This is a genomic window from Saccharopolyspora ipomoeae (assembly GCF_029952525.1).
Classification (GTDB): Bacteria; Actinomycetota; Actinomycetes; order Mycobacteriales; family Pseudonocardiaceae; genus Saccharopolyspora; species Saccharopolyspora ipomoeae.
Window position 1 is genome coordinate 1 of the sequence record NZ_JASAOF010000034.1, and the last position, 46,437, is coordinate 46,437.

At 71.5% G+C, this 46,437-nt stretch carries 40 protein-coding genes and 1 tRNA gene; 12 read left to right on the top strand and 29 right to left on the bottom strand.

Annotation, left to right across the window (positions count from 1 at the left end):
- Positions 1-49 precede the first annotated feature (49 nt).
- Positions 50-433, bottom strand: coding sequence for an HAD-IA family hydrolase (locus QFW96_RS28965; protein ID WP_281458924.1), 384 nt, complete (start codon positions 431-433; stop codon positions 50-52).
- 111 nt (positions 434-544) lie between these two features.
- Between QFW96_RS28965 and QFW96_RS28970 the strand changes: the two genes are divergently transcribed.
- Positions 545-1,009: an Rv3235 family protein gene (locus tag QFW96_RS28970; RefSeq protein ID WP_281458925.1), complete on the top strand. Its 465-nt coding sequence runs from the start codon at positions 545-547 to the stop codon at positions 1,007-1,009.
- Here the strand turns inward: QFW96_RS28970 and QFW96_RS28975 are convergent.
- The 7 genes from QFW96_RS28975 to QFW96_RS29005 all read right to left on the bottom strand — a co-directional run bounded on the left by QFW96_RS28975 (position 1,006) and on the right by QFW96_RS29005 (position 10,967).
- Positions 1,006-2,154: a GAF domain-containing sensor histidine kinase gene (locus QFW96_RS28975; protein WP_281458926.1), complete on the bottom strand. Its 1,149-nt coding sequence runs from the start codon at positions 2,152-2,154 to the stop codon at positions 1,006-1,008. The two genes, QFW96_RS28970 and QFW96_RS28975, sit on opposite strands and share 4 nt — an antisense overlap.
- Positions 2,155-2,210: 56 nt before the next feature.
- The gene (cydD, locus tag QFW96_RS28980; RefSeq protein ID WP_281458927.1) at positions 2,211-5,501 is read right to left on the bottom strand and encodes a thiol reductant ABC exporter subunit CydD; all 3,291 of its coding nucleotides are present in this window, start codon (positions 5,499-5,501) and stop codon (positions 2,211-2,213) included.
- Complete coding sequence (gene cydB, locus QFW96_RS28985; RefSeq protein ID WP_281458928.1) at positions 5,498-6,505, bottom strand: cytochrome d ubiquinol oxidase subunit II; 1,008 nt, start codon at positions 6,503-6,505, stop codon at positions 5,498-5,500. Before cydB ends, cydD begins: the two co-directional genes overlap by 4 nt.
- 9 nt (positions 6,506-6,514) lie before the next feature.
- Entirely contained in the window at positions 6,515-8,023 is a 1,509-nt protein-coding gene (locus tag QFW96_RS28990; RefSeq protein ID WP_281458929.1) for a cytochrome ubiquinol oxidase subunit I, read from the bottom strand.
- Positions 8,024-8,195: 172 nt separating this feature from the next.
- The gene (locus QFW96_RS28995; RefSeq protein ID WP_281458930.1) at positions 8,196-8,879 is read right to left on the bottom strand and encodes an IclR family transcriptional regulator; all 684 of its coding nucleotides are present in this window, start codon (positions 8,877-8,879) and stop codon (positions 8,196-8,198) included.
- Positions 8,880-8,883: 4 nt separating this feature from the next.
- Complete coding sequence (locus QFW96_RS29000) at positions 8,884-10,089, bottom strand: fumarylacetoacetate hydrolase family protein (protein WP_281458931.1); 1,206 nt, start codon at positions 10,087-10,089, stop codon at positions 8,884-8,886.
- Complete coding sequence (locus QFW96_RS29005) at positions 10,086-10,967, bottom strand: hypothetical protein (protein WP_281458932.1); 882 nt, start codon at positions 10,965-10,967, stop codon at positions 10,086-10,088. The genes QFW96_RS29000 and QFW96_RS29005 overlap by 4 nt, the downstream gene beginning before the upstream one ends.
- A gap of 345 nt (positions 10,968-11,312) precedes the next feature.
- Here QFW96_RS29005 and QFW96_RS29010 point away from each other — a divergent pair, with 345 nt between their 5' ends.
- Positions 11,313-12,095 carry a DUF2470 domain-containing protein gene (locus QFW96_RS29010; RefSeq protein ID WP_281458933.1) on the top strand — a complete coding sequence of 261 codons (783 nt, stop codon included), beginning with the start codon at positions 11,313-11,315 and terminating at the stop codon, positions 12,093-12,095.
- 238 nt (positions 12,096-12,333) lie between these two features.
- Here the strand turns inward: QFW96_RS29010 and QFW96_RS29015 are convergent, their stop codons facing one another.
- Positions 12,334-12,705: a hypothetical protein gene (locus QFW96_RS29015; protein ID WP_281458934.1), complete on the bottom strand. Its 372-nt coding sequence runs from the start codon at positions 12,703-12,705 to the stop codon at positions 12,334-12,336.
- A gap of 123 nt (positions 12,706-12,828) precedes the next feature.
- Here QFW96_RS29015 and QFW96_RS29020 point away from each other — a divergent pair, with 123 nt between their 5' ends.
- The 3 genes from QFW96_RS29020 to QFW96_RS29030 all read left to right on the top strand — a co-directional run bounded on the left by QFW96_RS29020 (position 12,829) and on the right by QFW96_RS29030 (position 15,810).
- A complete protein-coding gene (locus QFW96_RS29020; RefSeq protein ID WP_281458935.1) occupies positions 12,829-13,638 on the top strand; it encodes a CPBP family intramembrane glutamic endopeptidase in 810 nt (269 codons plus the stop codon).
- Positions 13,639-13,756: 118 nt separating this feature from the next.
- Complete coding sequence (locus tag QFW96_RS29025) at positions 13,757-14,977, top strand: arginine deiminase (protein ID WP_281458936.1); 1,221 nt, start codon at positions 13,757-13,759, stop codon at positions 14,975-14,977.
- 272 nt (positions 14,978-15,249) lie between these two features.
- On the top strand, positions 15,250-15,810 hold the full coding sequence (locus QFW96_RS29030; RefSeq protein WP_281458937.1) for a ferritin: 561 nt from the start codon (positions 15,250-15,252) through the stop codon (positions 15,808-15,810).
- A 50-nt stretch (positions 15,811-15,860) separates the two neighbouring features.
- Here QFW96_RS29030 and QFW96_RS29035 read toward each other — a convergent pair whose 3' ends face one another.
- The 15 genes from QFW96_RS29035 to QFW96_RS29105 form a co-directional block, all read right to left on the bottom strand.
- Positions 15,861-16,412: a hypothetical protein gene (locus tag QFW96_RS29035; protein WP_281458938.1), complete on the bottom strand. Its 552-nt coding sequence runs from the start codon at positions 16,410-16,412 to the stop codon at positions 15,861-15,863.
- The gene (locus QFW96_RS29040) at positions 16,412-16,990 is read right to left on the bottom strand and encodes a SigE family RNA polymerase sigma factor (RefSeq protein ID WP_406688298.1); all 579 of its coding nucleotides are present in this window, start codon (positions 16,988-16,990) and stop codon (positions 16,412-16,414) included. The genes QFW96_RS29035 and QFW96_RS29040 overlap by 1 nt, the downstream gene beginning before the upstream one ends.
- A 287-nt stretch (positions 16,991-17,277) precedes the next feature.
- Complete coding sequence (locus tag QFW96_RS29045) at positions 17,278-18,231, bottom strand: DUF5926 family protein (protein ID WP_281458940.1); 954 nt, start codon at positions 18,229-18,231, stop codon at positions 17,278-17,280.
- Between the two features lie 24 nt (positions 18,232-18,255).
- On the bottom strand, positions 18,256-19,041 hold the full coding sequence (locus QFW96_RS29050) for a glycerophosphodiester phosphodiesterase (RefSeq protein ID WP_281458941.1): 786 nt from the start codon (positions 19,039-19,041) through the stop codon (positions 18,256-18,258).
- Positions 19,042-19,147: 106 nt separating this feature from the next.
- The gene (locus QFW96_RS29055; RefSeq protein ID WP_281458942.1) at positions 19,148-20,023 is read right to left on the bottom strand and encodes a DUF4328 domain-containing protein; all 876 of its coding nucleotides are present in this window, start codon (positions 20,021-20,023) and stop codon (positions 19,148-19,150) included.
- Between the two features lie 32 nt (positions 20,024-20,055).
- A complete protein-coding gene (locus tag QFW96_RS29060; protein ID WP_281458943.1) occupies positions 20,056-20,406 on the bottom strand; it encodes a rhodanese-like domain-containing protein in 351 nt (116 codons plus the stop codon).
- A gap of 175 nt (positions 20,407-20,581) precedes the next feature.
- On the bottom strand, positions 20,582-22,204 hold the full coding sequence (locus QFW96_RS29065) for a solute symporter family protein (RefSeq protein ID WP_281458962.1): 1,623 nt from the start codon (positions 22,202-22,204) through the stop codon (positions 20,582-20,584).
- Between the two features lie 5 nt (positions 22,205-22,209).
- Positions 22,210-22,560: a DUF485 domain-containing protein gene (locus tag QFW96_RS29070; protein ID WP_406688301.1), complete on the bottom strand. Its 351-nt coding sequence runs from the start codon at positions 22,558-22,560 to the stop codon at positions 22,210-22,212.
- A 284-nt stretch (positions 22,561-22,844) separates the two neighbouring features.
- Entirely contained in the window at positions 22,845-24,587 is a 1,743-nt protein-coding gene (locus tag QFW96_RS29075) for a sodium/solute symporter (protein WP_281458944.1), read from the bottom strand.
- Between the two features lie 164 nt (positions 24,588-24,751).
- Complete coding sequence (locus QFW96_RS29080; protein WP_281458945.1) at positions 24,752-25,156, bottom strand: DUF485 domain-containing protein; 405 nt, start codon at positions 25,154-25,156, stop codon at positions 24,752-24,754.
- A 10-nt stretch (positions 25,157-25,166) separates the two neighbouring features.
- A complete protein-coding gene (locus tag QFW96_RS29085; protein ID WP_281458946.1) occupies positions 25,167-26,006 on the bottom strand; it encodes a LytR/AlgR family response regulator transcription factor in 840 nt (279 codons plus the stop codon).
- Positions 26,007-26,307: 301 nt separating this feature from the next.
- Entirely contained in the window at positions 26,308-27,219 is a 912-nt protein-coding gene (locus QFW96_RS29090) for a S49 family peptidase (protein ID WP_281458947.1), read from the bottom strand.
- Between the two features lie 9 nt (positions 27,220-27,228).
- Positions 27,229-28,482: a histidine kinase gene (locus QFW96_RS29095; RefSeq protein WP_281458948.1), complete on the bottom strand. Its 1,254-nt coding sequence runs from the start codon at positions 28,480-28,482 to the stop codon at positions 27,229-27,231.
- A 195-nt stretch (positions 28,483-28,677) separates the two neighbouring features.
- Complete coding sequence (locus QFW96_RS29100; protein ID WP_281458949.1) at positions 28,678-29,544, bottom strand: Fpg/Nei family DNA glycosylase; 867 nt, start codon at positions 29,542-29,544, stop codon at positions 28,678-28,680.
- 26 nt (positions 29,545-29,570) lie between these two features.
- Entirely contained in the window at positions 29,571-30,008 is a 438-nt protein-coding gene (locus QFW96_RS29105) for a DUF983 domain-containing protein (protein ID WP_281458950.1), read from the bottom strand.
- A gap of 214 nt (positions 30,009-30,222) precedes the next feature.
- Between QFW96_RS29105 and QFW96_RS29110 the strand changes: the two genes are divergently transcribed.
- Together QFW96_RS29110 and QFW96_RS29115 are read left to right on the top strand one after the other, a co-directional pair.
- Entirely contained in the window at positions 30,223-30,621 is a 399-nt protein-coding gene (locus QFW96_RS29110) for a PPOX class F420-dependent oxidoreductase (RefSeq protein WP_281458951.1), read from the top strand.
- 91 nt (positions 30,622-30,712) lie between these two features.
- Positions 30,713-30,785 (top strand) — tRNA-Gly (locus QFW96_RS29115).
- Between the two features lie 205 nt (positions 30,786-30,990).
- Here the strand turns inward: QFW96_RS29115 and msrA are convergent.
- Both msrA and QFW96_RS29125 read right to left on the bottom strand, forming a co-directional pair.
- Entirely contained in the window at positions 30,991-31,647 is a 657-nt protein-coding gene (gene msrA / locus QFW96_RS29120) for a peptide-methionine (S)-S-oxide reductase MsrA (protein ID WP_281458952.1), read from the bottom strand.
- 20 nt (positions 31,648-31,667) lie between these two features.
- Positions 31,668-33,209, bottom strand: coding sequence for an acyltransferase family protein (locus tag QFW96_RS29125; protein WP_281458953.1), 1,542 nt, complete (start codon positions 33,207-33,209; stop codon positions 31,668-31,670).
- Positions 33,210-33,433: 224 nt separating this feature from the next.
- Here QFW96_RS29125 and QFW96_RS29130 point away from each other — a divergent pair, with 224 nt between their 5' ends.
- Positions 33,434-34,723, top strand: a complete 1,290-nt coding sequence (locus QFW96_RS29130; protein ID WP_281458954.1) for a hypothetical protein — start codon at positions 33,434-33,436, stop codon at positions 34,721-34,723.
- A gap of 104 nt (positions 34,724-34,827) precedes the next feature.
- Here QFW96_RS29130 and QFW96_RS29135 read toward each other — a convergent pair whose 3' ends face one another.
- From QFW96_RS29135 to QFW96_RS29145, 3 genes are all read right to left on the bottom strand, one after another.
- A complete protein-coding gene (locus tag QFW96_RS29135; protein ID WP_281458955.1) occupies positions 34,828-38,046 on the bottom strand; it encodes a glycosyltransferase in 3,219 nt (1,072 codons plus the stop codon).
- Between the two features lie 85 nt (positions 38,047-38,131).
- Positions 38,132-39,199 carry a class I SAM-dependent methyltransferase gene (locus QFW96_RS29140; protein ID WP_281458956.1) on the bottom strand — a complete coding sequence of 356 codons (1,068 nt, stop codon included), beginning with the start codon at positions 39,197-39,199 and terminating at the stop codon, positions 38,132-38,134.
- On the bottom strand, positions 39,196-41,841 hold the full coding sequence (locus QFW96_RS29145) for an HAD family hydrolase (protein ID WP_343231414.1): 2,646 nt from the start codon (positions 41,839-41,841) through the stop codon (positions 39,196-39,198). The genes QFW96_RS29140 and QFW96_RS29145 overlap by 4 nt, the downstream gene beginning before the upstream one ends.
- A 388-nt stretch (positions 41,842-42,229) precedes the next feature.
- Here QFW96_RS29145 and QFW96_RS29150 point away from each other — a divergent pair, with 388 nt between their 5' ends.
- The 4 genes from QFW96_RS29150 (at position 42,230) to QFW96_RS29165 (ending at position 46,377) form a co-directional block, all read left to right on the top strand.
- A complete protein-coding gene (locus QFW96_RS29150) occupies positions 42,230-42,535 on the top strand; it encodes a hypothetical protein (protein ID WP_281458958.1) in 306 nt (101 codons plus the stop codon).
- Entirely contained in the window at positions 42,525-43,982 is a 1,458-nt protein-coding gene (locus QFW96_RS29155; protein ID WP_281458959.1) for a sensor histidine kinase, read from the top strand. Before QFW96_RS29150 ends, QFW96_RS29155 begins: the two co-directional genes overlap by 11 nt.
- Positions 43,979-44,641, top strand: coding sequence for a response regulator transcription factor (locus tag QFW96_RS29160; protein WP_281458960.1), 663 nt, complete (start codon positions 43,979-43,981; stop codon positions 44,639-44,641). The genes QFW96_RS29155 and QFW96_RS29160 overlap by 4 nt, the downstream gene beginning before the upstream one ends.
- A gap of 314 nt (positions 44,642-44,955) precedes the next feature.
- Entirely contained in the window at positions 44,956-46,377 is a 1,422-nt protein-coding gene (locus tag QFW96_RS29165) for an SLC13 family permease (protein WP_281458961.1), read from the top strand.
- The last annotated feature ends 60 nt before the right edge of the window (positions 46,378-46,437 follow it).

A 46,437-nucleotide genomic window follows, 5' to 3' on the forward strand; every position in this document is an offset into this window, starting at 1 on the left:
CCCGAAAACCCCCTGAACACCACCCCCCCTTTAAGGGTGAAACCCCAGGTCAGGGGGCCAGCCGTGCCTCGAATAGGGCTTCCAGCTCCGTGGTCGTGGAATCGCGGTCCGAGTGGTGGATGCCGACCATTCCCGCCGCGACCGCTCCATCGACGTTGCGCCGGAGATCGTCGACGAAGACGCACTCCCCCGGTTCGAGCCCGATCCGCCGCGCGGCGAGCCGGTAGATCTCGGGATCGGGTTTGGCGAACCCGACGGCTCCGGAGAGCACCACGGAATCGAACCCGTCCGCCAACTCCGGATCGGGAAGCCGGTCGGCGTTGGAGACGACGGCGGTGCGCACCCCGGTGGCCCGGAGCGCGCGGGCGACCGCGTCCATCCCGGGCTCGTCGAGCACTCCGGCGTAGTCGAGAAGCAGTCCGCGCAGATCCACGTTCAGCACCGTAGGCCACACGATCGGGTGGTACCCGCCGAAACGTGACCGGATTCGCGGGTCTCGCGCCTCTTTCACATCGGGGGAGGAACCGACGACGGAGGAGACCCCATGACCGCCATCCAGGGCAGCACCGCTGCCCAGCCCAGAACCACCTCGCAAACCAGAACCACCTTCCCGCCCAGGCCGATCGCCCGTCCGGCGTCGACTCCCCGCTCCCGCACCGAGCCACCACCAGGTCCTCGGCACGCGGCGCAGCGCAGCGCGACGGCGGTCGCCTCGGTGATCGGCAGACAGGTCTTCGACGTGCTCGCCGGGCGCACGCGCGTGGACCGGGTGCGCGAGTCCCTGACGGCCACGGTCTTCGGGAACCTGATCGGCGTCCGGCTGCACGGCGCCGGCCACCCGGACTACCGGCTGCACTCGGTGCACGCGTGCGCGGTCGGGGATTCGGTGGTGGAGGCCTGCCTGATCGTGGGTGCGCACCGGTTCCGCGCCCTGGTCCTGCGCATCGAGCGGCAAGCGCAGCGCTGGGTCTGCACCCGGCTGTCGCCGATCGAGCGGAGCGCCTTCTAGGCGAGCGGGACTTCCCAGGTCACTGTCGTCCCGCTGTCCGGGGAGGAGGCGAGGGTGCAGCGCCCGCCGGCCGCGGCAGCGCGTTCTTCGAGGTTGCGGAGACCGCGCTTGCTCACGTCGCGCGGGATCCCGCAGCCGTCGTCGACGACCTGCAACCGCAGCCCGGACTCCGATCGCCGGACCCGCACCAGGACGGTGCGCGCGCCCGAGTGCCGGACCACGTTGGACAGCGCTTCGCGCAGCGCCGCCCGCGCGTGGTCGGCCACCGGCACCGGGACGTCGGTGAGGTCGCCGTCGATCTCCAGCCTGGGCGGTCTGCCGAGCAGTTCACCGGCGATCTGCACCTCGGAGCGGATCGAGTCGTCCAGCGCGGGTGCCTGGTTGGGCGTCTCGGGGTCGGCCGAGCGCAGCGTGCGGGCGGTCGCGCGGACCTCGGCGATGGCCTGGTCGATCTGCTCGACGGTCTCGGCCAGCCGGTCGGCGTCGGCGCTGTCGAGGCTGCCCTCGACGCGGCGCTGCAGCACGTCCAGCTGCACGCCCGCGGCGTAGAGCCGCTGCACGATCACGTCGTGCAGGTCGCGGGCGATGCGCTCGCGCTCCTGGTAGACGGCGATCCGCTGCCGGGCGGTGGAGCCCTCGGCCAGCACCAGCGCAAGACCTGCCTGCGCGGCGAAGGAGGTGAGCACGTCGACCGCGACGCGGTTGAAGGTCGACGCCCCGCGTCGCCGGTAGACGGCCAGCGCGCCGAGGCGCCGTTCGCGGGTGCCGAACGGCGCGACGGCGAACGGCCCGTACACCCGCAGCGACGCGGGCACGTACGGCGCGGTCAACGGGTCGTCGATGAGGTCGTCGACGACCACGGGAACGCCGCTGCGCGCGACGCGTGCGGCCGCAGAACGGGAGGAGAGCACGGTTCCGACGGGATCGGCGAGCGGGCCGGTCGCGCTCGGGGCGCCGTAGGCGGCTTCGACGGTGAGACGTCCGTCGTCGGACCGCACCGTGACGACGCCGAGGTCCGCTTCGGCGAGTTCCGCGGCGCGTCGGACGACCAGCGGCAGCACCGCCTCGGGATCCTCCGCGGACAGCGCCACCCTGGTGATCTCGGTGGACGCGGTGAGCATCCGCCTGGCGAGGGTGGAATCCATGACGCTTTCGAGGCTATAGCGCCCGTACACGCGGTGAAGGGAGTTGCTGGTGCGGTTCATGACACATCCGCCGTGGTCGTGGTGCGGACCCGGCCCCCGTCGACCTGGCTGCCGTCCACCCGGCCGCCGCTGACGCGGAGCACCAGGTCGCTGCCCGCGGTCTCGCTGATCCGGTGCGTCACGTGCACGACGGTGCGGCCGCGGAGCCGGTCGCGCAGCCGGTGCAGCAGCGCGTCCGCGGTCTCGGCGTCGAGGTGCGCGGTGGGCTCGTCGAGCAGCACCAGGTCGGCGTCGGCGAGCAGCGCTCGGGCGAGCGCGAGCCGCTGGGCCTCGCCACCGGAGAGCTCGGTTCCGCCGCTGCCGACCGGGGTGTCGAGGTCCCAACCGGGCAGTCCGGCGGTGTCGAGCGCGTCGGTGAGCTCGGCGTCGGTCGCGCCGGGTGCGGCGAGCCGGAGGTTCTCGCGGACGGTGGTGGTCACCAGCTGCGGGTCCTGCGGGCACCACGCCACGCGGTCCGGCACCCGGGCGAAACCGCCAGCGGCCGGCACGAATCCGAGCAGCAAGGCGAGCAGCGTCGACTTGCCCGCCCCGGAGGGCCCGACGACGGCGACGTGCGACCCGGCGGGCACGTGCAGGTCGACGTCGGAGAGCACCACCGGCCCGTCGGGCCAGGCGATGTCGGCGCCGACCAGGTCGATCTCGCCCTCGGTCCCGGCCGGGCGCTGATCGGGCTCCGGTGCGCTGAGCAGCGGCGCGAGCCGGTCGTGGGCGGCGCGCAGCGTGCGCCACTGCTGCGCGGCGGGCGGCAGCAGCGCGACGGCTTCGGCAGCGGCGAGCGGGACGAGCGCGAGCAGCGGCGCGAGTTCGGGCGCCAGTCGGCCGTCGGAGACGGCGGTCGCGGCGAGGTGGGCGCTGCCGAGCACGGCGGCGCCGATCAGCAGCGTGTGCACGGCGGTCGCGGCTCCGGTGCCGAAGGCGGCGCGGCGGGCGCGGGCGGCGAGCCGCGAGTCGGCCTCGGTGAGTTCGGCGCGACGCCGGGTGTGCGCGCCGAAGGCCAGCAGTTCGGCGGCGCCGTCGAGCAGCGCGAGCACGCGGGCCGCCACGACGCGGCGGCCTTCGGCGACGGCGGCGCTGGCGCGCTGCTCGGCGAGCACCGCGACGACGGGGGTCGCCACGCTCGCGGTCGCCAGGGCGAGGGCGAGCACGAGGCCGGCTTCGGGCAGCACCAGGGCCTGCACGACGACGGCCGCCACCAGGACGACGAACGCGATCAGCGGAGGGAGGACGACGCGGGGGATCTGGTCCCGGACCTCGTCGACGTCGTCGACGAGCCTGGCCACGCCCTCACCGCGCCGCAGTCCGGCGGTGCGGACCGGACCGATCCGGACCAGCGCGGACCACAGCCGTTCGCGCAGGTCGCCTGCGGTGCGGAAGGCGGCGTCGTGGGTGACGAGCCGTTCCAGGTAGCGCAGCGCGGCACGGGAGAGCGCGAAGGTGCGGACGCCGACGACCGCGACGGACAGGGTCAGGATCGGCGGTTGCTGGGAGGCTCGGGCGATCAGCCAGGCGGAGGTGGCGGTGAGCGCGAGTCCGGACAGCAGCGACAGCGCGCCGAGCGCGGCACCGGCGAGCGTCCGCGTGCCGATCAGGTCGCGCAGTCGGCCGCGCGCGGTGGTCTCCGCTGGGCCCGGTGCCTCGACCTCCGGGGCCGCGGTCTCGGGTCCGGTGCTCTCGGACGTGGGCCGGTGGCTGGCCAGGACGACGGTCGCGCCGCGCTGGGCGGCGCGGGCGACGGCGGCGTCGACGCGCTGGGCGCTCGCCGCGTCGAGGTGCGCGGTGGGCTCGTCGAGCAGCAGGAACGTCGCGTCGCCGCGCAGCCGCAGCAGGGCGCGGGCGACGGCGACGCGCTGGCGCTCGCCCGCGGACAGCTCGTCGATGCGGCGGTCGGCCAGGTGCCCGGCGGCGGCGTCGGCCAGCGTCCCGTCGATGTGGTCGGCGAGGTCGGGCTGGTCGGCGGTGGCGACCAGCAGCTCGTCGCGGACCGTGCCGCCGGTGAACGTCGGGCGCTGCGGCACCCAGGCGACCCGGCGCCGCCACTCCTCGACGGTGGGGGTGGCTCCACCGCAGGTCACGACACCGGAGTCGGGGTGGGCGAAGCCGAGCAGCACGGCCAGCACGGTGGACTTCCCGCTGCCGCTCGGGCCGATGTCCCCCGAACCGATGTCCCCGGACCCGAGGTCGCCGCTGGCGAGCCGCAGCACGGATCCGGGTCGCGCGGTGAAGCTCAGCCCGTCCGGCACGAACGCGTCGCGGCGCCGGACCCGCAGTCCGGACACCCGCAGCACACCGGGCTCGTCGTCGGGGTTCCCGGTGACCGCGAACCCGGCCGGCTCGGGGGCGGACACGATCTCGTCGACGCGGCGGACGGCCTCGACGCCGTCCTCGCTGGCGTGGTGCGCGGCGCCGACGGCGCGCAGCGGCAGGTAGCACTCCGGGGCCAGGACCAGCACCAACAACCCGGTCGCCAGGTCGAGATCACCGGAGACCAGGCGGAGACCGATGCCGACGGCGACCATCGCCACCGACAGCGACGAGAACAGCTCCAGCACCAGCGCGGACAGGAACGCGATCCGCAGCGTGGCGACGGTGCTGCGGCGGTGCTCCTCGCTGACCTTGCGGACGACCTCGCGCTGGGCTCGCGCGCGGCCGAACGCGGTGAGCACCGGCAGGGCGCGGATCAGCTCCAGCAGCCGGGCCGACAGCCGGTGCTCGGCGTCGGTCGCGCGGGCGGTGCGCTGCTCGGTGTAGCGGCCGACGAGCCACGCGAACAGCGGGATCAGCGGCACGGTCAGCACCACGACCAGCGCGGACACCCAGTCCGACCAGAGGATCCAGGCGCCGACCAGCGGCGGCACGATCGCGGCGGTGACCAGCGCGGGCAGGTACTTGGTGAAGTAGGCGTCGAGCGCGTCGAGACCCCGGGTGGCCAGAGCGGTGAGCTCGGCGGGCCCGCGCTTGCCGATCCACTCGGGGCCGCGCCGCAGCGCGGAGTCGAGCAGCAGGGCGCGCAGTTCCTCCTTGGCACCGGCGGCGGCGCGCGCGGAGACCGCTTCGGTGGCCCAGCCGAGCGCGGCGCGGGCGAGGACGGCGACGGCCAGCACGACCAGCCGGTCGCCGATCTCGGCGGCGGGCACCCCGCGCACCACGACGTCGGCGAGCGCGCTGCCGATCGCCCAGGCCTGCGCGATGAGCGCGACCGCGTTGCCCGCGGCGAGCAGTCCGCCGACGACGAGCGCGCGCCGCGTCGACCCGGACAGCCGGGGCAGGGCGCCGAGCGGGCCGCTCACGGCGCGTGCACCGGTGGGATGTGCTTCGTGCCGATGCGCTTGCGGAACACCCAGTAGGTCCAGCTCTGGTAGATCAGCACGGCCGGGGTGCCGAACGCGGCGACCCAGGTCATGATCATCAGCGGGTAATCGCTGGCGGCGGTGTCCTCGACGGACAGCGAGAACGCGGGGTCCACCGTGGACGGGATGACGTTCGGCCACAGCGAGCCGAACAGCGTCACCACCACACCGGTCAGCGCGACCGCCTGCAGGAAGAACGCCTGCCCCTCCCGGTCGGCGGCGACCCTGGCGAGACCGAGCAGACCCGCCGCCAGGGCGATCACCAGCGGGATCCAGGTCCAGGCCGAACCCTCGCGGAACTGGGCGAGCAGCACCAGCGCGACCACCGGCAGCAGCAGCGGCAGGCCGGCGCGCAGCGCGAACCGGCGGGCGCGCAACCGCATCTCGCCCTCGGTCTTGAGCGCGAGGAACACGGCGCCGTGCAGCATCGAGAAGGTGACCACGGCGATCGCGCCGACGACGCTGGGCAGGCTGAAGATCGTCCACCAGCCTCCGACCCGGTCGCCGTTGGCGTCCAGCGGCAGCCCGAAGACGTTGGCCGACAGCACCAGTCCGACCATCGCGGGCGCGATCCAGGAGGCCAGCACGATCACCGCGTCCCAGGTGCGCCGCCAGCGGTCGGTGTCGACCTTGCCCCGGTACTCGAAGGCGACACCCCGCCCGATCAGCACGAGCAGCAGCACCAGCAGCGGCAGGTAGGCGGTGGAGAACAGCGACGCGTACCAGCCGGGGAAGGCGGCGAAGGTGGCTCCACCGGCCACGATCAGCCACACCTCGTTTCCGTCCCAGACCGGCCCGATGGTGTTGATCAGGACGCGGCGCTGGGTGTTGTCGCGCCCGAGGATCGGCAGCAGCATCCCGACGCCGAAGTCGAATCCCTCGAGGAACAGGTAGCCCAGCCACAGCAGGGCGATCACGAGGAACCAGAAGGTGGGGAGATCCATCTCGGCCTCTCAGTACGCGAAGGACAGGGCTTCGTCGGCGTCGGACTTCTTCTCCGGCGGCATCACGGCGTCGAACCCGCCGCGCGAGAAGCGGATCATCAGGAAGATCTCCACGACCAGCAGCACCCCGTAGAGCGCGGTCAGGCTGATCACCGAGGTCAGCATCTCGCCGGGCGTCACGCCGGAGGACACGGCGGAGGCGGTGTACATGTACACGCCGTCCACGCCGGACGGGTTCGGGTTGGGCGCGACGACGAACGGCTGGCGGCCCATCTCGGTGAACACCCACCCGGCGATGTTGCCGCCGAACGGCGCCCCGATGCCGAGCAGCGCCAGCGGCGCCCACCACTTGCCGCGGGGGAACCGCTGCTTGCGGGTCAGCCACAGCACGGCCACGCCGCCGAGCGCGGCCAGCCCGCCGAAGCCGATCATGAACCGGAATCCCCAGTAGGTCACCGGCAGCAGCGGCTGGTAGTCGATCGGCTGGCCCGCGAACTGCCCCAGCCGCGGGTCGTCCGGGTAGTGCGTGCCGTACGCGGCCTGGTACTTCGGGATGAGCTCGTTGACCCCGTCGACCTCGCTGGTGAAGTCGCCTTCGGCCAGGTACGACAGGATGTAGGGCACGGTCAGGCTCTTGACGTCCTCGCAGTTGGGGCGGCTGACGTCGCCGACCGCGAAGATCGAGAAGCTGGCGGGCGCCTCGCTGTGGCACAGCGCTTCGGCGGAGGCCATCTTCATCGGTTGCTGGTCGAACATCAGCTTGCCCTGGATGTCGCCGCTGATCGCCAGCCCGGCGAAGGCCACGACCGCGACCCAGGCGCCGAGCCGCATCGATCCGTGCCAGGCGCGCCGGTCCTCCTCGTCAACGGGCTCGCCGGCGCTGTCGGCCTGCTTGCGCTGCCGCACGATCTGCCAGGCGGCGATGCCGATGAGGAAGCCGCCCGCGACGGCGAAGCAGCCGAAGACGGTGTGCGGGAAGGCCGCCAGGACGGTGGAGTTGGTCAGCACCGCCCAGATCGAGATGAGCTCGGGCTTGCCCTCGACCATCCGGATGCCGACGGGGTGCTGCATCCAGGAGTTGGCGGCCAGGATGAAGTACGCCGAGAGCACGGTGGCCAGCGAGAACGCCCAGGCGCAGGCCAGGTGGACGCCCTTGGAGAGCCGGTCCCAGCCGAAGATCCACAGGCCGAGGAAGGTCGACTCGACGAAGAACGCCAGCAGGCCCTCCATCGCCAGCGGCGCGCCGAAGACGTCGCCGACGAAGCGGGAGTAGGAGCTCCAGGCCATGCCGAACTGGAACTCCTGCACGATCCCGGTGACCACCCCCATGGCGAAGTTGATCAGCATCAACTTGCCCCAGAACTTGGTCATCTTCAGGTATCGGCGGTTCCCGGTGCGGTACCAGGCCGTCTGCATCCCGGCGACCAGGATCGCCAGTCCGATGGTCAGCGGCACCATCAGGAAGTGGTAGACGGTCGTGATCCCGAACTGCCAGCGCGCGATGTCGAGCAGATCCACGCCCCCACACTGCCGCCCGCACGCGTGCGCGCGCAGAGGCAAGGGCCCCCAATCGCCCGGTCGAGCGTCCCGACCTCAGCGGGACCTAGGTCCTCATCCACTCAGCGCGACCTCGACGCCCACCGGGGACGAAACACCCGAACGATCAGGTGGCGCCGTCCGAAGCGGACGGTCACCGGAGGGCTTCGGCGACCGTCTCCGCCGTCTCGACCACCATCGGCCCGATCTCGTCGGCGGCGATCGGCTGCAGCGCCACCACTCCGACGCTGGCGCGCAGCCCCGGCACCCCGCGCACCGGCGCGGCCACGCCGAAGGCGCCCTGCTGCAGGTCACCGCTGCTGGAGATCCACCGGGGCGCGCCCGCGGGCAGGTCGACCGCCCGGCCGGCGGCACCGCGCTGGATGGGGTGGCGCGTGCCCACCCGGTAGGACACGTGATAGCTGGTCCACGAGGGTTCGACGACCGCCACGGCCTGCGCCTCGCTGCCGTCGGCGACGGTCAGGTGCGCGGTCGCGCCGACCTTCTCCGCCAGCGCCCGCAGCGCGGGCGTGCAGGCGACCCGCAGCTGCGGCAGGACCCGTCCCGCCAGCCACAGCACGCCGAGACCCAACCGGACCCGCGACCCCTCGCGCCGCACCAGCCCGCGGCTCTGCAGCGGCCCGAGCAGCCGGTACACGGCGGCGCGGCTCACGCCGATGCGCGCGGCCAGGTCGCTGATCGTCGGCGCCTCGCTCTCCGCGTCGGCCACCGCCTGGAGCAGGCTCAACCCGCGCTCCAGCGTCAGCGAGCTCTCCTTGGTGCCCGCGGGCACCTCGTGCGGGAGGCGCGGGACGTGCGTCGGATCGGGTTGGGCCATCGCGTCACCTCCGAGCCGCCGCGAGCACCGTGCCGGTCACCTCGCCGAGCCCGACGACCGAGCCGCCGGGACCCGGCGCGCTACCGCTCAGTGTCACCCGGTCGCCGTCCTGGAGGAAGGTCCGCTGCTCGCCGTCGGACAGCGTGATCGGGTCCGATCCGCCCCAGGTCAGCTCCAGCAGGCAGCCGCGGTGCTCGCGCTCGGGCCCGGACACGGTGCCGGAGGCGAACAGGTCACCGGGCCGCGCCGGGGCGCCGCCGACGGTCAGGTGCGCGAGCTGCTGCGCGGGCGTCCAGTACATGTCGGCGAAGCGCGGGTGCGACAGCGTCGTCTCGTTGCAGCGCACCTCCAGCCGCAGGTCCAGGCCCCACGGCTCGGACTCCACCAGGTACTGCTGCAGCGGGTGCTCCGGCGGCGGGGCCGGGACGCGCGCGTGCTCGAACGCCTCCAGCGGCGTGATCCAGCCGGCGACGGAGGTCGCGAAGGACTTCGACAGGAACGGGCCGAGCGGCTTGGACTCCCACGCCTGCACGTCGCGGGCCGACCAGTCGTTGACCAGCGCGACGCCGAAGACGTGGTCGGCGAACTCCGAGGTGGGGATGCGCGCGGCGGCCTCACCGCCGCACACGAACCCGACCTCGGCCTCGAAGTCCAGCCGCCGGGTGGGGCCGAACGCCGGGTGCGCGTCGCCGGTCGCCTTGCGCTGGCCGCTGGGCCGGTGGATGTCGGTGCCCGACACGCACACCGTCCCGGCGCGCCCGTGGTAGCCGATCGGCAGGTGCGTCCAGTTCTCCGGCAGCGGCGCCGCGCCCCGGCTGAGGATGCGACCGGCGTTCTCGGCGTGGTGCCGGGAGGCGAAGAAGTCGACGTAGTCGCCGACGGTGAACGGCATCGACAGCGTGTGCCAGTCGGTGCGCACCAGCTCGGCCCCGGCCGGGGCGCGATCGGCGGTCACGATGCCGGTGAGCCGTTCCCGCAGCTCGCGCCAGACGTCCCGGCCCGCCGCGAGCAGCGGATCGAGGGAGTCGCCGGAGACGAGGTCGGCCAGCCGAGGACCGAGTTCGCCGGAGATGCCCCGCAGCGGCAGGGCGTGCCGCCCGACGCGCACCGCGACCACCGGACCGGTGCCGGTGACCAGCACGCCGTACGGGAGGGTCTGCGGCCCGAACGGCTTGTCCGGGGCGAACTCCGCGTCCTCGATCCAGCTCAAAGCAACCCCAATCCTTCCAGTTCGGCGACGGGGTCCTTCAGCGAGCACGAGCCGTACGAGGCGAAGACGTCGCGCACCGCGTTGGCCGCGTCGTCGGACAGCGAGCGGGCCTCCTCGGCCAGCGCGGCGCCGTCGGTGCTTTCCAGCGCCGCCCGCACATCCTTGCCGGAAAGGGAGCGCGCGGTCGCGACGAGCAGGTTGAGGAAACCGTGATGGGTGAATCCCGTTTCCGGGTCCTCGCCCCGGACGGCGGCGTTGAGACCGGTGGTGGCCTTGAACGGGACGTCCAGCGATCCGGCGACGGCGAGGAACTCGGCGACCTCGTCGACGGTGGGCACGGCCTCGGCGGTCTGGCCGCCGGTGCGCAGCTTGGGCCAGCAGCCGTGCTCGGCGACGCGGCGGATGCCGTCCAACCAGCCCTCCCCGCCGCGGCGGGGCTCGACGACGCGGGTGATGTCCTCGGGCACGAACTCCGAGACGCGCTCCAGCCAGATGTCGTCGACGTCCGACGGCGCGGGCATCTCGACCATCCGCAGCGCGAGCAGCTCCTGCCTGCCCTCGATGATCGACAGGGCCTTGGGCACGCCGCCCAGGCCGGTGTCGCATACCAGGGACAGCGGGATCGGCGAGGACGGCTTGGCCTTGGCCAGCTCGGTGATCAGCTCGGCGAGCCGGGACGCCTGGCACAGCATCGGCCCGAGCAGGCCGGCGAACTCGCCGGCCCGCGCGTCCAGGTGGTCGGTGACCGCCTGCGGTACCGGGGTGGCCACCTCGTTGCGGTTTCCGGGCGGGAAGAGCGCGGCGTCATCGACCAGTCGGGCGAACAGGGGTGGGATGCCGCGCGGACCTGGCGCGCGAAGCTCAACAGCGCTTGACACGGTGGACACGCTAGTGCCGTTGCGGCCAGTGAACAAAGATGCCCGATAAACGGACGTCTGACCGGGTCATATGCGCCTCCCTGGGACGAGTTTGGCGGACATCATGCACCCCTGCGTAGTCACCCCACCCACCACCCGGGTGGTTCCTCCCGGACAACCACCCGCTCGGACCTGCGCTCACTGGTCCGGTCGGCTCCCCACGCCACCGTCGCACCTGGTAGTAAGGGGTTCGGCGGGGATCCCCGCAGCGCGTTCGAGGCCCGGAACCCGTGGTCCGCCCACCGGGACGGGGGCTTTTCTCGCGCTTCAGCTTAAGTTAGGCTTGCCTAAGTTGGAGGTGAGCAGGTGGGCGAGAAGACGATCCGCAAGCCGGCCAGGCCGAGCGTGGCGGAGCGAGCCAGGAGCATTGCCAAGCGCGGCGGGAAGGCCGCGCTGCTGCCGTCGGGCGAGGTCTCGGCCCGCGTCGCCCCCTTGCTGCACCACGTGCACTCGGACGGGACCGCGACCGTGCTGCTCGCCGACGACCACCCGCTGGTCGCCGCCGGCTGGCACGCCCCGCGCGGCGAGCTCGCGGCGGTGCTGGAGGTGGCCGACCCGACCCCGGTGCGGCTGCGCGAACCGGTCCGCGGCCTGCTGTGGCTGACCGGCTGGCTGCGGCTGCTCGACCCCGAGGAGGCGCACCACGAGGTGCTCTCCATCGTCGACGACCGGCCCGACCCGCGACTGCTCGACGCCGGGCACGGCGCCAGCGTGCTGCGGCTGGAGTCCGCCTCGATCGTGCTCGCCGACGCCGAGGGCACCGACTCGGTGGACCCGACCGAGTTCCAGGCCGCCACGCCCGATCCGTTCTGCACCTTCGAGGACGACTGGCTGCGGCACCTGGAGCTCTCGCACCGCGACGTCGTGGGCCTGCTCGCCCGGCACCTGCCGGAGCAGCTGCGCGGCGGCCACATCCGGCCGCTCGGCCTGGACCGCTACGGGCTGCGGCTGCGGGTGGAGTCCTCCGACGGCGACCACGACGTCCGGCTGGGCTTCTCCCGACCGGCCGACACCACCGAGCGCCTCGGCTTCGAGCTCCGCCGCCTCGTCGGCTGCCCCTTCCTCGCCCAGCAGCGCAACGGCTCCTGACGAGATCGGTGACAGTTTTCATGAAAACTGTCACCACCAACGAAACACCCACCCACCCCGAACCCGTCCCGAGATGGGGAAGTTTTCATGAAAACTGTCCCCGTCGAACGACGTCTCCCCCTGAGGGGATCGACCCCTGGGTGGGGGAAGTTTTCATGAAAACTTCCCTCACGACCGAACGTCGGTGGTGAGGGGTGTTGGGGTTCGGGGTGGGACAGTTTTCATGAAAACTGTCCCGTCAGGTGAGTTCGTCGGAGAACCACGTCGCTCGGGTGATGCGGCCGTGGCGGAAGCGCAGCGAGCCGTCCTCGCCGACCAGCACCGCCTCGGCGATCTGCTGCTGCCGGGTGACCAGCCAGAGGAAGGCGTGCGCCACCCGCCACGCCTGGCCCTCGGTCAGCCCGTCGGAGAACCGGACCTGCAGACCGCCCGGTTCCGCGTACTGCAGCTCCACCAGGAGCCCGTCGCGGATGCCGAAGAAGTCCGTGGCACCCAGCGCGCAGTTGATCGAGTCGAAGTCGCGCACCTCCCGCAGCACGCGCATGGCCAGCGCCGGCAGGTTCTCCGCCAGCGGCTCGGCTTCCTGCGTTCCCCACACGTAAACGTCCACGCGCACCCTCTCGCGTCGGCGACACTCATGCGACGGAGCGGGAGCCCTCAGCGGTTCCGCTCCTCCGAAAACCAGTCGCGACGGGCATCCGACGACGGCACCGCTGCGGGTACGGTGCGTCCGGTGAGCATCCTGCGCGCCTGGCTGAGCCCTACACGCCCCGATGAGCCCCAGGAGTTCACCGATCCGGCGGAGCGCAAGGCGATCCGCATCGAACTGCTCGTGGTCTTCGCCGTCACGCTGGGCATGTCGGGCCTGCAGAGCCTGATCTCCCTGCTGGACGCGCTGCTGCAGCCGATGCCGCTGGCCCAGCAGCAGGTCGCGATCAACCAGCCGCGAGCCGATCTCGGGCTGCTGGACATGCTGGCGCAGCTGGTCAACGTGCTGCGGCTGATCTCGTGGGGCGCGCTGGGCGCGTTCCTGCTGTGGCGCAGCGGGATCGCGCTGCGGAAGGTCGGCCTGGACCGCACCCGGTTGGGGAATGACGCGCTGCGCGGAGCGGGACTGGCCGCGCTGATCGGGATTCCCGGGCTCGGCCTGTACCTGCTGGCGCACGCGCTCGGCCTGAGCCTGACCGTTCAGCCCTCGACGCTGACCGACGCGTGGTGGCGGGCGCCGGTGCTGGTGCTGTCGGCGTTCGGCAACGCCTTCGCCGAGGAGGTCCTGATCGTCGGCTACGTGCTGACCCGGCTGCGGCAGCTCGGCTGGGGCGAGAACCGCTCGCTGTGGCTGGCCGCGCTGCTGCGCGGCAGCTACCACCTCTACCAGGGCTTCGGCGGATTCGTGGGCAACGTCGTGATGGGTCTGGTCTACGGCCGGATCTGGCAGCGCTCCAACCGGCTGGTGCCGCTCGTCGTCGGGCACGCGCTGATCGACGTGGTCGCGTTCGTGGGCTACGCGGCGCTGCGGGGGCACGTCGACTGGCTCCCGTGATCTTGGATTCCGGCGCGGCGCGCAACGCATCGCCGGTTCAGTCGCCAGGAAAGTTAATGATCCATCGAAATCGAGTGTGATCAGCGACGATTACGTTCGTCCCGGCTAGTCTGCGGGTGTGACTCGACCGCACGTCCAGAGCGAGGTCGGACCGCTGAACTCGGTGGTGCTGCACCGTCCCGGTTCCGAGCTCAAGCGCCTCACCCCGCGCAACAACGACCAGCTGCTGTTCGACGCGATCCCCTGGGTCGACCGGGCGCAGGAGGAGCACGACGCCTTCGCCGAGGTGCTGCGCGGACGCGGCGTCGAGGTCCTGCTGCTGCGCGACCTGCTCACCGAGGCACTCGCGGACGCCCGCGCGCGGGCCGCCGCGGTGCACACCGGCGTCGACGAGCTCAAGCTCGGCGCCGACGTGGCCGACACGCTGCGCTCGCACCTGTCGGGCGTCACCGACGAGACGCTGGCCGAGGTGCTCATCGGCGGCATGACCTTCGAGGAGCTGCCGGAGGCGGAAGGCCGCTCGCTGGTGCGCCGGATGCACCGGCCGCACGACTTCGCCGTCGACCCGCTGCCGAACCTGCTGTTCACCCGCGACTCGTCGGTGTGGATCGGCGGCCGGGTGGCGATCGCGGCGCTGGCGATGCCCGCGCGGCGGCGCGAGTCGGCGATCACGGACCTGATCTACGCCTACCACCCGAGGTTCTCGCACGCGGCCCGCGCGTACGGCGCGCACTCGGCACCGGTGGAGGGCGGCGACGTGCTGCTGCTGGCGCCCGGCGTGGTCGCCATCGGGGTCGGCGAGCGCACCACCCCGGCCGGCGCGGAGTCGCTGGCGCGGTCGATGTTCGCCGACGACCTCGCGCACACCGTGCTGGCGGTGCCGATCGAGCAGGCGCGCGCGTCGATGCACCTGGACACCGTGTGCACGATGGTCGACCGCGACGCGGTGGTGATGTACCCGGCGATCCAGCACTCGCTGACCGCCTACGCGCTGCGCCCGAAGGACGGCGCGCTGGACGTCTCCGGTCCGGCTCCGTTCCTGGACGCCGCGGCCGAGGCGATGGGCATCGACCGGCTGCGGGTGATCGACACCGGCCTGGACCCGGTGACCGCCGAGCGCGAGCAGTGGGAGGACGGCAACAACACGCTCGCGGTCGCTCCCGGCGCGGTCGTGGCCTACGAGCGCAACGCCGAGACGAACGCGCGACTGGAGGACGCGGGCATCGAGGTGCTGCGCATCAGCGGCTCGGAACTGGGTTCCGGACGAGGCGGCCCGCGGTGCATGTCGTGTCCGATCAGCCGTGCTCCGCTCGGCGACACGCGAATCGCGTCCACCTGATCGGGCGAACATTTCGACTGTGATCGAGAACAACCGTAGAATTTTGGCGGCACTCATAAGCGGAACCCGATAGGTTGCTTCGGGTAAGGATCGCACGACCTTCCCCGTTTCCGCTGGTAGTGGCGCTGAGGTCGGCGAGAACGGCAAGGTGTGGCTCGCCTTGATTAATTGAGGCAAACCTTTCTTCCTGCCCTGGGAAACTAAGGCTAACCATATTAGAATAAGGCTCACCTTGAATGTGATTGGACCGATTCAAGGTTATATTGAGACACATGGCTGTCACCGCGAAGAAGATTCAGCACAAGGAATCGAAGTTCGAGAACCTGCTGCAGGAACAGGTCAAGAACGAGTTCACCGCCTCGCAGCAGTACATCGCGGTCGCGGTCTGGTTCGACGACAACGATCTGCCGCGGCTGGCCTCGCACTTCTACCAGCAGGCGCTGGAAGAGCGGAACCACGCGATGATGATCGTCCAGTACCTCATGGACAACAGCATCACGCCGCAGATCCCGGCCATCGAGCAGGTCCGCAACGACTTCTCCGAGACCCGGGAGCTGATCGCGCTCGCCCTGGAGCAGGAGCGCGAGGTGACCCGCGAGATCGAGACGCTGGCCAGGACCGCCCGCGAGGAGGGCGACTACATCGGCGAGCAGTTCATGCAGTGGTTCCTCAAGGAGCAGGTCGAGGAGGTCTCCTCGATGTCCACCCTGCTCAACGTCGTGGACCGCTCCAAGGGCAACCTCTTCGACGTCGAGGCCTTCCTCGCCCGCGAGCAGGTCGGCGACGATGGCTCGGACCCGACCGCCCCCAAGGCGGCCGGCGGCGCGCTGTAACCCGGAGCTCGACGAAAACCCGGGAACCCGGGCGGATCACCCCGAGCGGCTCAGCCGCTCGGGGTGATCTGCATTTCGCTGGGCGGGCTCTGCTCCGACGGGCCCGGTTGCTGCGGTTCCTGCGGTTGCTGCTGCGAGGTCTCCGGATCCGGTTGCTGCTGCGAGGTTTCCGGGTCGGCGGTCTCCGACGGGCCGGTGCGCAGGATCGACGGGTCGTGCGACTCGCTGATCGAGGGCTCCGGCTCGGAAGGACCGGTCTGCTGCCGGCGGGTGTCCGGTGACGACGGTGGCGGGAGGTGACCCGTCGGCGGCGGCACGAGCGATCCGCTCGACGGCAGCGGCGGCGGGACCTGCGGACCTCCCGGCTGCTGGGTCACCGGCGGCCGCGCGGGCGGCAGCGGCCCCTGCTCGTGGCTGACCATCGCGACTCCCCCGCCCACCAGCAGCACCGCCCCGAGCGCGACACCGGTCGCGGCCAGCATCGAGTTGCGCTGACGTCGGCGACGCGCGGCGGCCACCAGCGACCACTCCGCGCCGGTGCGGACCGGGACGTCCAGCCGGTCGTCGCGCAGCAGGCGCTGCAGCTCGTCGTCCAGATCCATCACGCGTCACCTCCCTCGACGGTCTCGCCGAGCCGCTTCCGCAAGGACGTGAGCGCCTTGCTCGCCTGGCTCTTCACGGTTCCGCAGCTGACGCCGAGGGTCTCGGCGATCTCCAGTTCGGAAAGACCTTCGTAGTAACGCAGCACGACCACCGCGCGTTGCCTCGGCGGCAGATCACGCAACGCCTGCCACACCGGCTCGTTCTCCAAGCGGTCCTGCTGCGGGATCGCGGGCACGTCCGGGAACTCGGCCAGCAGCGTCTCGCGGCGGGTCCGGCGCCAGCGGCTGATGTGCGCGTTCGCCATCGCCTTGCGCACGTAGGCCGTGGGGTCCTCGGTCGTGCGGCTGATCTTGCTCCAGCGCGAGCCGACCTTCTCCAGCACCGTCTGCACCAGGTCCGCGGCGTCGTGCGGGTTGCCGGTGAGGGCATGGCCGTACCGCATCAGCCCAGGCAGAGCCACCCGGACGAAATCGGCGAAGTCGTCTTCTGTCGCAGCCATGTCCCCCCGGCGCGCCTGCCCCACAGGTAGTCCCGACGCCTCAGCGGCGGCCGGCACGGCAGGCGAGTGCGCGGTCACCCCTCCACCCCCTCGACACCGGGTACCACTGTGGAGGGATACGCACCACCGCGCCACTTCGTTGCCCAACGCAACCGAGATCACCCGAACGGAGCAAGTGGTCACCTTGCATGGCGGTGCGGGTAGGGGAACCTGAGCGGCTCCGTGGACTCCGCGCGTCGCTCCTGATGTATGTCCAATACACGGCGTCACGACGTGCTCGCCACGAAGCCGCTCAGAACCCCCGGCGGTGCGGGCTGCTCAGGTGGTGAAAGAGAAAGCGACTCCGTCGCTTGCCTGACGGTCGGTCAGCGGATGGTGATCTGGCGGCCTCGTAGTCCGTCCCTGGCGCGGCGCTCCGTGCTGGTCAGGGGCTCGCTGTCCAGGGAGGCGAGGGCTTCGTCGAGGCGGGAGCCGAGGGCTGCCGCGGGCTCGTCCCACTCGCGGGCGTGCAGTTCGCGGTCGAGGTCCCAGACCGGGACGAGCAGGCCGTGCGCGCGGAACGAACCCGCGTACCGGCTCTCCTCGCCCAGGGCCAGCTCGCCGCGGGCCGAGAGCCGGGCCAGCGCGGCCAGCAGCTGCTCCTCCGGTTCCGGTCGGACCCAGCGCAGGTGCGCCTTCTCGCCCGCGTCCACCCAGTACGCCGAGGTCACGCCCTCGCCGCGGAGGCGGTCAGTGGGCATGATCGCGGCGTTCGCGCGCTCCAGCGACAGGGCGACCTCGCCCGTCGGGTCCACGTCCTCGGGCAGCCACCAGGCGAAATCGGTGTGCAGCTCGACGTCGAGAGCGGCATCGGTGTCGATCAGGTCCTGCAGGCGGACCGGAACGGTGCCGGCCTCGGCGGTCTCGGGACCGACGACCGACAGCGACTGGCCCTCGCCGGCCTCCTGCACCCACTCGACCGCGCGGGCCAGGTCGCGGCTGATGTCACCGGAGTGCGTCTGCACCTGCAGGCCCACGAACCGGGTGCCGTCGTTGCGGTGCAGCGCGGCTGCCGCCATCGGCAGCACCGTGGCCAGGGTGATCGCCGATCCGTCGCGCATCGGCAGCGCCGCCGTCGCCGACGGGACGAACTCGCGCAGCGCGACCAGCTCGCACTCGGCGGCCAGGCCCTCGAACGGCCGGGTCACGATCACGTCCGCGGCACCACCGGCCTTGCCGTGGCAGGCCTTGTAGCGCTTGCCCGATCCGCACGGGCAGGGCTGGCGGGGACCGACGGCGCCTTCGGGCTGGGCTGGCTTGGTCGCGGCTCGCTTCGACACGGCTGATCCAATCGCTGGCGGTGACTACAGCGCGACGCTACCGAATCGGGAGGAATCGGGATCAGCCAGGTGGAGGCGGGTCGCCTCCGGCGAATTGGTCGCCAGGTAGCGCACCCCGGCGCTCCGGCACAGGTCGATGTCGGCGGGCGCGTCGACCGTCCAGCAGTAGGTGTCCCGGCCCAGCGCGGCGGCGCGCGCCGCGAAACCCGGGTCCTCGCGCAGCAGCCGCACGTCCGGTCCGGCCAGGTCCGCCCACGGCGGTAGCACGCCGCCCCGGCGGACGCCGGTGAAGCGGGAGAACAGCAGGACCGTCGGCACGGCGGGCGCGGCCTCCTTGAAGCGGCGGACGGCGGCGGGCGAGAACGACATCATGAACACCGGCGAGTCCGCCGGGTCGGCGGGCGCGGCCAGGCCGTGCCTGGCCAGCAGGGCGACCAGCTTCTGCTCCACCAGTCCGCCGTAGCGGACCGGGTGCTTCGTCTCGACGAACAGCCGCGTCCGGCGCGGGCTCGCGCGCACCATGCCGAGCAGCTCGTCCAGGGTGAGCACGCCGTACTCGGCGGCCGTGCGGCCGAAGTCGATCTCGGCCATCGCGGCCACCGTCAGCGCGCTGACCACGCCCCGGCCGTTGGAGGTCCGGTCGATGCGGCGGTCGTGGACGCAGACCAGGTGGCCGTCGCGGGTCACGCGGACGTCGCACTCCAGCGCGTCCGCGCCCTGTTCGAGCGCCAGCTCGTAGGCGGACCGGGTGTGCTCGGCGCGGTGCGCCGAGGCGCCCCGATGCGCGACGACCTCAGGAATCTCCGCCACCCCTCCAGTATCCGGAACCGGCGCTGTCCGTGCCGTCACGTGTGACCGATTCTGCTCCGCCCCAACTCCGGGCCCCCCAACTCCGGGCCCCTCAGCTCCGGGCCCGTCAGCGGGGAGCCGTGCCCGGGCGCGGCGCGCGCTCCGGCGGCGGGGCCGCGCGGACCGCGTGCACCCGCAGCAGGCTCAGCTCGGTCGGGTCGGGCGGCAGCAGCAGGCGCATGAGGTGGTCGATGAGCCGCGCCGTCACCACCGCCAGCACCGCGACCAGCGCGTTGTTGACCGCGTGCAGCACGACGCCGTCGGCGAGCGCCTGCACTCCGTCGCGGAAGGTCCAGCCGAAGGTGAGCAGGCCGACCAGCACCGTCGCCGCCCACAGCGCCCACCAGAACCGGACGCGCAGGCTCGGCGACGGACGCGCGCCCCGGTCCCGGTCTCCCTCGGCGACGAGCAGGCAGTGCTCCAGCTCGGCCATCGCCGATCCCGGGACCAGCGCGTTCAGGCCCGGGACCAGCACCCCGGCCACGACCTGCCAGTCCGGCCGGGCGGGGCGGACGCCGATCCGCTCGGCCGCGGCGGCCCGCGCGCGCAGCCCCCACAGCACGGTGAACACGCCGGTCAGCACGCCCATCAGCACCAGGATCACGCCGGTGGTGCCCACCAGCGCGTCCGAGATCGCCAGCACCGTGCGCGACAGCGCCTCACCCCTGCTGAGCAGCAGCAACACGTACCGCCACACCTCGGCGACGGTCGCCAGGGCGGCGACGCCCGCGGTCACCCACAGCGCCGCGATGGCGGTGGCCGCGGTGGCGCCGGCGCGTTCGTCGTGGTCGACGCGGTCGTGCGTGGGCAGCGCCAGCGGCCAGCGCCAGGCGAGCAGCGGGAAGCCCCAGCGCGGCGGTGCCGGGTAGGACGGCGGACCGGCGTAGGGCCGCGGCCGCCGGGGCGGCCGGGTGCGGCGCGGTCCGCCGGGCGGAGTGGCCACCCACTCCACCCGGTCCGGCTGGGGCTGCCCGGTCACAGCACGTACGGGTCGCCGTCGGCGGCCACCAGCGGGCGGCCGATGGCCGACCAGCCGTTCATGCCGCGCTCGACGTTGACCGCGTCCCAGCCGTTGGCGTTGAGGTACGCGGTGACCTTGGCCGAGCGGCCGCCGGAGCGGCACACCACGTAGACCTGGTCGGCCTCGGGGATGTCGTCGAGGCGCTCCACGAGCTTGCTCATCGGGATGTGCACGGCTTCGGGGGCGTGGCCGGCCTGCCACTCGTCGTCCTCGCGGACGTCCAGCAGCACGCTGCCCTCGGGCAGCTTCTCGGGCAGTTCCTCCGGCTCGACGCCGGGCACCTGTCCAGGAGGAGGAGTAGTCACGCCCCGATGCTGCCACGACCGCCGTGTCATCGGGGTGAGGGTGGGGACAGTTTTAGCCATAATCACCCATGATCAATGTCCGTTTTGTCCGGGTAGTTATGGCTAAAACTGTCCCCACCGCAGCGAGAAGCGCCCCGGACCGAGGGGTCCGGGGCGCTCTGCGGTTGGGATCAGGTCAGTGCTGGACCGCCTTCTCCGAGCCCGCTCCGGTGAGGGAGCGGACCTCCATCTCCGCGTACTTCGTGCCGCCGTTCTCGTCCTTGCTCAGCTTGGTGCCGATGTAGCCGAGCAGGAACGACAGCGGGATCGACACCAGACCCGGGTTCTTCAGCGGGAACAGCGCGAAGTCCAGCGCCGGGAACATCGCCTCGTCGTCGCCCGACACCGCGGGCGAGAAGATGATCAGCACGATGGTGATCACCAGACCGCCGTAGATGCTGAACAGCGCACCCGTGGTGTTGAACCGCTTCCAGAACAGCGAGTACAGCAGCGTCGGCAGGTTCGCCGAGGCGGCGACGGCGAAGGCCAGCGCGACCAGGAAGGCCACGTTCTGCCCGTTGGCCGCGATACCGCCGAGGATCGACACGACACCGATGACCAGCGCCGTGATCCGCGCGACCTTGACCTCCTGCTGCTTGTCGTCGACCTTGCCCTTCTTGATCACGTTCGCGTAGATGTCGTGCGCGAACGAGGCCGAGGCCGTGATCGTCAGACCGGCCACCACCGCCAGGATCGTCGCGAAGGCGACCGCGGAGATGAAGCCGAGCAGCAGCGGACCGCCCAGGTGGGAGGCCAGCAGCGGCGCCGCCGAGTTCACCCCGCCCGGCGCGTCCTTGATCGCGTCGGGGCCGACCATCGCACCGGCGCCGTAGCCCAGCACCAGCGTGAACAGGTAGAACAGGCCGATCAGCCAGATCGCCCAGACCACCGAGCGACGCGCCTCCTTGGCCGTGGGCACGGTGTAGAAGCGCATCAGCACGTGCGGCAGACCCGCGGTGCCCAGCACCAGGGCGATGCCGAGCGAGATGAAGTCCAGCTTGCTGGTCTCGGTCTTGCCGTACTGCGCGCCCGGGTTGAGCACCTTGTCACCGGCGACGTCGGCCGCGTGACCGAGCAGCGCCGAGAGGTTGAACCCGTACAGGCCCAGCACCCACACGGTCATCACGAAGGCACCGGCGATCAGCAGCGCCGCCTTGATGATCTGCACCCAGGTCGTGCCGCGCATGCCGCCGACCAGGACGTAGAGGATCATCAGCGCGCCGACCACGGCGATCACGATCGCCTGGCCGCCCTTGTCGGTGATGCCCAGCAGCAGCGCGATCAGGCCGCCGGCACCGGCCATCTGCGCGAGCAGGTAGAAGAAGCTCACCACCAGCGTCGACAGCGAGGCCGCCGTGCGCACCGGACGCTCGCGCATCCGGAAGCTGAGCACGTCGCCCATCGTGTAGCGGCCGGTGTTCCGCAGCAGCTCGGCGACCAGCAGCAGAGCCACCAGCCAGGCCACCAGGAAGCCGATGGAGTAGAGGAAGCCGTCGTAGCCGTTGACCGCGATGGCCCCGGCGATGCCGAGGAACGACGCCGCCGACAGGTAGTCACCGGAGATCGCGATGCCGTTCTGCGGCCCGCTGAAGGCGTGCCCGGCGGCGTAGTAGTCCGACGCGGTCTTGGTGTTCCGGCTGGCCCGGAACACGATGACCATCGTGACCGCGACGAAGATCGCGAAAATGCCGATGTTCAGCAGCGAGTTGCCGCCGTGCGCTTCCTGAGCGAGCGGCTGGGCGGCGGAAATTGCCTGCATCGAGCTCACTTCCCGCCTCCCTCGACGTTTTCGCGGATCTGTTCGGCGACCGGGTCCAGATTCTTGTTGGCGTAGCGGACGTACCAGGTCGTGATCACGAATGTGGACACGAACTGAAGCAAGCCGAGCACCAGACCGACGTTGATGTTGCCGACGAGTTTGATGCTCATGAATCCGTGCGCGTAGTCGGCGAGCAGCACGTACACCAGGTACCAGACCAGGAACAACGCCGATACCGGGAAGACGAAGTTGCGCAGTCGCTTGCGCAGTTGGGCGAATTCGGGACTGCTTTGCGCAGCGGCCCAGGTTTCGGCGTCAATACCGGACCCGGACCCGTTTTGGTCCGTGGCGCTCACGGCTCTCCTTCCACAAAGAAAGGCCCACTCTCGCGCAATCGGCAAGCGTGAGCCTGAATCACACAACGCCGGAACGCTACGGAATCCGACGTGCCGGTGGGTAGGTCCGTTGGGAGTACGCCTGCTAACGATCGAGTGAAGCTTGACGCCTCAACAGCATCCTACGAATTGCGTCGATTGAGAAGCTTTTCATACGAACGGACGATTGATCAGCTCGAATTGTCGACGCAAAGTAGTCGATTGCGAAGCCAATTACCCGTTCAGCGGTAGCGTCCGCGCGGTCGTCAGCGCTCGTGGCGGCCCTGGCGGGGCGTCTGCTCGGCCACCGGCCTGCTGTCGACGAAGCCCAGCCGGTCCGGCGCGTGCAGCCGCAGCATCAGCCGCGAGACCCCACCCGGAACCCGGCTCCGGGTGGCCACGCTGACCAGGTAGGTCACCGCGAACGCCAGCGGCACGGTGATCAGCGCGGGCTGCCCGAGCAGCTCGCCCCACACCCCGTGCGGACCGACGAACCGCGAGGCCAGCGCCGCGACGAGCACCAGCGACCCGCCGGTGAGCATGCCGCACGCCGCGCCGGCCGCGGTCAGCCCGCGCCACCAGATCCCCAGGATCAGCACCGGGCAGAACGTCGAGGCCGCCATCGCGAACGCCAGCCCCACGCTGTGCGCGATGTCGTCGTCGTGCACCGCCAGCGCCAGCACCACCGGGACGGCGCAGGACAGCACCGCCGCCGCGCGGAACCGCATGCTCCGGCCCCACAGCACGTCCCGCGAGGACAGCACCCCGGCCAGGCTCATCACCAGACCCGACGAGGTGGACAGGAACGCCGCGAACGCGCCCGCCGCGGTGATCGCGGCCAGCACGCCACCGACCCAGGTGCCCAGCATCGCGTTCGGCAGCAGCAGCACCGCGGCGTCGGTCCGGCCGGTGACCAGCAGTTGCGGCACGTACAGCCGGGACAGCAACCCGAAGATCGTCGGGAACAGGTAGAACGCGCCCAGCATGCCCAGCACGTACAGCGCGGTCCGGCGGGCGCCCGAACCCGACGGGTTCGCGTAGAAGCGGGCCAGCACGTGCGGCAGGCCCATCGTGCCCAGGAACGTCGCGATCAGCACCGAGTAGGTCTCCAGCACTCCCGGCAGGCCCTCCTGCTCGGGGCGCAGCCAGCTCGCGTTGTCCGGCACCGACCCGGTCACCACCGGCACCGCCGCGCCCGCCGGGAACCGCAGCTCGTTGCCCGCGCGGACCGGGTACTCGCCGGGCTGCAGGTAGACGGCACCCTCCTGGCCTGCTTCCTCCGAGGAGGTCAGCCAGACCGGTTCGCTGACCCGCAGCGTCACGTCGGTCTCGACCCGGACCGCGGTGTCCTGCTGGAAGAACGGCGTGGTCGGCTCGTCCAGCGCCTGGCGCTGACCGCTGACCAGGAACACCACCAGCAGCGCGAACGCGGGCAGGGTGATCGCGAACAGCTTCACCCAGTACTGGAAGGCCTGCACCAGCGTCACCGCGCGCAGCGCTCCGCTGACCACGCTGATGTGCACGATCAGCGCGACCACGAGAATCCCCGCCTCGTACCGGAATCCGATGACGGCGGCCAGCGTCATCCCGGCCGCCTGCAGCTGCGGCACCAGGTACAGCCAGCCGATCACGACCACGACCACGGTCGACAGCGAGCGCAGGTTCAGCGAGTTCAGCCGCGCCTCGACGAAGTCCGGCATCGTGTAGGCGCCGGAGCGGCGCATCGGGGCGACCACGAACAGCATCAGCGCCAGGTAACCGGCGGCGAAACCGATCGGGTACCAGAGCGCGTCGACGCCGTCCTTCACGATTAGACCCGCCACGCCCAGGAACGACGCGGCCGACAGGTACTCGCCGGAGATGGCCGCCGCGTTGCGCTCTTCCCGAACCGGCTTGCGGGCGGCGGAGAAATCGGTGGTCCGAGCCGAGCGCGAGCCCCACAGGCCGATGCCCAGCGTCGCGACGACGATCAGCGCGACGCCGCCCAAGGACCACAAGTTCGCCAACATCTCACCCAGCCGCCCTGGTGCCGAAGAGTCGCACCCACCTTACGCAGAGCAGCCGGTCGACCCGAAACAACCGTCGATAAGCGCCGCAGGCGCTTTCTCCTTGACCACCTGAGACACCGGCACCGCCGCGGGTTCTCATGCGTCGGCCGGTGACGACTCAGGCCCTACTCCTCCAGCATTCCCAGGAAGTCCTCTTCGTTGCGTTCGGCCTTGCGGTTGTAGAGCAGACCGATGACCACCAGGAACGGGTAGGCCAGAACTCCGAGGAGCAGCCACGGGAGGCGGAGGCCGAAGAGCTCGACGTCGCCGAGGGTCGGTGCCAGCCAGAACGCCAGCGGCAGCCCGAACAGCACCAGCGCGACGGTGCCGGAGAGCAGGAGCGCGACGCGGAGCTGCTTCTCGACCAGGTCGCGGACGAGGCCTTCGAGAGCTCCGGTCTGCTCCTCGACCTCGACGCGCACGCGCGGGACGTGCGGTCCGCGCCGGTCGGCGAGCACGACGCGCTTGCGCCGCGGCCGGGGTGAGAACTCCCCGAGCCTGGCGCGGACGTCGAAGCTCTCCGGGCTCATGCCACCTCGCTCACTGCTGGCCCCAGTTGTCGCGCGGCGCCTTGACCAGGCGGTCCTTGAGCTCGCGGGTGTGGCGCCGGGACACCGGGAGCTCCTTGGGCGGTCCGCCGCCGAGCACCACCGAGTACCCGGACGAGGACATCCGCAGCTCGGTGACCAGCGCCAGCGAGACCAGGAAGGACCGGTGGATGCGCAGGAACCCGGCCTCGCCCCAGCGCTCCTCCAGCTGCGCCAGCGGGATCCGCACCAGGTGCGAGCCCTCGGTGGTGTGCAGCCGGGCGTAGTCGCCCTGCGCCTCGACCCAGCGGACCTCCTTGCGCGGGATCATCCGCGTGGTGCCCGCGAGCTCGACCGGGATGACCTCGTCGTCGTCGGCCGCGGGCGCTTCCAGGGGTTTCGGGCCGCCGTTGCTCTGACCGGCCTGCTGCTTGTTCTTCTCGATGCCGCGCAGCGCCCGGTCGACGCGGTCGGCGTTGGCCGGCTTCATGATGTAGTCCAGCGCCCCGACCTCGAAGGCCTCCAGCGCGTTCTCCTCGTGCCCGGTGATGAACACCAGCGCGGGCGGGTTGCGGAACGCGGTGAGCACTCGGGCCAGTTCCATGCCCGACAGGCCCGGCATCGACACGTCCGCGAAAACCGCGTCCACAATGGACTGGTCTTCGTCCTTGCGGCCGACCAGCTCCGGATCGTCGCTGCGCAGCACGCGCAGCGCCTCGGCGGCGTCGAACGCGGTCAGCACTCTGCCGACGCGAGGATTGCTGCCGAGCAGGAACTTCATCTCGTCAAGTCCGGCCCGCTCGTCGTCGACGGCAAGGACGACGAGGCCCGCGGGATTCTCACGTGTACTCAATGCAACGCCATATCGTGCCGCGCCTTCGGCGCACTGTCCATGTCCCGTTCTTCCCCTTCGGTGCCTCCCGCACCGGTTCGCGAAAATGGGCGCGAACCCTAGTTGTTAGCGCAGCACGAGGGTTCTTCACGAGGGGGCGGTGGCGAATTTCAGCTCCGCGAAGCCGAATTTCGCCCGAATGGATCAGAGATCTGGTCTGACCGCTCCAGGCTGTAGTCGGCGAACCGGACCCTTTTCCACCGGAATTCCACGCAAAACGGTCCCCGCCGCGAGATCCGGCGGGGACCGCGAAGCGCGAGGCTCACAGACCGAAACGATCCCACATGGCGCGGTGTTCCAGGGCGTCGAGCCCGGAAATCAGGTTGGCCACGGGGTTCCGGGACACGCCCGAGGACATCCCCAGCCGCGCGAGCAGCGGTTTGCGGCCCTCGACGGTCTGCACGTGGGCGTCCGGGTACTTGCGCTCGATGATCTCGCGCAGCGTGCCGACGCCGTCGATCAGGCCCAGTTCAGCGGCTTTCGCGCCGGTCCAGACCTCGCCGGAGAACAGCTCGCCCTCGTCGCCCTTGAGCTTCTCGCCGCGTCGCTCGCGCACCCAGTCGGTGAACTGGCCGTGCAACTCGTCCTGCATCCCGCGCAGCCACTCCACGTCCTCGGCCTTCTCCGGCCGGAACGGGTCGAGCCGCACCTTGTTCTCACCCGCGGTGTAGACGCGGCGCTCGACGCCGATCTTGTCCAGCAGACCGGTCATGCCGAAGCTGGAGCTGACCACGCCGACCGAACCGACCATCGAGGTCTGGTGCGCGTAGATCTCGTCGGCGGCGCAGGCCAGCCAGTAGCCGCCGGAGGCCGCGACGTCCTCGCAGTACGCCAGCACCGGAACGCCCTTCTCCTGGGCCAGGCCGCGAATCCGGTCGGCGACCAGCGCCGACTGGGTGGGCGCACCACCGGGCGAGTTGATCGACACCACCACGGCGCTGAGCCGGTCGTGGGAGAACGCGCGGGTGAGCGCCGAGTCCACGGTCTGCAGCGAGATCGAGGGCCGCCCCATCGGCGACGGCTGCGGCGTGATGACGCCGTGCAGCTTGACCACCGCCACGACCGGGCCGCGCTCGGACACGCCCGGCAGCTTGCCGGTGAACTTCTCGGTCAGCTCCTTGGGCAGCTTGGCCGTGACCACGTCGACGAACTTCTGCGGTGCCTTCTCGTCCATACCTCGACGTTACCGGCCGGCGGCGGGTCCGGCGGCCAAGCCCACGCTCGGCTCCTCCACGGTGGCCAGCGGTTCGGGCCGCACGCCCGGGGCGAACTTGGGCACCCGCATGATGACCTTCATGCCCGCGCCCTTCTCGGTCTCCACGACCAGCCCGTAGTCGTTGCCGAAGGTGGCGCGCATCCGGTTGTTGATGTTGCCGAGCCCGACGTGCGCGCCGGTGAGGTGCGCGTTGGCGAGCTCGGCGTCGAGCAGCTCCGGGTCCATCCCGATGCCGTCGTCGTCGACGCTGATCAGCGCCTCGGAGCCGTTGTCCTCGGCGGTGACCGAGACGGTGCCGCCGCCGGGCTTGTTGGCCAGCCCGTGCCGGACCGCGTTCTCCACCAGCGGCTGCAGCGCCAGGAACGGCACGACGACCGGCAGCACCTCGGGGGCGATCTTGAGCTGCACGTTGAGCCGGTCCGGGCCGAACCGGGCGCTCTCCAGCGTCAGGTAGCGGTCGATGTTGCGGATCTCGTCGGCCAGCGTCGTGTAGAGGCCGCTGTTGCGGAACGAGTAGCGGGTGAAGTCGGCGAACTCCTGCAGCAGGTCCCGCGCGTGCTCCGGGTCGGTGCGGATCAGCGAGGAGATCGTGTTCAGCGCGTTGTAGATGAAGTGCGGGGAGATCTGGGCCCGCAGCGCGCGCACCTCGGCCTGGGCCAGGCGTTCCTTGGACTCCTGCAGCTCGGCGAGTTCGAGCTGGGTCGAGACGTGGTGGGCGACCTCGGCGGCCGCCCTCAGGAGCCGCTTGCGGTCTCCCCCGGCGATCACCGTCAGCACGCCCCGGACCTGGCCCTCGACCTCCAGCGGGACCACGGCCGCGTGCCGCATGGGGCAGGGCCGCTGCTCGCAGACCACGTCGCCGTGGTCGAGGAAGTCGCGCTTGCCGGTGCGCAGCACCTGCTCGATCTTGGTGCGCAGGTCGGCGTAGTGGTGGTTGGCCTCGCCGTCCCAGGTCAGCAGGGTTCCGTCGGCGTCGACGATGCCGACGGCGACGCAGGCCAGCAGCTCGCGGAGGTGCGGGCCGGTCTTGTCGGCCGACTCCTGGTTGAGGCCCTCGCGCAGGTAGGGCGCCGCGCTGGTCACCCGGTGCAGAGCCGCCAGCGTGGCGTCCTCCACCGAGGTGCTCACCCGACGTGCCCGGCACAGCAGAACGAACATGCCCAGCACGGCGAGCGCCGCGAGCGTGGTCAGGACCGTCCGCTCTGTCAACAACTGCGCCACAACATCAATCTGCCCGAGTCGCACACTCCGAATCAAGGCGGCTACGGCCAGTGCGAGGTTTCCGTCGGTGAACGGTCAGGGTTCCTTCTATCCAGCGGAATCCGTTCGCCCGTTCGCCGTAACCCACCTGTGCACAACCCCACGAGTTGTCCACAACCTGGGGACAACTCCAGCGCAGGCAATTTCAGCGGGCGGTCACTTCAGCAAGCGGGACATCCTGCGATCCGCCAGCCGCTTCCCGCCCGTCTGGCACGTCGGGCAGTACTGCATCGACCGGTCCGCGAAGGAGACCTCCCGCACCGTGTCACCGCACACCGGGCACGGCAAACCGGCGCGCCCGTGCACCCGCAGACCCGACCGCTTCTCGGCCTTGAGCCGCGCGGCGTCCTGGCACAGCGAGCGCTCCACCGCGTCGCGCAGGATCTCCTGGACGCAGCCGTGCAACCGGGTCACCGCGGCCTCGTCGAGCTTGCCCGCCGTGGCGAACGGGGAGAGCTTGGCGGCGTGCAGGATCTCATCCGAGTAGGCGTTGCCGATCCCCGCGATCGTGGACTGCTCGGTGAGCACCGTCTTGATCCGCTCGGTCCGCCCGTCCAGCAGCGCCGCGAGCCGGTCGGCGTCGAGCTCCAGGGCGTCCGGGCCGAGCCTGGCGATCCCCGGCACCTGCTCCGGGTCCTCGACGATCCAGGCGGCGAGGCTCTTCTGGGTGCCTGCCTCGGTCAGGTCGAAGCCGACGCCGCCGAGGTGCACGCGCAGCGAGATCGGCCCGCGCCCCGGCTTCGGCGGCGTCGCGGCGAGCTTGTCCGACCAGCGCAGCCAGCCGGCGCGGGCCAGGTGGGCGACCAGGTGCAGATCCCCCCGGTCCGCGTCGCCGCAGACCAGGTCGAGGTACTTGCCGTGCCTGGTGGCACCGGTGACCTCGCGGCCGTGCAGCGCTGTGAAGGGCGGGTCGGCGGTCTTGAGGACGCTCATCGAGGCGACGTCCACGCGCGCGACCGTCCGCCCCACGGCGTGGTCGCGGAGGTGCTGGGCCAACGCCTCCACCTCGGGAAGTTCCGGCACACCGCCAGTGTGCCCCAGGAACGGCCCTACTCGGTGGGTTGAAGCCGCCCGTTCATGTCGGGTTCGGCGTAGAGCTCGATGTGGCGGGCGACCTGCGAGACCTCGGTGCGGACCTCGATGAAGCCGCGGACGACGCCCACCCAGGTCTCCGGCGGGTTCTCATCGGCGTCACCCGGGGTGGACGCGGTGAGCGTCCACGGGCGGTGCAGCACCCAGCGGACCGGGAAGAACAGGATCGCGGCCACGAACACCAGGATCAGCCAGGCCGGGATGATCACCTCGGCGGGCGTCCAGGCGACGAACACCACCACCAGGGCCGCGAGCGCGGCTCCCACCACGATCGCCGGCGCGTTGCCGCCGTTGACGTCGTGCTCGAACTCGTCCACCACGATCGGGTTGGACCACTCCAGGTTCGCCCTGATCGTCCACTCGCGGCCGTCGGAGCCCCGCACCACCCGGTTCATCGTCGCCTCCCCGCCCACCCGGGCTGGTCTCGATCGCCAACTCACGAACACCCGTCACCGAGCGTGATCTCACGGTACCGGCTCCGCACACGGAGCGGTGCGTGTTCACCACCTCATTGTCGATCATGCGGAGTCGTCCGGCCAACCCTCGAACCCGGAAACAACCCACCTGAACCACTACGCTTCTCCGCAGACCGACTTCGGGAGGTGCTCGATGGACGTCGACGAGGCCCGCGAGCTGATCCGCACCCAGCACCGCGCCGTGCTGGGAACGCTGCGCGACGACGCAACACCGCTGATGACGCCGGTCCTGGCGGCCCTCGACACCGAGGACCGGGTGGTGATCAGCACCCGGTCGGGCTCGGGCAAGGTCCGCAACCTGCGGCGCGATCCGCGCGCGTGGCTGTGCGTGCTGCCGGACGAGTTCTTCGGGCGCTGGTTCCAGCTCGACGCGAGCGTCGAGATCGTCGAACTGCCCGACGCGCTGGCGCCGCTGGAGGAGTACTACCGCGCGATCTCCGGCGAGCACGACGACTGGGACTCCTACCGCGAAGCCATGCGCAGGGAGAACCGAGTGCTGCTCCGGCTCACCCCGACCCGCGCGATCGGCTGAGGGGACCCCCGGTGAACGACCCGCGAACCATGGGCTAAAGTATTCACCAACAGCCCACCGGGGGCGGAAGTCACCGGGAGGCGATGAAGATGCGGATGTAGCGCAGCTGGTAGCGCATCACCTTGCCAAGGTGAGGGTCGCGGGTTCGAGTCCCGTCATCCGCTCGCAGCGAGAGGCCCGAGGTAACCACCTCGGGCCTCTCGCTTTTGGGTTGGGCGGGTTCTGCTGCGGAGGTGTGGGCAGGGGACAGTTTTTCCTCGAATTGTCCGGGCAAAACGGACATTGATCATGGGTGATTCGAGGAAAAACTGTCCCCTGGTGACGCTTCGCGCCCCCGCTGCACCGCGTCCCGCGCTCTCCGGGGGTGGGTCAGCTCTGGACTCCGAGGCCGACGGGGCAGGAGACCCCGGTGCCTCCGAGGCCGCAGTAGCCGTTGGGGTTCTTGGCGTCCGAGAGGTACTGCTGGTGGTAGGTCTCGGCGTAGAAGAAGTCCCGCAGCGGAGCGATCTCGGTGGTGATCTCGCCCTTGCCCGCCGCGGTCAGGGCCTGCTGGAAGGCCTCGCGGCTCGCTTCCGCCTCGGCCTTCTGCTGCTCGTCGGCGTAGTAGATCGCCGAGCGGTACTGGGTGCCCATGTCGTTGCCCTGGCGCATGCCCTGCGTGGGGTCGTGGTTCTCCCAGAACGCCTTGAGGACCTGCGGGAAGCTGATCCTCTTCGGGTCGAAGACGACCAGGACGGCCTCGGTGTGACCGGTCAGCCCGGAGCAGACCTCTTCGTAGGTGGGGTTCGGCGTGTACCCGCCCGCGTAGCCGACGGCGGTGCTCCACACGCCCTCGGTCTGCCAGAACACGCGCTCGGCACCCCAGAAGCAGCCCATGCCGACCACGGCGGTGGCCATGCCCTCCGGGAACGGCGGCACGATTCGGCGATCCGGGAACACGGCGTGGTGCTCGTCCACCGGCAGCGCCGAGTCCCGGCCCGGCAGCGCCGACGACGGGTCGATCATCTTCAGCTTCGCACCGAACATGAACCCAGCCTACGCCGTGGTCAACGGCGATCCAGCCGAGTGGGATCGCCGTGACGCCCGGGCTCCGGAGGTCGCGCGTGCCTGCCGCGCGGCGGCTCCTCGGGCTCGTCGATCTCCCCGGACAACCGCCGCGACAGCGGTGACTGCTCCGGCATCCGCCTGGGCGCGGGCCGTCGAGGGACGGGGGAAGTTCTCATGAAAACCTCCCCACCCCCACGATCACCGGGAGACGGGGTGGAAGTCCCGGGTACGTCGCTCGGAACCCCGTTACCCGCAGGTGGGGACGTTCTCGGGGGACGTTCCCCTCGGGGACGGGGTCCTGAGGGGGAGGAGGTTTTCATGAAAACTTCCCCCGACGAACGGTCCCGTTCGGGAGGTGGGGGTGGGGAGGTTTTCATGAAAACCTCGTCGCCCTGGGGCCGGGAAGGCGCTCTGGGGGCCGGTTCCGGGTGGAGGACTTCCGTGGGGGCGTCTGACGGGTCCGGCGGGGTCGTGGGCGTCGGGGTCAGGAGGTGGCGGAGGCGCATCGTGGGGTCTTCGACGTACTTCCACGACAGGGTGCCGAGGACGTAGGCGATCGGGGCGGCGCAGAGCAGCATCAGCCACTGGTTGCGGAGGCCCGCCAGGGCGAGGAGCTGCTGGACCGGGAAGCCCCAGACGTAGACGCCGTAGCTGCCGTTGACCCACACCCCCGGCACCGTCAGCTTCGCCGGCCAGAAGTGCCCGGCCACGATCACCGCGTAGCTGACCGCGAACGCCATCCACGCCGACGCCGTGATGGTGTTGCCCATCACGACCAGCACGACCAGGCCCGCGCCCGCGGCCAGCGGGGACAGCGGGATCCGGTAGAGGTTCAGCAGCACGCCCGCCGCGAAGGCCACCAGGAACGCCACCAGCGACTCGACCGGCACGCTCAGCAGCGAGCCCGCGGACTCCGCGCCTGGGATCTGCTCCAGGTGCCGGTCCCAGGCGACCAGGCCGATCAGCGCGAGCACCGTCAGCCAGCGAAGGTTCTTCCTCGCCGTGCCCAGCAGGAGCAGCGCGAACAGGCCGCCGTAGGCCAGCAGCTCCATCGGCAGCGTCCACAGCGAGCCGTTGACCGCGTCCGGCCACGGGTTGCTCTCGAACACGCCGGGCAGGTCGTGCCGCAGGGTCAGCAGGCCCGCGTTGTTGACGATGTAACCCCAGGTCTCGTGGGCGCGGAAGTACTCGCCGAGCGGCAGCGTCGTGATCATCGGGCCGACCACGAGGGCCATCCCGACCGACACGGTCAGCATCGGCGGCCACAGCCGCAGCACCCGCTTGACCGCGAAGCGCAGCGCGTGCGGGTCGCGCATCCAGCTCTCGGTGATCTGGAACCCGCTGAGCGCGAAGAAGCCCATCAGCACGCCCTCGTCGGGCTGCACCGGCCACTCCGGCGGGAACAGCTCCCCGCTGCCCACCAGCGGCGAGCTGTGACCGTAGATGACCAGCAGCGCGCCGATCATGCGGATCCAGGCGAAGCCGTGGTTCGGGGCGGCGAACAGCTCGGGGCGAGCGTGCACCACGCGCGCAGCGCTCAACCCGGATCACCCCATCGATTCATGCCCGGAGCGGACGTCAAACGCTGCGTAGCCTAGCCGGGCCGTCCGCGCGGCGGGGCCCCTTTACAACCCGGACGCCCGTCCGGACCAGGGGTGCGCACCGGATCGTTATTCGGCCGGTGCACCCCGAACGTGTCGCCGGGTGCCAGAATGTCCTCGTTCGCAGCAGCGGCGTTCATGGAAATCCGGAAAGGGCGCTATCGGTGACCTGGCAAGACGAGTTGCAGAACCTCGACGCCGAGCTCGCGGCGGGACGCATTTCCGCCGAGGAGTACCGACAGCGCAGGGACGCGGTGCTGGGCAGGGCGCAGGGCGGGACTCCGTCGAACCCCGACGGGTTCCCGCAGCAGGACACGACCCCACCGGCTGATCCCTCGTCCGGGGGTTTCCCCCAGCAGCAACCGGCCCAGCAGCAGCCGGCCCAGCAGCAGCCGCAGAGCCCGTTCCCGCCCGCGTTCAGCTGGGGCGACGCCGCCAAGCAGCAGCCGCAGCAGGGCACCGGCGAGGAGGCGACGCAGGTCGTCCAGAACCCGTTCGCCCAGCAGCAACAGCAGCAGCCGCCCGCGGACTCCAACAGCACCCAGATCGTCAGCGTCCCCCAAACCCCCCAGGCCCAGAACCCCCAGGCCCAGAACCCGCAGGCTCCCCCGCCGCCGCAGTGGGGTCAGTCGCAGCCGCCGTGGACCGGCCAGCAGCAGGGTCCGCAGGGCTGGGGACCGGTGGAGACCACCGGCACTCCGTGGGGCGATGACCTGCCCGGATCCGGCGATTCCGGCGAGGCGTCCTGGATGCGGCAGGGCCCGGAGGTCTTCGAGTCGGCGGGCAAGCCCGGCAAGGGCAAGCTGATCGCGGGCCTGTCCATCGGCGCGGTGCTGCTGGTCGTGGTGATCGTCGCGGTCGTCTTCTACTTCGCGGGCAGCGGCGGGAGCACCGACGAGCGCGAGACCGCGGCGCCCGCGCCTCCGCCGCCCGCTCCGACGACGACCCAACTGCCGGAACCGCCGGTCGCCAAGGCCCCGCCGGCCACCACGCAGGAAGTGCTGGTCGCCGCGAACGGCCCGGCGCACCCGTGGTCCGGGCTGCTGGACCTGCCGAACCTGCAGGGCGCCAAGGGCGGGTTGCTGCAGCCCAAGCCGGTGCTCGACACCGCGTTCCAGAACGGCCTGGTCGAGGGCTGGTTCAACGGCACCGACGGCGTGCAGCCGAAGACGACGCTGCTCGCGCTGAAGATGCCCGACGCCAACGCCGCCAAGACCGTGGTCGACAAGTACCTGGCCGCGCAGCAGGGCTTGTCCGAGGTGGAGGACCTGTCCTACCAGGGCGTTTCGGTCGTCTCGACGGGCGCGACGTTCCGGACCGCCTACGTGGCGCACAACTACGCGGTGATCATCGACGTGAGCGGGGCGCCCGAGCAGAAGGACGCGGCCCAGCAGTCCTTCAAGGCGGTCCTGGACCAGCAGCTCACCCAGACTCCCCCGACGATCCGCGAGTGATCGCCGGCAGTGCTCGAAGGCCGCCACCTCACCGGAGGTGGCGGCCTTCGTCGTCATGGGCCCGAGTGGGTCAGGGGCCCGAGTGGGTCAGGGGCCCGAGTGGGTCAGGGGCGCGGGATGGTGTCCAGCAGGGATTCCAGCGCGGCCCGGGAGGCTTCGGGCCCGAACTGGGCTTCGACGGCGGTGCGGCCCGAGGCGGCGAGACCGCTCCAGGTGTCGTCATCGGTGAGGAGGCGGGTCACGGCGTCGGCGAGCCCCGCCTCGTCGTCGGCGACCAGCACGTCCTGACCCGGCTTGAGGTGCATGCCCTCCACCGCGACGCCGGTGCCCACGACCGGAACGCCCACCGCGAGGCTCTCCCCGACCTTGCCCTTCACGCCCGCGCCGAAGCGCAGCGGCGCGAGGGTGACCCGGGCGCGCGCGTAGTGCGGCTCCAGCGACTCGACCCAGCCGTGCACCTCCACGCCCGGACCGGCCAGCGCCGTGACCTCGTCGGTCGGGTTGCTGCCGATGACGTGCAGCACCGCGTCCGGGCACCGCTCCCGCACCAGCGGCATGATCTCGCGGGCGGCCCAGCGGGCGGCGTCGACGTTCGGCGGGTGGTCGAAGCTGCCGACGAACAGCACGTCGCGGCGGCCCTCGACGTGCACCGGGGTGTCGTCGATCTCGTGCACGTTGGACAGCACCCGCACGTCGGCGTCGGGCACCAGCTCGCCCAGCAGCGTCCGCTCGGCCTCGGAGACCACCAGCGTCACGTCGCAGGCGCGGGCGAGGCCCAGCTCCATCTGCTGCGACGCGAAGGCCTTGCGGCGCAGCGCCTCCGCGCGGGCCGTCTCGCCCTGGCGCTCGGCCAGCTCGGCCTCCCGCTCCAGGCGCAGGAAGTGCACGTCGACGGTGTCGTAGGCGATGACGGCCTGCGGCGCGCGGGTGCGCAGCTCCTCCACCAGGCTCCACGCGACCTGCGGCCGGGACAGCAGCGCCAGCGAGATCTCCGACCCGGCCTCGTGCAGGAACGCCTGCTGCAGCTCGGGCTGCGGCAGCACGGTCACGCCGATCTGCTGCAGGTCCTCGGTGTAGGGCTGCAGCGGCGCGTGGTTGCCGGGCAGGAACACCACCCGGTGGCCGAGCTCGACGAGCTGCCGCAGCACCCGGAAGATCCGCACCGACCCGGAGTCGAAGTCCGGGCGCGGCACCTGGTGGTCCTTGACCAGCACGATCGACCCGTGATGACCGCGGCTGCCGCGCTGCCGGGCCAGCCACAGGTTGCGCGGCGAGGCCTCCGGCAGGTGCTCGGCGCGCAGCGTGTCGGCCCACTTCTCGACGAACACCTGGCGGTTGAGCTCCTGGTGCTTCTTCACCCCGGAGTTGAGGTCGGTGCCGTTCGAGACGCCTTCGTGGTGCACCACCACGGCTTTCGGCTGCACGACGGTGCGGTAGCCGGCGGCGCGGATCGCGAACGCCAGGTCGGTGTCCTCGTAGTAGGCGGGCGCGAACCGGGTGTCGAAGCCTCCGACCTGCCGGAACAGCTCCTCGCGCACCAGGATCGCCGCGCCGGAGCAGTAGTCGACGTCGCGGACGACGTTGAACTCCGCGCCGCTGCCGTCGGTCCCGCGCCCGTAGTTCCAGCCGGTGCCGTCGGCCCAGACGATGCCGCCGCACTCCTGCAACCGCCCGTCGGGGTAGACGAGCTTGGCACCGACCAGCCCGATCCGCGGGTCCGAGGTGATCGTGTCCACCAGCACGTCCAGCCAGGACTCGGTGACCTCGGCGTCGTTGTTGAGGAAGAACAGGTACTCGCCGCGCGCGTGCTCGGCGCCGAGGTTGCAGGCGCCGATGAACCCGAGGTTGCGCTCGGCGCGCACCAGCCGGACCCCCTCGCAGGCGGCGAGCTTCTCGGCGCTGTCGTCGGGCGAGGCGTCGTCGACGACGATCACCTCGAACGGCACCGACACCAGGTGCCCGCCCAGGAACCGCAGGCACTGCCGGGTGTACGGCCACTTGCCGTGCACCGGGACGATCACGCTGACCAGCGGCTGATCGCTGGAGGGCACCGGCAGCGGCCCGGTCTCGACCTGCTCGGCGACCTCCGGGACGCCGGGCTTGCGGCCGAGCGCGATCTCGTAGGCGTCGCGGCGGGTGGTGCCGCGCGGGGCGACGCGCTCGACGACCTGGCGGTACTTGCTGACCGCGCGCTGCACCAGCGCCGAGTTCTGCGCGGCCAGCTCGGCGTTCTCGGCGGTGAGCCGCTCGGCGCGGCTCTCGGCGTCGGCGAGCTTGCCCTCCAGCCGGGCGGCGGTGTCGCGCAGCCACTCGACGCGGGCGGCGTCGCGCTGCGCCTGCAGGCCGCGCCGGCGGAGCTGCTCGCGGAGCTCGGCGAGCTCGGCGGCACCGGACTCGGCGCGCTGCTCCTCGCTGCGGCGCAGCTCCTCGAGACGTCCGATGGCGGCCTTGAGCTCGTCGGCCTCGCCGCGGCTGCGCTGGTAGAGCTCGTTGAGCTTGGCGACGTCGGCGACGGCCTCGTCGCGCTGCCCGACCAGCTCGGCGGTGTCGCCCGCGCGCGCCAGGGTCAGCTTCGCGTCGGTGAGCACGGCCGCCGCCGGGAGCGTGGGCAGGTGCTTGTCGGAGGCCACACCCAGCAGGTAGGTGTGCGGCACGCCCCGGCTGACCGACCAGTCCCCCGCCTCGGTGCGCTCGATGGTCTGCAGCCGGACGCCCTCGATCGCGGTGTCGCGGTCGCCGGGATCGGCGGGCACCACCAGCGAGCCGACGGTGACGTTCTGCTTGAGCACCGCGACGTGCCGGAAGGACTCCTCCAGCATCGACTCGTACTCGCGCGCGGTGAGCTCCTTGACGTGGAACGGGTTGTCGTTGCCGTGCTCGTGGCTGTACACGGCGGTGTCGGGGGTGCTGGACAGGAACAGCCCGCCCTGCTTCATCCGCGACCGGACCAGCCGCAGCACCGCGGCGTGATCGTCGACGTGCTCGATGGCCTCGAAGCACACCACGACGTCGAACGGCTTGGCGTCGGCGAGCAGGTCGGGGTCGGTGATCGAGCCGACCTCGAAGCTCACGTCCCGCCCGGCGTAGTTGTGCCGGGCGTGCTCCACGGTCCGCTCGTCGATGTCGACGCCGACGACCTCGGCTCCCTCGGCGGCCAGCAGCGCGGCGCCGTAGCCCTCGCCGCAGGCGAGGTCGAGGACCCGCTTGCCGCGCGCGAAGGGGGCCGCCAGCGCGTACCGGTGGTAGTGCTCGTAGACCACCTGCACGTCCTCGGTCCAGGGAACGCAGCGCTCCCCGGTCCAGTCGATCAGCCGCTCGTCCATCGGACCCCTTCACCCGTTCGCCTGCCTGGAACGCAGGCTAGCGCCTGGCGGGGCGGGACCGTCGCGGGTCGGGGAATTCCGGTGTTCAGCGGCGGAATCTCCGGCGGAGTCCCCGGGCGACGCGGAGCAGTTCGCGGACGAGCTTCGGCGGGCGTTCGGAGTCGAACCGGCGTTGCAGCTCGGCGTGGCGGTTCCGGAGCGCGGCGAGCTCCTCCTCGTGCCTGACGCGCAGCTCGTCGCAGCGGCGGCGCAGCCGCTCGGCCTCGGAGTGGCGCTCGGCGAGCAGCCGCACCTGCCGGTCGGCCTCGTCGGCGTGCGCGACGGCCTCGTGCTGCAGCGCGAGAACCCGCGTGTAGAGGGCGATCCGGTTGTTCTCCATCGCCTTCAGCAGCGCCGAGCTCGTGAAGGGGCGCAGGGCGTCGGAGAGGTCCTGGTCGGCGTCCTCGCGGAGGATCACGCCGAGCCCGAACACGGCGGGCACGATCTCCAGCCGCCGCCCGCCGTGCTCGGCGAGGGCGTCCTCGACGGCGGTGAGCACGCCGTTGCCCTCGCCGCCCGCGTGCTCGGCGGCGGTGAACTGGCCGAGGCCGACGAAACCGGCCGGGGTGACCTCGTCGTGCCAGACCGTCGGCCCGTCGGCGGTGCGCGGGTGGGTCTGCGCGGCGGGCAGCACGTGCGGCTCGTAGTACTGATCGCGTCGGGAGCAGGGCCAGAGCACGTCGTGCAGCGCGATCAGCGCGTCCGGGGCGTGGGTGAGGATCCAGTCCAGCTCGGCGCGCACGGTGGCGTAGTTGTGGTCGCCGTCGATGACGTAGAGGTCGGCGACCGGCAGCTGCGAGAGCACCTGCGGCGAGCGGCCTTCCACCAGGTGCAGCGCGTCGTTCCCGGCCATCGCCGCCCGCATCTCGTCGGAGGGGACGGGCTCGACGCAGTGCACGGCCTCGGCGCCGAGCTCGGCGTAGCAGGCGCTGACCTGCCCGGTCTCCACGCCGATCTCGACGACGGTGCGGATCGAGCGCCGGTCGAAGAGCTCCGCGAACAGCTCGCGGAACAGCGCCATCGAGTGCAGCAGCAGCGGCTGGTTCCGGGCGTCGCGGGCCTGGGCGTGCGGGTCGTCCCTGGTCCCCGGACCGGTTTCGAGCACGCGGGTCATCGGATTCCTCCCATCTTGCGCAGCGCCAGGCGCGCGCCGCCCGCGGCGATGCCGCGCACGCCGCGCGTGCGCAGCTCTTCCCTGATGCGGCCGGTCAGCCGCGCCAGCTCCGGCGCCGGGGGCACCCGGTGGGCCAGTCCGGAGCGGGACTGCGGCAGGCTCGCGAAGGCGATGGTGATCTGCGCCGAGGTGATCGGCCCGCCGGCGCGCTGGGCCAGCGGCAGCCAGACGGCGCCGTGCGGTTCGTGGAACTCGACCATCGTCCCGCCGAGCCAGTCGCAGTCGGCGAACACCAGACCGGCGAAGTCCTCGGCCCGCTCCCAGCGGAGGGTGCGGGGCTCGGCGTCGCCGCGCACGTAGGCGGTGGCCTCGATCCAGTCGATGCGCACGATCGCGGGCTGCCCGGGGATCGCCAGCGAGACGTCCAGCGCACCCCGGGACTCGAAGGTCAGGCGGGCGAACGACAGGCCGTTGTGGTTGATCCGGACGCGGCGGCGCGACGCGTCGTGCCACTCGTCGTCCTCGGTGCGGAACCGCAGCCGCGTGCTCGGGCACTCGCCGGACCTCTCGAACACGGCCGGGTCGACGGCGCCGCTGTGCAGCGCGCTCACCGCGGCGCCGAGCTGCGGGTCGGCGGCGGTGAGCAGCGCGGGCCAGAACGCGTCCCGCATGTGCAGGTCCTCCAGGTCGCCCGGCGACATGTACGGCACGGCGGGCAGCAGGTCGCGGGGCACGATGCCGGTGACCACCGAGGAACCGAAGTTGTCGTCGTGCCACCAGTTCCCGAACACCGATGCCTCGGCGGCGCTGGGCGCCTTGAGCGCAGCGGTGATGATCACCGCGAGCCGCTCCCGGTTCAGCGTCGGCCAGTCGCCGCCTGCGGCGCGCGCGTAGCGGTTCCAGGTGCGCTGGAAGCCGCGGACGCCGTCCTGGACCGCGCACCACTCCAGGTCCTGGGTCGGCGTGCTGTGGAACGGTCCCAGCACGGGTTCGCCGGACTCGGTGAAGTCGACCAGCGAGCCCAGCCGCGCGCTCACGCACTGCTCGACGACCTCGGGGCTGCGGACCAGCGCGTAGACGACGTCGTGCGGCCAGCCGCTCTGCCCCAGGTAGCCCTCGGCGGGCTGCCCGGCCAGCGACAACCGGCTGGAGCGGTGGTCGGTGGCCAGGTAGTGGCCGGAGGTGCGGACGTCGATGCCGTTGCGCCGCAGAACCCGGGACAGCTGGTACTGGATGGTGCCGCCCCAGCCCAGGTCGACCAGCACGATCTCCTCGCCGTCGAGCGCCCCGGCCGCGCGCAGCGACCGCAGCAGCCGGTCGCAGGCGGCGGTCACGGTGGCGGCCAGCCGGTTCCGCAGGTGCGGCGCCTCGGTCAGCGCCACGGTGACGCGCTCGCGGAGCTCCGGCTGGTCGAGGAGCATGTCGAGCTTGTCGGCCAGCGCCGGGACGTCGCCCGGGCGCAGGTGCAGCGAGGCGAGCAGCTGGGCGACGGTGAGCCGGTAGCTGCGGCCGATGAACTCGCCGACCGCGTCGGGGTCGTAGCTGTCCAGCGCGGCCAGCGAGGTGACCTGCCGGGACAGCCAGATCGGCTTCGCGGTGACGTCCCGGCCGCGCGCGGCGGCGGCCTCGTTGACCAGCTCGGAGAGCAGCTCGCCCTCCCGCATCGGGCACCAGACGACCCGCTGCCCCAGCTCGTGGGCGCGTTCGGCGACCCAGTCGGCGAAGCCGGTCAGCACCGGTCCGAGCACGCCCGCGCCGAAGCGCCACGCGACCTCCACCGCTTCGCCGGACTCGTCGGAGGCGGCGCGGACGGCCTTGGCGCGCAGCGTGGTCAGCCCGGCGTCGCCGTGCTCGGGGTGCAGGTGGCGGTCGGGCGGGCCGAAGGAGTCGGTCGACTCGCGCTCCCGGTCGAGGACCTCGGCGAACTCGTCGTCGATGCGCTCGTGGTGCACGGTCCGGATGCCGAGCTTGGCGGGCACCTCGTCGTCGGCCACGGCGTTGTCGCCGACGTGCACGATCTGCTCGGGCCGGGTGCCCAGCTCCTGCAGCACGATCTCCCACAGCCCGGACGCCTTGTCCAGGCCGTGCTGGTGCGAGCGGAAGGTCTTGGCGCCCAGCAGCGGGGCGAGGGCGGGCCGGTCCAGCAGGTGCGCGAGCTGGTCGGCGGTGAAGTAGGTGTCGGAGACCAGCACGATCGGCACCGCGTTGCGCTCGGCGGTGGCGATCACCTCGGCGATCTCCAGGTCGGGCACGGTGATCTCGCGCTCCAGCTCGACCTCGGCCCGCACCAGGTCGTCGAGGTCCCCGGGTCCGAGCACGTCGGTCGGCATCTCGCGCCAGATGTCGAACAGCGAGATCTCGCCGCAGGCCGACAGGCTGCGCTCGCGGGCCCGCTTCTCGGCGTCGATGCGCATCAGCCGGAAGGTGGCGTCGGTGATCCAGCCCGGGCAGCGGCCCTCGGCCCGCAACCGCGCGCCCAGCATCGCGAACGCGTCGGTGGGCCGGGGCACGCGCCGCCACAGGACCGTGTCGAACACGTCCAGCGACAGCACGGCGCACGAGCCGTCGCTCACCAGCCTGTGCAGCTGCTCCAGCTCGGGTGCCCGGGTGGTTGGTTCGGTGGCCGCAGTTCGGTTCCGCACGTTCTCTCCCCAGCGTGCCGTGAAGCACATCGACAATGCGAGATCATCACTGCCGGAATGACCGTCCGGCATTTCCCCGACGACCGGAGAGTAGACCGGATCGATCGACTTGGACGTGTCCGGTTCGACTCCTGCACGCGAACCGGTGAATCATTTTCAAGGGATCGTTCACGCTGGTCATGATGATGTCGAAATCACTCGTCGGCAATTTTCCGGGAACGCTCGGAAGAATTCCTTTCACGAATTCCTTTCGGATGCTTAGCGCGATTAATGATCACTTTTCGGGCCCGGCGGAGCCCGGTGATCGCGCCCACCGCCCGCGGCGAAGATGAGGAGGTTCTCATCCCCGCTTCACCCGCGGTTGCCCGTGACAGGTCAGAGTGGACCCATGCGTTCCGTTCCCCGGGGAGTCCTGCTGCTCGCGGCCCTGGCACTGCCCATCGCCGCCGTGCTGGTCAGCTTCGCGCTGACCGGGGGCACGCGCGCGCCCGAGATCCCCGAGACCGTGCGGGTCGGCAGCACGCCCGGTTCCGGCCACCAGGAGCCGGGCTCCGACGTGCCGCTGCCGGTCGTCCCCGGGCCGTCCGAGGCCCCCGCACCGCCGGACGTGCACGCGCCGCCCCCGCCCGCCGAGCTGCCGCCACCGGCGCCCCACGACGACGACGCCGACGACGCGGACGACCATGACGACTGACCACCCGACCCGCCCGCTGACCAGCCTCGCCGGTCGCCGCGGCACCCGGGTCCCGGCGCGCGCCCAGATCATGGGCTGGCTGCTGCTCGTGCTGGTCCTGGTGCTGCTCACGGTCATCGTGATCGTCCGCGAGTACCTGCACGACGAGGTCGACCGCAGGCTCACCAACTCCCTGGAGCAGGAGGCCAAGGAGTTCGTGGTCTTCGCCGAGCACGGCCGCGACCCGGTCAGCGGCCGGCTGCTCGCCGACCCCGCGACGCTGCTGCACAACTACCTCGGCCACCAGTACCCGGACACCGACGAGGCGCTGATCGGCGCGTGGCCGGTGGGCGGCGGGCTCGGCGTGCTCTCGCAGGAGCAGACCGAGCCGATCAAGGCGGTCGCGCACGACCGCGCGGTGCTGCAGCAGATCATCGACGCTCCCGCCGCGCACGGCGTCCTCGACACCGCCGCCGGGCCGGTGCACTGGGTGAAGGTGCGCGCCGAGACCGCCCAGGGCGGCAGCGCGTGGTTCGTGGTCGAGCGGCACACCGCCGCCGAGACCGCCGAGGTGGACCGCAGCGTGCGGGTGCTGCTGCTGGTCAGCGCGCTCGGCGTGGTACTCGCCGCGCTGATCTCGTGGGTCGTCGCCGGGCTGATCCTGGCTCCGGTGCGCGCGGTCCGGCAGGCCGCCGCCGAGATCACCGAGCACGACCTGACCCGCCGCATCCCGGTGGAGGGGCGCGACGACATCGCCGCGCTGGCAGACCAGTTCAACGCGATGCTCGACCGGCTGGAGGACGCCTTCCGCATCCAGCGGCAGTTCGTCGACGACGCCGGGCACGAGCTGCGCACCCCGATCACCATCGTGCGCGGCAACCTGGAGCTGCTCGGCGTCGATCCCGCCGAGCGCGACGAGGTGGTCCGGCTGTGCACCGACGAGCTGGACCGGATGACCCGCATCGTCAACGACCTGCTGGTGCTGGCCAAGGCCGACCGGCCGGACTTCGTCTCCCCCGCCCCGATCTCGCTGGCCGAGCTGACCAGCGACATCGACGCCAAGGTGCGCACGCTGGGCGACCGGCGCTGGGTGCTGGCCGAGATGGGCGAGGGCGAGTTCGAGCTGGACGGCCAGCGGATCACCCAGGCGATGGTGCAGCTGGCGCAGAACGCCGTGCAGCACACCGAGGACGGGTCGACGATCCGGATCGGCTCGGCCGTCGGGGACGGCACCGTGGAGCTGTGGGTCAGCGACGAGGGACCGGGCATCGACCCGGCCGAGGTCGACTCGATCTTCGATCGGTTCACCCACGGCAGCGGCCGCAAGGGCGGCGCCGGGCTGGGCCTGGCGATCGTCCGGGCCATCGCCGACGCGCACCACGGCCGGGTGCTGGTGCGGTCCGCGCCCGGCCAGGGCGCGACCTTCCGGCTGGAACTGCCCGCGACGAGCGCGGAGGACGCGACATGAGCAAGGTCCTGATCGTCGAGGACGAGGAGCGCATCGCCGCGTTCATCGAGAAGGGCCTGCGGGCCAACGGTTTCACCACCACCGTCGTCACCGACGGCGACGCCGCGCTGCACCACCTGGTCGACGGCGAGTACGACCTGGCGGTGCTCGACCTGGGACTGCCCGGCAGGGACGGGTTCTCGGTGCTGCGCGACGTGCGCGCGCGGCGGGTCGCGCTGCCGGTGATCATCCTGACCGCGCGGGACACGGTGCACGACACGGTCGCCGGTCTGGAGGGCGGCGCGGACGACTACATGACCAAGCCGTTCCGGTTCGAGGAGCTGCTGGCCCGCATCCGGCTGCGGCTGCGCTCGGCTGAGCGCGCCGAGGAGGTCACGGTGCTGCGCGACGGCGAGCTGTCGCTGGACCTGCGGACCCGCCGCGCCCAGGTGCCGGACGGGACGGTGGACCTCACCGCCCGGGAGTTCGCGCTGCTGGAGCTGTTCCTGCGCCACCCCGGCCAGGTGCTCAGCCGCGAGCAGATCCTCTCGCACGTGTGGGGCTACGACTTCGATCCCGGTTCCAACGTCGTCGACGTCTACGTCCGGGCGCTGCGCCGCAAGATCGGCAACGGCCACATCGGCACCGTGCGGGGCATGGGCTACCGCCTCGGCGGCTGACCTCGCTTCCCCACCGGTGCTCACGATTTCAATGGAGATCGGGTGTCCGACTTCCATTGAAATCGGGTTCCCGACTTCTGCTGAAATCCCGCGCACCGGTGTCCCGGGCGGGGTGGGAGGGATGTGGGGCGAGTGCGTGCACAGCTGTGGATAAGTCTTTCCACAGCTGTGCACAACCACGCCTGAGAGGTTCGGTCATCGCTGGTCACACGCCTGTGGATAACTTTATCCACAGGCGTGTGGACAACTGGGGATGAAGAGCCTCTCACCGGAGGTTCACGGGAACCTCAGGGGTGCGCCCGAGAGTGGTTCTCGTGCAGGTCAAGAGCGTGGAAGCGGACCCGGTCGCCGGGTGGGGATGGGCCGTGGGGTTCACCCTCGCCGGCGTCGGCGTCTTCGGAGTGCTGGCGGTGCTCACCGTCCCGGCCCAGTCCCCGGAGGGATCGCTGAGCCGCGACGGCGTGCTGACGCTGGTCGTGTTCGGCGCGGCGATCATCGGCTGGACGAGAGCGCGGGTCGACGACACCTTCGTCGCGCTGCTGGCCGCCGCCGTGCTCGCGGTGCTGGGAGTGCTGGAGTCCGAGCGGCTGTTCGCCGCGCTCGGCGAAGACCAGATCTGGCTGCTGGTGGCCGCGTTCATGCTGGCCGCCGGCATCAACCGGACCGGACTGCCCGCGCGGATCGCGCTGGGACTGGCCGGGCGGGCGCGGACAACGCGGTCTCTCTGCCACCTGCTCGCGCTCGGCCTGGTCGGCACGGCGCTGCTCATCCCCAGCACCAGCGGCCGGGCCGCGATGGCGCTGCCGCTGCACCGCGCGCTCTCGTCCGCGCTGCCGGAACGGCTGGTCCGCACGACCGGACTGCTGGTTCCGGTGGTGATCCTGCTGTCCGCGATCGCCACCCTGACCGGTGCCGGAGCGCACCTGATCACCAGCCAGGTGCTGGCCGCCACCACCGGCGAGGGCATCGGGTTCGGCTGGTGGCTGCTGTGGGGACTGCCGTTCGCGCTGGTCAGCTCGCACCTGGCCGCCGAGCTCGTGCTGCGGACCGGCGGCGCGGACCGGCGGACCCCGCTGCGCGTCGACGTCGCCGCGCTGCGCAACGAGCTGGAGGTGCCGGAGACGATGCGGCCCGCCGAGGTCCGGGCCGCCGCGCTGCTGGCCGTCGTGGTGCTGCTGTGGAGCACCGAGCCCTGGCACGGCCTGCCGCCCGCGCTGGTCGCGCTCGGCGCCGCGCTGCTGGTCGTCTCGCCGCGCTTCGGGACCGTCCCGATGAAGGCCGCGGTCGGCGAGATCCCCTGGTCGCTGCTGCTGTTCATGGCCGCGACCGGCGCGCTGGGCACCGCGCTCACCGATTCCGGCGCGGCGGGGTGGATCGCCGGGCACGCGCTGGTCGGCGACAGCCCGGTGACGCTGCTGGTCGCCGTCGTCGCGCTGAGCACCGCCCTGCACCTGCTGGTCACGTCCCGCTCGGCGCGCTCGGCGGTGCTGGTCCCGCTGCTGGTGCCCGCCGCGCTGGCGGTCGGCGCGAACCCGGTCGCGGTGGCGTTCGCCTCGACCGCGGCCGCCGGTTTCTGCCACACGCTGCCGTCCTCGGCCAAACCGCTCGCGCTGTTCGCCGACGAGTACGAACCCCGCGAACTGCGCCGCCTCGCCCTCGTCCTCGGACCGCTCACCGCCGCGCTGGTCCTGCTGTTCGCCCTGCTCATCTGGCCCGCACTGGGCCTGTCGCTCTAGGGGGTGCGTCAACCATGCGGCGGAGCCGCATTCTCTTCCACCACCCAAGGCACTGGCACC

Bases quoted from the DNA above. Each gene is read 5' to 3' on its own strand.
- QFW96_RS29105 (WP_281458950.1), bottom strand. From the start codon at position 30,008: ATGAACCGGGTGGTGCGGGGCTCCGACGGCCGCGAGTGGACGATCAGG.
- QFW96_RS29155 (WP_281458959.1), top strand. From the start codon at position 42,525: ATGACGACTGACCACCCGACCCGCCCGCTGACCAGCCTCGCCGGTCGC.
- QFW96_RS28995 (WP_281458930.1), bottom strand. From the start codon at position 8,879: ATGGCCCAACCCGATCCGACGCACGTCCCGCGCCTCCCGCACGAGGTG.
- QFW96_RS29135 (WP_281458955.1), bottom strand. From the start codon at position 38,046: ATGGACGAGCGGCTGATCGACTGGACCGGGGAGCGCTGCGTTCCCTGG.
- QFW96_RS29150 (WP_281458958.1), top strand. From the start codon at position 42,230: ATGCGTTCCGTTCCCCGGGGAGTCCTGCTGCTCGCGGCCCTGGCACTG.
- QFW96_RS29080 (WP_281458945.1), bottom strand. From the start codon at position 25,156: ATGAGCCCGGAGAGCTTCGACGTCCGCGCCAGGCTCGGGGAGTTCTCA.
- QFW96_RS28970 (WP_281458925.1), top strand. From the start codon at position 545: ATGACCGCCATCCAGGGCAGCACCGCTGCCCAGCCCAGAACCACCTCG.
- QFW96_RS29090 (WP_281458947.1), bottom strand. From the start codon at position 27,219: ATGGACGAGAAGGCACCGCAGAAGTTCGTCGACGTGGTCACGGCCAAG.
- QFW96_RS29030 (WP_281458937.1), top strand. From the start codon at position 15,250: ATGGCTGTCACCGCGAAGAAGATTCAGCACAAGGAATCGAAGTTCGAG.
- msrA (WP_281458952.1), bottom strand. From the start codon at position 31,647: ATGTTCGGTGCGAAGCTGAAGATGATCGACCCGTCGTCGGCGCTGCCG.
- QFW96_RS29140 (WP_281458956.1), bottom strand. From the start codon at position 39,199: ATGACCCGCGTGCTCGAAACCGGTCCGGGGACCAGGGACGACCCGCAC.
- QFW96_RS29075 (WP_281458944.1), bottom strand. From the start codon at position 24,587: ATGTTGGCGAACTTGTGGTCCTTGGGCGGCGTCGCGCTGATCGTCGTC.
- QFW96_RS29065 (WP_281458962.1), bottom strand. From the start codon at position 22,204: ATGCAGGCAATTTCCGCCGCCCAGCCGCTCGCTCAGGAAGCGCACGGC.
- cydB (WP_281458928.1), bottom strand. From the start codon at position 6,505: ATGGATCTCCCCACCTTCTGGTTCCTCGTGATCGCCCTGCTGTGGCTG.
- QFW96_RS29160 (WP_281458960.1), top strand. From the start codon at position 43,979: ATGAGCAAGGTCCTGATCGTCGAGGACGAGGAGCGCATCGCCGCGTTC.
- QFW96_RS28975 (WP_281458926.1), bottom strand. From the start codon at position 2,154: ATGGATTCCACCCTCGCCAGGCGGATGCTCACCGCGTCCACCGAGATC.
- QFW96_RS29035 (WP_281458938.1), bottom strand. From the start codon at position 16,412: ATGGATCTGGACGACGAGCTGCAGCGCCTGCTGCGCGACGACCGGCTG.
- QFW96_RS29110 (WP_281458951.1), top strand. From the start codon at position 30,223: ATGGACGTCGACGAGGCCCGCGAGCTGATCCGCACCCAGCACCGCGCC.